The sequence below is a fragment of the Stenotrophomonas sp. YJH_SMC_73 genome (genome assembly GCF_059370155.1).
Genome location: NZ_JCAFTJ010000003.1, coordinates 1 through 57,671, shown reverse-complemented (window position 1 = coordinate 57,671; position 57,671 = coordinate 1). Strand labels below are relative to the sequence as shown.

50 protein-coding genes (1 of these 50 running past the window's edge) are annotated in these 57,671 nt (G+C 67.1%); 29 read left to right on the top strand and 21 right to left on the bottom strand.

What is annotated here, in order from left to right:
- Nucleotides 1–465: the end of a response regulator gene (locus tag AC5P8R_RS05535; protein WP_495223062.1), read on the top strand. Its footprint begins 1,935 nt before the window's first position; the window shows 465 of its 2,400 coding nt (coding positions 1,936–2,400); its start codon lies beyond the left edge, outside the window; it ends in the stop codon at nt 463–465.
- Between the two features lie 2 nt (nt 466–467).
- Here AC5P8R_RS05535 and AC5P8R_RS05530 read toward each other — a convergent pair whose 3' ends face one another.
- From AC5P8R_RS05530 to AC5P8R_RS05520, 3 genes are read right to left on the bottom strand one after another with little or no spacing between them, the layout of a single operon-like run.
- The gene (locus AC5P8R_RS05530; RefSeq protein ID WP_197620886.1) at nt 468–1,160 is read right to left on the bottom strand and encodes a Rossmann-fold NAD(P)-binding domain-containing protein; all 693 of its coding nucleotides are present in this window, start codon (nt 1,158–1,160) and stop codon (nt 468–470) included.
- Nucleotides 1,161–1,173: 13 nt separating this feature from the next.
- Nucleotides 1,174–1,848, bottom strand: coding sequence for a ChrR family anti-sigma-E factor (locus tag AC5P8R_RS05525; RefSeq protein WP_197620887.1), 675 nt, complete (start codon nt 1,846–1,848; stop codon nt 1,174–1,176).
- Nucleotides 1,845–2,468 carry a sigma-70 family RNA polymerase sigma factor gene (locus AC5P8R_RS05520; protein ID WP_014647131.1) on the bottom strand — a complete coding sequence of 208 codons (624 nt, stop codon included), beginning with the start codon at nt 2,466–2,468 and terminating at the stop codon, nt 1,845–1,847. Before AC5P8R_RS05520 ends, AC5P8R_RS05525 begins: the two co-directional genes overlap by 4 nt.
- A 134-nt stretch (nt 2,469–2,602) precedes the next feature.
- Between AC5P8R_RS05520 and AC5P8R_RS05515 the strand changes: the two genes are divergently transcribed.
- The 12 genes from AC5P8R_RS05515 to AC5P8R_RS05460 all read left to right on the top strand — a co-directional run bounded on the left by AC5P8R_RS05515 (nt 2,603) and on the right by AC5P8R_RS05460 (nt 17,634).
- Entirely contained in the window at nt 2,603–3,370 is a 768-nt protein-coding gene (locus AC5P8R_RS05515) for a hypothetical protein (protein ID WP_197556546.1), read from the top strand.
- 81 nt (nt 3,371–3,451) lie between these two features.
- Nucleotides 3,452–4,402 (top strand): acyl-CoA desaturase, encoded by a 951-nt coding sequence (locus tag AC5P8R_RS05510; RefSeq protein WP_169411047.1) that lies wholly within the window; start codon nt 3,452–3,454, stop codon nt 4,400–4,402.
- 1 nt (nt 4,403) lies between these two features.
- Nucleotides 4,404–5,681, top strand: coding sequence for an NAD(P)/FAD-dependent oxidoreductase (locus AC5P8R_RS05505; RefSeq protein WP_014647128.1), 1,278 nt, complete (start codon nt 4,404–4,406; stop codon nt 5,679–5,681).
- The gene (locus AC5P8R_RS05500; RefSeq protein WP_014647127.1) at nt 5,678–6,445 is read left to right on the top strand and encodes a DUF1365 domain-containing protein; all 768 of its coding nucleotides are present in this window, start codon (nt 5,678–5,680) and stop codon (nt 6,443–6,445) included. Before AC5P8R_RS05505 ends, AC5P8R_RS05500 begins: the two co-directional genes overlap by 4 nt.
- Nucleotides 6,442–7,701 (top strand): SAM-dependent methyltransferase, encoded by a 1,260-nt coding sequence (locus tag AC5P8R_RS05495; protein ID WP_041863424.1) that lies wholly within the window; start codon nt 6,442–6,444, stop codon nt 7,699–7,701. The genes AC5P8R_RS05500 and AC5P8R_RS05495 overlap by 4 nt, the downstream gene beginning before the upstream one ends.
- Before the next feature lies 1 nt (nt 7,702).
- Nucleotides 7,703–8,248: a DUF2878 domain-containing protein gene (locus tag AC5P8R_RS05490; protein WP_069116852.1), complete on the top strand. Its 546-nt coding sequence runs from the start codon at nt 7,703–7,705 to the stop codon at nt 8,246–8,248.
- Nucleotides 8,245–9,030 carry a DUF1295 domain-containing protein gene (locus tag AC5P8R_RS05485; RefSeq protein ID WP_197620889.1) on the top strand — a complete coding sequence of 262 codons (786 nt, stop codon included), beginning with the start codon at nt 8,245–8,247 and terminating at the stop codon, nt 9,028–9,030. Before AC5P8R_RS05490 ends, AC5P8R_RS05485 begins: the two co-directional genes overlap by 4 nt.
- A complete protein-coding gene (locus AC5P8R_RS05480; protein ID WP_180834687.1) occupies nt 9,027–10,100 on the top strand; it encodes a class I SAM-dependent methyltransferase in 1,074 nt (357 codons plus the stop codon). Before AC5P8R_RS05485 ends, AC5P8R_RS05480 begins: the two co-directional genes overlap by 4 nt.
- 8 nt (nt 10,101–10,108) lie before the next feature.
- Complete coding sequence (locus tag AC5P8R_RS05475) at nt 10,109–10,642, top strand: lipocalin family protein (RefSeq protein ID WP_032961066.1); 534 nt, start codon at nt 10,109–10,111, stop codon at nt 10,640–10,642.
- A gap of 306 nt (nt 10,643–10,948) precedes the next feature.
- Nucleotides 10,949–14,422 carry a DEAD/DEAH box helicase gene (locus AC5P8R_RS05470; RefSeq protein ID WP_495223061.1) on the top strand — a complete coding sequence of 1,158 codons (3,474 nt, stop codon included), beginning with the start codon at nt 10,949–10,951 and terminating at the stop codon, nt 14,420–14,422.
- 261 nt (nt 14,423–14,683) lie between these two features.
- Entirely contained in the window at nt 14,684–15,310 is a 627-nt protein-coding gene (locus tag AC5P8R_RS05465) for a response regulator transcription factor (protein WP_032961138.1), read from the top strand.
- Nucleotides 15,311–15,324: 14 nt separating this feature from the next.
- Complete coding sequence (locus AC5P8R_RS05460) at nt 15,325–17,634, top strand: ATP-binding protein (RefSeq protein WP_212577251.1); 2,310 nt, start codon at nt 15,325–15,327, stop codon at nt 17,632–17,634.
- Here the strand turns inward: AC5P8R_RS05460 and AC5P8R_RS05455 are convergent, their stop codons facing one another.
- The 9 genes from AC5P8R_RS05455 to AC5P8R_RS05415 form a co-directional block, all read right to left on the bottom strand.
- Nucleotides 17,635–18,390 (bottom strand): SapC family protein, encoded by a 756-nt coding sequence (locus tag AC5P8R_RS05455; RefSeq protein ID WP_032961063.1) that lies wholly within the window; start codon nt 18,388–18,390, stop codon nt 17,635–17,637.
- A 110-nt stretch (nt 18,391–18,500) separates the two neighbouring features.
- Complete coding sequence (locus tag AC5P8R_RS05450; RefSeq protein WP_005409616.1) at nt 18,501–18,773, bottom strand: hypothetical protein; 273 nt, start codon at nt 18,771–18,773, stop codon at nt 18,501–18,503.
- 252 nt (nt 18,774–19,025) lie between these two features.
- Nucleotides 19,026–21,062, bottom strand: a complete 2,037-nt coding sequence (fusA, locus tag AC5P8R_RS05445; RefSeq protein ID WP_197620892.1) for an elongation factor G — start codon at nt 21,060–21,062, stop codon at nt 19,026–19,028.
- A gap of 461 nt (nt 21,063–21,523) precedes the next feature.
- Nucleotides 21,524–22,273 carry a hypothetical protein gene (locus AC5P8R_RS05440; protein WP_164076844.1) on the bottom strand — a complete coding sequence of 250 codons (750 nt, stop codon included), beginning with the start codon at nt 22,271–22,273 and terminating at the stop codon, nt 21,524–21,526.
- A gap of 63 nt (nt 22,274–22,336) precedes the next feature.
- Entirely contained in the window at nt 22,337–23,098 is a 762-nt protein-coding gene (locus tag AC5P8R_RS05435) for a heme ABC transporter ATP-binding protein (protein WP_014647097.1), read from the bottom strand.
- Nucleotides 23,095–24,138, bottom strand: coding sequence for a FecCD family ABC transporter permease (locus tag AC5P8R_RS05430; protein ID WP_046430486.1), 1,044 nt, complete (start codon nt 24,136–24,138; stop codon nt 23,095–23,097). The genes AC5P8R_RS05435 and AC5P8R_RS05430 overlap by 4 nt, the downstream gene beginning before the upstream one ends.
- Nucleotides 24,135–25,181, bottom strand: a complete 1,047-nt coding sequence (locus AC5P8R_RS05425; RefSeq protein WP_495223060.1) for a heme/hemin ABC transporter substrate-binding protein — start codon at nt 25,179–25,181, stop codon at nt 24,135–24,137. Before AC5P8R_RS05425 ends, AC5P8R_RS05430 begins: the two co-directional genes overlap by 4 nt.
- Nucleotides 25,182–25,232: 51 nt before the next feature.
- The gene (locus AC5P8R_RS05420) at nt 25,233–26,609 is read right to left on the bottom strand and encodes a YncE family protein (RefSeq protein ID WP_164109205.1); all 1,377 of its coding nucleotides are present in this window, start codon (nt 26,607–26,609) and stop codon (nt 25,233–25,235) included.
- 122 nt (nt 26,610–26,731) lie between these two features.
- Nucleotides 26,732–27,760: an alpha/beta hydrolase gene (locus AC5P8R_RS05415; protein ID WP_142234693.1), complete on the bottom strand. Its 1,029-nt coding sequence runs from the start codon at nt 27,758–27,760 to the stop codon at nt 26,732–26,734.
- Nucleotides 27,761–28,041: 281 nt separating this feature from the next.
- Here AC5P8R_RS05415 and AC5P8R_RS05410 point away from each other — a divergent pair, with 281 nt between their 5' ends.
- On the top strand, nt 28,042–28,416 hold the full coding sequence (locus AC5P8R_RS05410; protein ID WP_014647092.1) for a hypothetical protein: 375 nt from the start codon (nt 28,042–28,044) through the stop codon (nt 28,414–28,416).
- Between the two features lie 74 nt (nt 28,417–28,490).
- On the opposite strand, the gene AC5P8R_RS05405 is transcribed toward AC5P8R_RS05410, so the two are convergent.
- The 5 genes from AC5P8R_RS05405 to AC5P8R_RS05385 form a co-directional block, all read right to left on the bottom strand.
- Nucleotides 28,491–28,862, bottom strand: coding sequence for a DUF805 domain-containing protein (locus AC5P8R_RS05405; RefSeq protein ID WP_014647091.1), 372 nt, complete (start codon nt 28,860–28,862; stop codon nt 28,491–28,493).
- 225 nt (nt 28,863–29,087) lie between these two features.
- Nucleotides 29,088–30,365: a replication-associated recombination protein A gene (locus AC5P8R_RS05400; RefSeq protein WP_014037159.1), complete on the bottom strand. Its 1,278-nt coding sequence runs from the start codon at nt 30,363–30,365 to the stop codon at nt 29,088–29,090.
- 490 nt (nt 30,366–30,855) lie between these two features.
- Entirely contained in the window at nt 30,856–31,494 is a 639-nt protein-coding gene (gene lolA / locus AC5P8R_RS05395) for an outer membrane lipoprotein periplasmic chaperone LolA (RefSeq protein ID WP_005413289.1), read from the bottom strand.
- A 111-nt stretch (nt 31,495–31,605) separates the two neighbouring features.
- Nucleotides 31,606–33,549: a DUF3857 domain-containing protein gene (locus tag AC5P8R_RS05390; RefSeq protein WP_478426702.1), complete on the bottom strand. Its 1,944-nt coding sequence runs from the start codon at nt 33,547–33,549 to the stop codon at nt 31,606–31,608.
- Between the two features lie 39 nt (nt 33,550–33,588).
- Nucleotides 33,589–35,949 (bottom strand): DNA translocase FtsK, encoded by a 2,361-nt coding sequence (locus tag AC5P8R_RS05385; RefSeq protein WP_014647088.1) that lies wholly within the window; start codon nt 35,947–35,949, stop codon nt 33,589–33,591.
- Between the two features lie 233 nt (nt 35,950–36,182).
- Here AC5P8R_RS05385 and trxB point away from each other — a divergent pair, with 233 nt between their 5' ends.
- On the top strand, nt 36,183–37,154 hold the full coding sequence (gene trxB / locus AC5P8R_RS05380; protein WP_014647087.1) for a thioredoxin-disulfide reductase: 972 nt from the start codon (nt 36,183–36,185) through the stop codon (nt 37,152–37,154).
- A gap of 93 nt (nt 37,155–37,247) precedes the next feature.
- Here the strand turns inward: trxB and AC5P8R_RS05375 are convergent, their stop codons facing one another.
- Entirely contained in the window at nt 37,248–38,726 is a 1,479-nt protein-coding gene (locus AC5P8R_RS05375; protein ID WP_041863402.1) for an N-acetylmuramoyl-L-alanine amidase family protein, read from the bottom strand.
- A gap of 192 nt (nt 38,727–38,918) precedes the next feature.
- Here AC5P8R_RS05375 and AC5P8R_RS05370 point away from each other — a divergent pair, with 192 nt between their 5' ends.
- The 4 genes from AC5P8R_RS05370 (at nt 38,919) to AC5P8R_RS05355 (ending at nt 41,738) form a co-directional block, all read left to right on the top strand.
- A complete protein-coding gene (locus tag AC5P8R_RS05370) occupies nt 38,919–40,043 on the top strand; it encodes a GNAT family N-acetyltransferase (protein WP_495223059.1) in 1,125 nt (374 codons plus the stop codon).
- A gap of 65 nt (nt 40,044–40,108) precedes the next feature.
- Entirely contained in the window at nt 40,109–40,849 is a 741-nt protein-coding gene (aat, locus tag AC5P8R_RS05365; protein ID WP_014647084.1) for a leucyl/phenylalanyl-tRNA--protein transferase, read from the top strand.
- Between the two features lie 86 nt (nt 40,850–40,935).
- Nucleotides 40,936–41,154: a translation initiation factor IF-1 gene (infA, locus tag AC5P8R_RS05360; protein ID WP_005409596.1), complete on the top strand. Its 219-nt coding sequence runs from the start codon at nt 40,936–40,938 to the stop codon at nt 41,152–41,154.
- 209 nt (nt 41,155–41,363) lie between these two features.
- Nucleotides 41,364–41,738 (top strand): hypothetical protein, encoded by a 375-nt coding sequence (locus AC5P8R_RS05355; RefSeq protein WP_229767389.1) that lies wholly within the window; start codon nt 41,364–41,366, stop codon nt 41,736–41,738.
- A 72-nt stretch (nt 41,739–41,810) separates the two neighbouring features.
- On the opposite strand, the gene clpA is transcribed toward AC5P8R_RS05355, so the two are convergent.
- A complete protein-coding gene (gene clpA / locus AC5P8R_RS05350; protein WP_014647082.1) occupies nt 41,811–44,096 on the bottom strand; it encodes an ATP-dependent Clp protease ATP-binding subunit ClpA in 2,286 nt (761 codons plus the stop codon).
- Between the two features lie 138 nt (nt 44,097–44,234).
- Between clpA and AC5P8R_RS05345 the strand changes: the two genes are divergently transcribed.
- Nucleotides 44,235–45,047, top strand: a complete 813-nt coding sequence (locus AC5P8R_RS05345; RefSeq protein ID WP_262087564.1) for an APH(6) family putative aminoglycoside O-phosphotransferase — start codon at nt 44,235–44,237, stop codon at nt 45,045–45,047.
- 161 nt (nt 45,048–45,208) lie between these two features.
- Here the strand turns inward: AC5P8R_RS05345 and clpS are convergent, their stop codons facing one another.
- On the bottom strand, nt 45,209–45,535 hold the full coding sequence (gene clpS, locus AC5P8R_RS05340; protein WP_005416477.1) for an ATP-dependent Clp protease adapter ClpS: 327 nt from the start codon (nt 45,533–45,535) through the stop codon (nt 45,209–45,211).
- A 112-nt stretch (nt 45,536–45,647) separates the two neighbouring features.
- Between clpS and AC5P8R_RS05335 the strand changes: the two genes are divergently transcribed.
- From AC5P8R_RS05335 to AC5P8R_RS05305, 7 genes are all read left to right on the top strand, one after another.
- On the top strand, nt 45,648–46,121 hold the full coding sequence (locus AC5P8R_RS05335) for a hypothetical protein (protein ID WP_014647079.1): 474 nt from the start codon (nt 45,648–45,650) through the stop codon (nt 46,119–46,121).
- Between the two features lies 1 nt (nt 46,122).
- Complete coding sequence (locus tag AC5P8R_RS05330) at nt 46,123–46,584, top strand: NUDIX hydrolase (RefSeq protein ID WP_053495616.1); 462 nt, start codon at nt 46,123–46,125, stop codon at nt 46,582–46,584.
- Complete coding sequence (mnmA, locus tag AC5P8R_RS05325; RefSeq protein WP_041863397.1) at nt 46,581–47,723, top strand: tRNA 2-thiouridine(34) synthase MnmA; 1,143 nt, start codon at nt 46,581–46,583, stop codon at nt 47,721–47,723. Before AC5P8R_RS05330 ends, mnmA begins: the two co-directional genes overlap by 4 nt.
- Nucleotides 47,720–48,334 (top strand): high frequency lysogenization protein HflD, encoded by a 615-nt coding sequence (gene hflD, locus AC5P8R_RS05320; RefSeq protein ID WP_032961893.1) that lies wholly within the window; start codon nt 47,720–47,722, stop codon nt 48,332–48,334. The genes mnmA and hflD overlap by 4 nt, the downstream gene beginning before the upstream one ends.
- 218 nt (nt 48,335–48,552) lie before the next feature.
- Nucleotides 48,553–49,743: a methyl-accepting chemotaxis protein gene (locus AC5P8R_RS05315; protein ID WP_014647075.1), complete on the top strand. Its 1,191-nt coding sequence runs from the start codon at nt 48,553–48,555 to the stop codon at nt 49,741–49,743.
- Between the two features lie 98 nt (nt 49,744–49,841).
- A complete protein-coding gene (locus AC5P8R_RS05310) occupies nt 49,842–50,057 on the top strand; it encodes a hypothetical protein (protein WP_014647074.1) in 216 nt (71 codons plus the stop codon).
- A gap of 67 nt (nt 50,058–50,124) precedes the next feature.
- Complete coding sequence (locus tag AC5P8R_RS05305; protein WP_032961898.1) at nt 50,125–50,631, top strand: hypothetical protein; 507 nt, start codon at nt 50,125–50,127, stop codon at nt 50,629–50,631.
- Nucleotides 50,632–50,755: 124 nt separating this feature from the next.
- Here AC5P8R_RS05305 and AC5P8R_RS05300 read toward each other — a convergent pair whose 3' ends face one another.
- A complete protein-coding gene (locus AC5P8R_RS05300) occupies nt 50,756–53,515 on the bottom strand; it encodes a bifunctional diguanylate cyclase/phosphodiesterase (protein ID WP_329890271.1) in 2,760 nt (919 codons plus the stop codon).
- 130 nt (nt 53,516–53,645) lie between these two features.
- Here AC5P8R_RS05300 and AC5P8R_RS05295 point away from each other — a divergent pair, with 130 nt between their 5' ends.
- The gene (locus AC5P8R_RS05295; protein ID WP_495223058.1) at nt 53,646–55,748 is read left to right on the top strand and encodes a PAS domain-containing sensor histidine kinase; all 2,103 of its coding nucleotides are present in this window, start codon (nt 53,646–53,648) and stop codon (nt 55,746–55,748) included.
- A gap of 4 nt (nt 55,749–55,752) precedes the next feature.
- Nucleotides 55,753–57,525, top strand: a complete 1,773-nt coding sequence (locus tag AC5P8R_RS05290) for an EAL domain-containing protein (RefSeq protein WP_014647070.1) — start codon at nt 55,753–55,755, stop codon at nt 57,523–57,525.
- Nucleotides 57,526–57,671 lie beyond the last annotated feature (146 nt).

Sequence of the window (57,671 nt, the reverse complement as noted above, 5' to 3'; positions counted from 1 at the left end):
ACCAGCATCACCATGATGTTCCCGCGCTCGCCGCTGGCGCTGCCTAGCGAGGCTCGCGTTCCGCAGACGGGCCTGGCCGGCTACTCGCCACGCGAGGAAACCGTGCTGGTGGCCGAGGACAACGACGATGTCCGTGCGCATACAGTCGATGCGCTGCGCCTGCTGGGCTACCGCGTGCTGGAAGCGCACGACGGCCCCTCGGCGTTGCGGCTGCTGGAACGGCCGGACACCAAGGTCGACCTGCTGTTCTCGGACGTGGTGATGCCGGGCATGTCCGGCTGGGAGCTGGTGCGTGAGGTGCGTGAACGCTGGCCGGCAATCGCGGTCCTGTTCACGTCAGGCTATCCACGCGACCACGATGCGGTTGGCGCGCAGGGGCGTGCAGCCGCCCTGCTGCCAAAGCCATTTACCCGCAGTGACCTTGCGCTGGCAGTGCGCACCGCGCTGGAGGCTGCGCCGCGCTGAGGTCAGGCGGACGCATCGCGCATGCCTGCCGCGATCCGGTTGATATCCGCGCACTCGATCGTGGCCGGCGGGTTTTCTCTTCCGGCCAGGGCGATCATGGCCATGCCCAGCGCCAGGTTGCTGGTCATCAGCGAGGGCGCGAGCGCACCGGCCAGTTTCATCAACGGTGCGCCGCCCCAGTACAGGGGTTTCAACAGGGCATGCCGGGTACCTGTCCCCGGCACCGGCCGGACCCCGCCCGGACGCAGCATCACCGCGCGCAGCGGCAGCGCCTGCAACGCCCGCTCGGTCTCGCCCTTCACCCGCAGCGGCATCAGCCGGCTTTGCGGGTCCGCGCCTGCGCCGGAGACATACAGGAAGGACCCCTGCGGATTCACCGCAGCCCAGGCGCGGGCCACTGCCAGTGTGGTGTCCAGGGTCACGCGCCGGTACTCGGCCTCGGCAGTGCCAACCGGTGGCGCACCGGCACAGTAGAAGCATGCGTCGTACCCGGCCAGTTCATCACGCTGCGCGTCGATGTGCAGGAAGTCCGGGACCACCCGTTCGCTGCCGGGTCCGCGCAGGCTGCCCGGGCGCCGCACCAGCGCGGTCAAGCCGGCAACCTGCGGCGAACGCTGGCAGGCCAGGGCAACGCCCTGCCCCACCAGGCCTGCAGCGCCGGTCAGGAAAATCCGCAATGTCCGTGCCTGAGCCATGGCCAGGGCCGCACTAGAGTTTCACGAACCGCTGGATCTTGCGCGCCAGCCACCCGCTGAACACCAGCGGTGCATCCAGCGCCGACACGCAGATGCACGGCACCCCCGGCGCGGTCACCGGCTGATGCTCCACGTCTTCATCCAGGTCCGCCACGTCGCCGGGTGCGAACAGCCCCAGCGCATCGTTGTAGGAACCGCGCAGGATCTGGGTCAGCTCGCTGCGGCCATGGCTGTGCATGGGCAGGCATTTGCCCGGGGCGATCTTCAGCATGATCAGCGAAGGCATCTGCTCGGCACGGATGCAGTGCACGCCGGGCGCCATCCAGCGCCAACGCAACCCACTGAGCGATGCCCCGAAGTAGGGGTGCAGCGAGGCAGGCAGATGGTCCGGGTCGGCCTCGGGCCGCTCCATCGGCACGGGACGCGCGGCCTGGTCCATGGCAATCGGCATTTCCGCAGCCAGCTGCATCAGCATGGCCTCGCGCAGCTGTTCGCGGCGTGGATCAGGCGCGGGCGGCTGGGTCTGCTCGAGCAGCACCGAGCCGATCGCCTCGGCCTCGCGCAGGCGCTGGCGGCAGTGCGGGCACTGCTCCAGATGCGTACCAGTGACCACGCTCAGTGGCGTGGGCAGCGCGCCTGCGGCATAGCTCATCAACGTCGATTCGTGCAGGTGGTGGCGCGGGTTCACAGCGCACCTCCCACTTTGGCCTGCAGCTGCAGGAACGCGCGCCGCAGATGCGACTTGACCGTGCCCAAGGGCATGCCGATCGCCTCGGCGATCTCGCTGTGGCTCTTGGCCTCGAAATAGGACATGCGCACCAAGCGCGCCTGCACGGCGGGCAGTTCGTTGATGCGCTGGCGCAGCCGGGCCTGGTCGGCAAACTGTTCGGCGCTGCTGCGTTCGATCACATCCAGGGTTGCTGCGTCCTCGACGGCTGCCTGCACCTGCATCCAGCTGCGCTCGCGGCGGATGCGGTCAATGTGCAGGTTACGGGCGATGCGATACAGCCATGTGCTCAGCGCACCCTGCGCGGGATCGAAGTCGGCCGCGCGCAGCCATAGCCGCAGCAGGCTCTCCTGCGCCAGTTCCTCGGCCACCGCGTCAGGCACGCCCAGGCCCCGCAGGTATACGCACAGCCGCGGCATGAAGTAATCATAGATCCGCATGAAACAGTCGCGGTCACGAAGCCGTGCCACGCCGTCCATGTCACCGGCCCAGTTCGTCGGCTCGCTGCTCGGCTGCTGGGAACTGGACACGATGCGTGCGGTATCGAAGTTGAGGGGGTTGCTGGCGGCGTCAGGGTACATCGGCGTTCGCGGCGGGCGGGTGAAGGTCTGTCCTCTGTACGCGCAGGGGCCGTGATTGGATGCAGCCGCTGCAGACGCATCCAACCGCCCATCCCCGCCGTATGACCTCAGCCCTCCTTTCCCGGATGAACGCGATGCGTACCGCCTGGCTGCTGCTGTGCCTGCCCCATGTCGCGCTGGCCGCGCCCTGGCTGCGAAGCGAGGGGGTAGCAACGTCGTCGCGCGGCGACCTGCTCTACCGCGAGGTGCACTGGCGACGCGATGCGGCCGAGGGTGCCGAGCGCTGGGTGCTGTACCAATGCGCGGACGGGCGGCCTTTCGCCCGCAAGCACCTGCCGGCCAGCGCGGACCCACAGGCGCGCGGCTATACCCTGGAGGACCGGCGCAGCGGCCAGAAGGCCGACGTCGAGGCCGCCAGCGGCAGGGTCTCGATCGCGTGGAAGGAGGATGCCGGCAGCCCACCGGTGCAGCGCGAGCTCGACCTGCCGACCGGCGCGGTCATCGACGCAGGGTTCGACGCGGCGGTGCGCCTGCATTGGCAGGCGCTCATGCGCGGCGAGCGTGTGACCCTGCCCTTCCTGGTTCCAGCGCGGCAGCGCTACTTCCCGGTGCAGGTAAGGCGCACCGGCCCGCAGCGCTGGCAGGGGATCGATGCGCAGTCGATCGAGGTCAGCCTGGACACCTGGTACGGCGGCATCGCGCCACGCCTTGCGCTGGTATATGCCAGCGCTGACCAGCGCCTGCTGGAGTTCCGTGGCACCAGCAACCTGCGCGATCAACGCGGTGCCTATCCACAGGTGACGGTGCGCTTCATCGCCGCAGCGGCTGGTCGCCCCGCCAGCGAATGGCAGCAGGCCTGGGCGCAGCCGCTGACAGATCGCTGCACCGTTACGGCCAGGTGAAATCCAAATTTCCTGCCGCGCTCCGCATCCAGTGGGCCTTCTGCCGCGTAGAGGAAGACACGAAACCCGCCGAGATCCGCCATGGCCTCTGTAGCGCCCCTCCCCCGTCGACGCTGGCGCCTGCTGCGCACGCTGCAGCGCTGGTTCGATACCGGCAACGCCGCAGAGGCCACCGGCGAGCGGCCGGGGCGGATCGACTGGGTGCGCGCCGTGCCCTTCGCGCTGATGCACCTGGCCTGCATCGCAGTGATCTGGGTGGGCATCTCGTGGACAGCGGTGATCGTGGCTGCAGCACTCTATGCGGTGCGCATGTTCGCCATCACGGCGTTCTACCACCGCTACTTCTCGCATCGCACCTTCCAGGCATCGCGGCCGGTGCAGTTCGTGTTCGCGGTGATAGGCGCCTCCAGCGTACAGCGCGGGCCGCTGTGGTGGGCCGCCCACCATCGCCACCACCACCGTCACGCCGACCAGCCGCTGGACCCGCACTCCCCCCGTGAGGGCGGCTTCTGGCGCAGCCACATGGGCTGGTTCCTGACCCGCGAGGCCTTTGCCACCGACCTGTCGCGGGTGCCCGACCTAGCGCGCTACCCGGAGCTGCGCTGGCTGGACCGCTTCGATACGGCTGTGCCGGTACTGCTGGCCGCAGCGCTGTATGCACTGGGCGCCGGGTTGGAGCGCTGGGCGCCAGGCTTGCATACCTCCGGCTCGCAGTTGCTGGTGTGGGGCTTCCTCATCTCCACCATCGTGCTGTTCCACGCCACGGTCACCATCAATTCGCTGGCCCATCGCTTCGGTCGCCGCCGCTTCGAGACCCGCGATGACAGCCGCAACAATCTCTGGCTGGCGCTGCTCACCTTCGGCGAAGGCTGGCACAACAACCACCACTTCTTCCCGGGCACCGTCCGCCAGGGCTTCCGCTGGTGGGAAGTGGACCTGACCTGGTATGGACTGCGCGCGATGGCGGCGCTTGGGCTGGTCAAAGGGCTCAAGCCGATTCCCGAGTGGGTGCTGGCCAAGGCGAGGTACTGACATGCGCATCGCGATCATCGGTTCGGGCATTGCCGGACTGGCCAGCGCCTGGTGGCTGGACGGCGAACACGACGTCACGCTGTTCGAGGCCAACGACTATCTGGGCGGCCATACCCACACCCACGACGTGCAGGTGGATGGCGTCCGCATGGCGGTGGACACCGGCTTCATCGTGTTCAATCCCCAGCACTACCCGCTGCTGACCGCACTGTTCGACGAGCTGGGCGTCGCCTCGCAGCCGACCACGATGAGCTTCTCGATGCACAGCGAGCGCAGCGGCGTGGAGTACAACGCCACCTCGCTGGATGGCCTGTTCTGCCAGCGCCGCAACCTGGTGTCGCCGCGGTTCTGGGGCATGCTGGTCGACCTGCGCCGGTTCTACCGCGATGCCCCCCTGTTGCTGGCAGAAGACGAGGGCCCAACGTTGGGGCAGTACCTGCGCAGCCAGCGCTACGGCGATGCCTTCATCGACGAGCACCTGCTGCCGATGGCCTCCGCGCTGTGGTCGTCCCCGACGGCCACGGTGATGGACTTCCCGGCGCGCTATCTGGCCCAGTTCATGGCCAACCACCAGATGCTGCAGATGACCGGGCGTGCACCGTGGCGGGTGGTGAGCGGTGGATCGGCCCGCTATGTCGACGCCCTGCGCGCCCGCTGGCGGGTGCATGAGCGGCTGGAGTGCCCGGTACAGTCGGTCGAGCGCATGCCGTGGGGCGCTCGCGTGCACAGCGCGGCCGGCGTGGAAGGCTTCGATGAGGTCATCCTGGCCTGCCACAGCGACCAGGCCCTGGCGCTGCTGCGTGACGCCGACCCCATCGAACGCGACGTGCTCGGCGCCATCCGCTACCAGGCCAACGAAGCGGTGCTGCACACCGACGCGTCATTGCTGCCGCGCAACCGCAAGGCGTGGGCGGCATGGAATGCCCATGTGCCCCGCGACCCTGCTGCGCCCTGCACGGTCAGCTACTGCATGAACCAGCTGCAGGGCCTGCCCGGCAGCACGCCCCTGGTGGTAACGCTCAACCGCAGCGAGGCAATCGACCCGGGCAAGGTGCTGCGCACCCTGCATTATGCGCACCCGGTGCACGACCATGCCGCAGTGCGCGCGCAACAGCGCTGGGCCGAGCTGCAGGGCCGCCGCCACACCTGGTTCGCAGGCGCCTATTGGGGCTGGGGCTTCCATGAGGACGGCATCCGCAGCGCCCGCCGCGTGGTCGATGCACTGCGCACCTGTGAACCGCACCACGTCATGGCGGCTCCCGGCGAGGTGGCCGCATGAGCGCCAGTGCGCTCTACTTCGGGCAGGTGGCGCACCGCAGGCACCTGCCACACCCGCATGCGTTCCGCTATCCGATCGCACAGCTGCTGCTCGACCTGGATGAACTCGACAGCGTGTTCGCCGGGCGCTGGCTGTGGTCGATCAATCGCCGCAATCTGGCCGAGTTCCGTCGCAGCGACTACTTCGGCGATCCCGCGCGGCCCTTGGCCGATGCAGTGCGCGACCACGCTGCATCAACCCTGGGCTACCGGCCCACCGGCCCGGTCCGCCTGCTCACCCATCTGCGCTTCGCCGGTCACGTGTTCAACCCGGTCAGCTTCTACTACTGCTACCGGGCCGATGGCAGCACGCTGGACTGCATCGTCGCCGAGATCACCAACACACCCTGGAAGGAACGTCACGCCTACGTGCTGCCGGTCGCAACGGCCACGCAGGAAGGCACCTCGCTGCGCTGGCGGTTCGACAAATGCTTCCATGTCTCGCCCTTCATGCCGATGGATTGTCATTACGACTGGCGGTTCAACTGCCCTGATGAGGACCTGCGCGTGCACATGCAGGTCTGGCGCGACGGCGCGCGCCAGTTTGATGCCACCCAGGTCATGCAACGACACCCCCTGGATGGCCGCGGGCTGGCCCGCGTCCTGGCCTGCTATCCACTGATGACCACCCAGGTGGTGGCCGCCATCCACTGGCATGCGTTGCGGCTGTGGCTGAAACGCAATCCCGTACACGACCACCCTACCCTTGCCGAGAAACCGCGATGAATTCGATGATTCCTTCGGTCGCGCTGCCGCGCCCCGGCGCATTGGATGCCTTCCTGCGCCGCCGCCTGCTGGCCCAGCTCGCCCCGATGCGCGACGGCCGCCTGTGCGTGCGCGACGCGCTGGGCGAAGTCTGGTTGGGCGATGCCCGCGGTGAGCTGCATGTCACCGTCACCATCGAGGACCCGGCGTTCTATCGCAAGGTGGCGGCCCAGGGCAGCGTCGGCGCCGGCGAAAGCTACATCCATGGCGAATGGCGCTGTGACGACCTGGTCGCCCTGATACGGCTGCTGGTGCGCAACCGCGATCTGCTCGACAGCATGGAACACGGCCCGGCGCGCGTGGGAGGCTGGCTGCTGCGCGGCTGGAACCGCCTGCGCCGCAACAGCCGCGAAGGCAGCCGCCGCAACATCGCCGCGCACTACGACCTCGGCAACGACTTCTTCGCCCTGTTCCTGTCACCGGACCTGATGTACTCCTCGGCCCTGTTCGCCGAAGAGGGCGAGTCGCTGGAATCCGCCTCGCGGCGCAAGCTGGACCGCATCTGCCAACAGCTGCAGCTCAAGCCGGGCGACCGCGTGGTGGAGATCGGTACCGGCTGGGGTGGTTTTGCGCTGCACGCGGCGCAGCACTACGGCTGCCACGTCACCACAACCACGATCTCCGCCGAGCAGCATGCACTGGCCAGCGAGCGCGTCCGCGTCGCCGGGCTGCAGGACAAGGTCACGCTGTTGATGCAGGACTACCGCGACCTGCAGGGCCAGTTCGACAAGCTGGTATCGATCGAGATGATCGAAGCCATCGGCGCCGAATACCTGGACACCTACATGGCAACGCTGCAGCGCCTGCTCAAGCCCGATGGTGTCGCCCTGCTGCAGGCCATCACCATCGAAGATCACCGCTACGAGCAGGCACGGCGCAGCGTCGACTACATCAAGCGCTATGTGTTTCCGGGCAGCTTCATTCCGTCGATCAACGCGATCATGGCGGCCAAGACCCGATCCAGTGACCTGCAGCTGGTCGCCCAGCAGGATTTCGGCCACTCCTACGCACTGACCCTGCGCGCCTGGCGCCAACGCTTCCTTGCCCAGCTGCCCGCTGTGCAGGCACAGGGCTTTGATACGCGCTTCTGCCGGATGTGGGAGTTCTACCTGGCCTATTGCGAGGGCGGCTTCCTGGAGCGTTCGATCGGCGTTTCGCATCTGCTGCTGGCGCGCCCCGGGCATCGTCCCGCTGGCGCATCGGGTCAAGGCGGCTGAGGTGCGCCGGTTCTGGGCCAATCTGCTTGGCAACCAGCTGGTCTGGCTGTGCGCCGTGGCCGGCGCCGGGCGCGGCTGGCAATGGCCGGCGCTGCTGGCAGCGTCGCTCTACATCGGCAGCCAGCTGCTGACCTCGCCGCAACCTCGGCTGGATCTTCGGCTGATGCTGTTGGCGATGGCCTGCGCGTGGCTGGTCGACGCCAGTGCCGCCGCCAGCGGCACCGTACGCTACGCCGCGGCCCCGCTGGGCTGGACGCCGCCCCTTTGGATCATGGCGTTGTGGGCCGCGTTTGCGATGACGCTGACCACTTCGATGCGCTTCCTGCTGCGCCACCCTGCCCTGCCAGCCGCGTTCGGCCTGCTGCTGGCCCCGCTGGCCTATCTCTCCGCAGCGCGCGGTTTCGATGCGGTTCGATTCACTGCGCCGCTGTGGCAGGGCCTGCTGGTACTGGGGGTGGGCTGGAGCATCGCGCTTTCGCTGCTGTGCATGGCCGCTCGTCGCGGCTCCCGCACCATTCCACCGCCCTTGGCCGGAGCGCCGTCATGATCAATCTGGTGTGGATACTGCTGTATGCCGTGCTTGTGATGAGCTGGGGCTGGGCCTGGCAGCGGCGCCACCGCAACATCGGCGTGGTCGATGTGCTCTGGGCCAAGGGCGTGGGTGCTTCGGCCCTGTTGCTGGCTTGGCTCGGCGATGGTGCGGCGGCGCCACGGATTGCACTGGGCGTGCTCGGTGGCCTGTGGGGCAGCCGACTGGCACTGCACCTGTGGCATCGGGTCCGCCATGAACAGGAAGACGGTCGCTACCGTTATCTGCGCGAGTACTGGCAAGGGCATCAAGCCAAGATCTTCGGCTTCTTCATGGCCCAGGCACTGCTGGTCGTGCTGTTCGCCCTGCCCTTCGTCGCGGTGGCTGCCAATCCACAGACCAGCATGACGTTGTGGGTCGTGGCCGCCGCACTCGTCTGGCTGCTGAGCGTCGGCGGCGAGAGCCTGGCCGACCATCAGCTGGCCCGGTTCCGCGCGGATCCTGCAAACCAGGGTCGCACCTGCCGCGACGGGCTCTGGCGTTACTCCCGCCACCCGAACTACTTCTTCGAGTGGCTGCACTGGTTCAGCTATGTCCTGCTCGCGGTCGGCTCGCCGCTGTGGTGGCTGGCGTGGTCCGGCCCGCTGCTGATGTATGTGTTCCTGCGCTACCTGAGCGGCATTCCGTTCACCGAAAAGCAGGCGCTGCGCAGCCGCGGCGACGATTACCGCGCCTACCAGCGCAGCACGCCGATGTTCTTCCCCTGGTTCCCTCGTCCTTCCAAGGAGCATTCCGCATGAGCGCGATTCCGTCACTGACCCCGGCCGACGACGCGGAAACCGGGCTGATCGCCTGGGCCGAACGCGGCCTGGTTCCCGATGCCGCGCTGCGCGCCGGCATCCGTCGCCTGTGCGCGCAACGCCTGCACGAGGAAATGCTGGGCGGTATCGAAGCACAGTCCGCACGCTTCAGCCGTCGCATCGCCGAGCTGGCCGACAGCCCGCTCGCGCTGCATACCGACGCGGCCAACCGCCAGCACTATGAGGTTCCGGCGGCCTTCTTCCAGGCCTGCCTGGGCAGGCGCCTGAAGTACAGCAGCTGCTACTACCCCACCGGGCGCGAAACGCTGGACCAGGCGGAGGACGCCATGCTGGAGCTGTACGGCCAGCGCGCCGGACTGGCCGATGGCCAGCAGATCCTCGAACTGGGCTGCGGCTGGGGTTCGCTGACCCTGTGGATGGCCGAGCGCTATCCCGCCGCCGCGATCACCGCCGTGTCCAATTCGCACAGCCAGCGCCAGCACATCATGGCGCAGTGCCAGGCCCGGGGGCTGCACAACGTCGAGGTGATCACCCGCGACGTCAACCAGCTCGAACTGCCAACCGCACGCTTCGACCGCTGCGTCTCGGTGGAAATGTTCGAGCATGTGCGCAACTACGAGCGCCTGCTGGCGCGCATCAGCCAGTGGCTGAAGCCCGACGGCGCGCTGTTCGTGCACATCTTCGCCCACCGCACGCTGATGTACCCGTTCGAGACCGAGGGCGGCGACAACTGGATGGGCCGCCATTTCTTCACTGGTGGCCTGATGCCGGCGGCCGACACGCTGCTGCATTTCCAGCGCGACCTGCGGCTTGACCAGCGCTGGTTGCTGGACGGCACCCACTACCAGCGCACCGCCGACCACTGGCTGGCCAACCAGGATGCAGCACGCGAGGCGGTGATGCCGGTGCTGGTCGCGACCTACGGCCAGGCCGCCGCGAAGATCTGGTGGCAGCGCTGGCGCATGTTCTGGATGGCATGCGCCGAGCTGTTCGGCTACGACGACGGCCAGCAGTGGCTGGTCGCCCACTATCTGTTCCGCCCCCGTTGAGGTGTGACATGCGCATGCGCTCGCTGCTTCCCCTGCTGGCATTGAGCCTGTTTGGTTCCGGCTGCAGTTCCACCGATACCCGTCCCCTGCCCCGCCCGCCCTCAGTGGACGTGCCACGTTTCATGGGTGACTGGTATGTGATCGCCCACATCCCCTCATGGCCGGAGCGCGAAGCTTTCGACGCGGTGGAGAGCTACGCATTGAAGCCCGACGGGCGCATCCAGACCACCTTCACCTATCGCAAGGGCAGCTTCGACGCCCCCCAGAAGTCGATGCACCCTGTTGGACGGGTTGAGAAGGACGGCAACGGCGCCATCTGGGGCATGCAGTTCATCTGGCCGATCCAGGCCGAGTATGTGATTGCCTGGCTGCGCGACGACTACGGCCAGACCATCGTCGCGCGCAGCAAGCGCGACTACGTGTGGTACATGGCACGCACGCCACAGGTGTCCGAGAGCGACTACCAGCAGGCCGTGCAGCGCATCGCGGCCATGGGTTACGACACCGCAAAGCTGAGGCGCGTGCCGCAGTCGGTGCGCTGAGCCATCGGTCATCCCCACGCAGCACCTGCTGACGGCAGGGCGTGTCGACATCTGCTTGCGCCGGATGTCGCATTCATCACCGCTGCCGCATTGTTCATCCAACACGCGCGCAGCCGCTGCCGGACCCGTGCGTACAGCGACGCCGCCCCTGCCCTGCCTGCAGTAGCTGGCGCCGGGGTCGCGAACACTCAAGACTCGACCGCGGCGGCCGCTAATGGCCAATACAGGGCTGTGCGCGCCGGCCACAATGGCCGACGAAGGGTGCATTCCGGTCGTGGCCGATTTCACAATGGAAGGAACAGGCAGTTGAAGGAAGAACGACGCAACACGTTGCAGGCCAGTCATCGCGCGATCCTCAGCTTCTGGCACAGGGTTGAGTTCTTCATACCCTACGATCTCCAGGGCCAGGTCCTTGAGTCGAAGGACGCGGACTGGAGCGTACGGCAGCTGTCCAGGGATCAGCTCGAGCGATTGGACCCGAAGGATCTGTGGTCCCCACCCCTGCCATTCGGTCGCAGGCTGAGCGGATTCGATGTCTACCTCGGCATATTCGACAAAGCCCAGCTGGCCGATATCACCCAGCGGGTACTGGCTGAGACGCCAAGCGGAGACGAGTCGCTGGAACAGGACGAACGGGCCGAACTGGAAGGCCTGACCTGCGCGGCCAGCCTGCGGGCAAGCGCCGAGGGCGTGCTGCAGCTGGGTGAAATCTCGGTATCGACCGTTCCGTGGGCACTGGGCACGATCTCCAGGCGTGGCTTGCAGGGCCTGGACTTCGACGCCTTCCAGGCAAGCCTTGAAGCACTCAAGCGCGACGTAGCAACGTTCCGCAGCGCCGCTGCCACCCCCGCCGGACAGGGGGAGGGCCCAACGCCCTGCAGCCCCGACGACCTGTTGCGCCTGCTCGACATCCTGTGCAACTGGTCGGGTCATGACCCTTCCGCGGGCGACGCGTCCGCTCCGCTGCTGGTCATCCGGGCGAAAAGCGTTGAAGACAAGCCGAAGCCGGAACGGGCAGCAAAAGCCACACCCCCAGGGCCGGACAACGAGCCAACGGCGGAAGCGGACGACGCCGAGGACGACGAGGCCCAGCCCGAAGAGGACGCGGAGATCAGCATCCTCAACAGTTTCTTCGTCGAGGATATCGCGCGGGCCATCGGCGCACTCGACCAGGGCAAGGCCAGTGCGCCGCTACGCGCCTATCTGAGCCCATTGCCTGAAAGCCGACGCGAAGACCTTTACACCCCAGAAGGCCATGCGCTGATTGCCGACCGGCTGCGCCCGCGCCACATCAATCGGGGCCACTGGCCCGGCGATCCTGCACACACGATGAGCCTGATGCAGCAGTTCGCTGTGAACAGCATCTTCGAGCAGGTGCGCGATTCAGGCGTGTTCTCGGTCAATGGCCCGCCCGGAACCGGAAAGACCACGCTGTTGCGTGAGGTCTTCGCTGAGAACATCGTGCGGCGTGCACGTGCATTGTCACAGTACGCGACGCCAGCCGCTGCGCTCGGCCCAGCCCGCGAAGTGAACTTCGAAGGTGAGAAGCCGTGCAGGGTCTCGCCACTGAAGGCCGACCTGACCGGCTTCGAGATGGTGGTCGCATCGTCGAACAATGCCGCCGTGGAGAATATTTCGCGTGACCTGCCGAAGAGCCGGTCACTGGGCAAGCCCGGAGGGTCGCGCTGGCGCAACAGCACAGGGGACGTGACCTTCGACTACCTGCGGCCACTGGCCCGCAACCTGCTCGAATGGAACGGCAGGGGCGCCTATGAACGACCGGCGGCAGACAGCGATGCCTGGGGGTTGATCAGCTGCGCGCTGGGCAGGAAGGCCAACCGCGAGGCACTTGTGCGGGCCATCAGCAGGAGCGCCCCAAAAGATGGCAAAACCCCGAAGGGCTACGACCGCGCCCGCCACCAGTCGCTCTGGGAGTGGCGGGACAACCCAGCAGCCATGAGCTTCCAGCAGGCCAGGCAGGCGTTCGGCAAGGCCGATGCGATCGTCAATGGCCTGGTCGAAAAGCTGGATCGGCTTGCCTCGCTCAGCCGTGAAATCAGCGGCAACGATGAGGAGAGCTTCTGCCGGCAAACGACTTCTCAGCTTCGCGATGCACAGCGCGCGCATGAGGAAGCTGCACAGCAGTGCCGTGCACTCGAGGGCCAGCGCAGCAGATCCGATGAACAGCTCGCCCTGCTCAAGGCGCAACGCATCCTGCTCAAGGAAGAGAAGCCTGGCTGGTGGGCCCGCATCTTTGACCGGCAGCGCGCGCACAGCCATGCGGCCGCAATGGTGCAGAACGCAGATCATCAGCACCGATGGACCCAGCGCGGGCTCGAACTCGGGACGCAATGTGATACGGCGCAACAGCACCTGGGCCGAACCGTGAGCACCCTGGCCGAGGCATCGGCCGCCGCGCAGGCACGGGCGCAGCAATGGGCTGGAATGACGCAACAGCTCGAACAACTGAAAGCCGAATTCGGCACCGCGTCCCATCCCGCCAACGCGGCCGAACTGGAAGGTCAGGACTGGCAGATCAAGGGAGTCTGGAACAGCGAGCAGCTCAACGAGCAGCGCGCCAACCTCTTCGTGGCGGCACTGCAGCTTCACCAGGCCTGGCTGCACGAAGTCGTGCAGAAGGGCGGCGGCTTCGCCCAGAACGTCATCGCACTGTGCCACCTGCTGAGTGGCAAGCGGCTGCAGGAGCCACGCGATGCGCTGGCCATCTGGCAGAGCCTGTTCATGATCGTGCCGGTTGTCTCCAGCACGTTCGCCTCGGTCGCACGCCAGTTCCGCCACCTGGGGCCGGACTCGATCGGCTGGCTGTTCATCGATGAAGCTGGCCAGGCCGTGCCGCAGGCGGCGGTCGGTGCACTGCTGCGCTCCAGGCGCGCGGTCGTGGTGGGTGATCCGCTGCAGATCGAGCCGGTGTTCACCGTGCCGGTCAAGTTGCTGCAGGCGCTGGGCCGAACCAGCGCACTGCCTGCAGGCGTGAACGTCTCGCCCGACAAGACCTCCGTACAGGTACTGGCCGACGAGGCCAACCCGCTCGGTGCCCGCATGGAGTCCGGCGGCTCGCCGCTCTGGATCGGCAGTCCGCTGCGCGTGCATCGTCGCTGCGTCGAACCGATGTTCTCCATTGCCAACACGATTGCCTACGAGGGGAAGATGATCTTCTCCAACCCCTGGGAACCCAGTGCGGCGCGGCCACCCACCGACAGCCTGGACATCGGCAGCAGCGCCTGGGTACACGCCCCCGGCCGCACCAGCGACAAGCAGGTCGTGCCGTGCCAGATCGACCTGGTGCAGCAGGCGTTGGCCGCGCTCTACCACAGCACCGGAAGCCTTCCCCCGGTCTACATCATTTCGCCCTTCAAGCGCATCAAGAATGCCCTGCTCGAGCGACTGCGGAGCCAGGACGCCTGGCTTGGCCCGGATGCCCCACCCGGCACGCAGGCGCCACGCACCACCGAACTGCGCACGTGGTGCAGGGAGCGCGTCGGCACCGTGCACACCTTCCAGGGCAAGGAGGAAAGCATTGTCTGGATGGTCCTGGGCTGCGACACGGACACGGTGGGCGCGGCGCACTGGGCCTCCAGCAAGCCCAATCTGCTCAACGTCGCCGTCACCCGTGCCCAGCACCGCTGCTTCCTGATCGGAGACACCGCACTCTGGGGCGGCCTGCGCCACTTCTCACACGCCCATGCCAAACAGTTGCCCCGCATCACCCCGGCGCAGTTCCTGGGTCGCATGTCGATCCCCCGCGTGCAGACTCGATAGCCCTGCCCTGACGGCGTCAACGACTCAGGTCAGGGGCGCAGGGTCACGCCAGCGTGACGCGTCACATTAATGGTTCCGGCAGCCACGACGGGACGCCTGCAGCACCCCATCCATTTACGTCACGAATGCGTAAGCCCCGGCCGATCAACTGCGTCCATCGACCTTTAGGAATAGTCGTAAAAACGCAACGAATTCGATGTTCGACGCGACAGCGGCGCCAGAATGGCGGCCACGCCCATGGGCGCCGACCACCTCCCGCGCATGAATGGATTTCCTGCACCGCGTCGGCTTCGCCTGGCGCTCCTGGACGATCACGAAGTCGTCCGTCGCGGCACCGCCCTGCACCTGTCAGGCGATCTCCGCTTCGACATCGTCGCCAGCCACGGTTGCAGCAACGAACTGCTCTGCAGCCTGCAACGCACACCAGTGGATGTGGCCATCATCGATCTCACGCTTGCCCGTGACGACCTGGGTAGCCTCGAGCTGGTTGCGCTGCTGCGCCGGGAATTCCCGCGCACGCCATTGCTGGCCTTCGCCACGCTCTGCCCCACCACCAACCTCAACAGCCTGATCGATGCCGGACTCAACGGATTCGTCAGCAAGGCCGAACCGCTTGCTGCATTGTCCGACGCCATCGTACGTGTTTCCCAGGGCCTGACCCGGGTTCCACCGGACGTCAGGCTGGCCGGCGATCGCGGCGAGCTCAGCCGCAACGAGCGCGAAGTGCTGGGCCTGCTGCTGGAAGGCTTGACGGTCTCCGAGATCGCATTGCGGCGGCACCGCAGCATCAAGACTGTCAGCACGCAGAAGGTGGCTGTGCTGCGCAAGCTGGGATTGCGCAGCGACGTGGAAATCTACGCACTGCGCGAACGACTGGAGACACCGTGAGGCGCCAGCCGCCGTTGCGCCGCCGCTTCCTGTCCACGGGGCTGCTGGCGCTCCTTCTCCTGCCGGCTGCCTCGGCCGAAGATATCCGCTCGCCACGCTGGCTGCCGGGCAGCACTGTACGGGTCGCCACGACTCCCTCCCTGCGCCCCCTGCCCGCGGCCCTGGCCGATCCGTCATCACCGCCAACGCTCGCCCATGGCTATGCCAACCTGGTGGCGCGGCACGCCCAATTCCGTTTCCTGGAACACCCCTACCCGACAACCGCCGCATCGATCCTCGCTGTATGCCATCACGAGGCTGACCTGGTCATGGTGTTTGGCGGCGCAAGGCACCAGCCGCTGCCCTGCCCCGGCCTTGCCGCGTCCACCGCATTCCGTGGCGGCGCCACCCTGTTGGCCGGACGCGCTGGCGAGTGGCTGCCACGGGAGATGCGCGAACTCGACGGCCGGGTCATCGCCGTCGTTGAAGGCGGGCCCTACGCCAGTTGGCTGCACGCGCATCACCCGCAGGTCCGGCTGCGGCAGCTGCCAGACCGGCATGCAGCACTGGCGGCAGTCGAAAGCGGGCTGGCGGACGTGGCGATTGGCCTGGAGCCCACGCTGCGCCCCCTGGTTCGACGCCATTTCAATGGCAGCCTGCGCTTGCAGCCGTTCGATAGCGGCTTCTCCACCGACCTTTACCTGCTGGTTCGCCGGGAAGACCAGCAACTGCTTGGGCGCATCGAACAGGCATTGCGGGAGATCACTCTGGAAGAGCACGCAGGCCTGCTCCACTTGTGGGCAGGCCAGACCCTGCCTGCCGCGGCCGGGAATGCACTGGACTGGATGCAGGCGTCGCCCCCGCGCGGATGGTTGCTGCTGGCCCCACTGCTGATTGCCCTGCCGCTGCTGTGGCTCGCAATGCGCCACCTGCGGGCGCGCGGTGACCGAAGCAGCGCGCATGCCATCGGCGTGATCAGCCACGAGATGCGCAACTCGGCGCAGGCCGTGCTGACCTCGATCGAGCTGCTGGGGCAATCGACATTGCCCAAGGGCGAGCGTGACCTGCTCGCCGCTGCCAGCAGCGCCAGCCAATCCCTGCGCAGCCTGTTGAATCGCGCACTGGATTTTTCGCGCCTTGCGAGCGGTGCTTTCAAGCCGCATGCGCAACCCTGCGATGCAACCCAGCTGTGCCGGCATGCTCTGGAGGCGATCCGGCCACAGGCCCAGCGGAAAGGCCTGCAGCTGCATCTCGATGCCCAGGGCGCATCCCCGTCGAACATCCTGGTGGACGCCGATGCGCTACGCCAGATTGCCAGCAATCTATTGGCGAACGCAGTGAAGTTCAGCGATTCCGGTCGCATCGAGCTGCGCCTGCAACTGATGCCGGCGGCGCGTCCGCGGGCGCTGCTGCTGGAGGTGATCGACAGCGGCATCGGCATCGCGCCGGCGCAGGTAGCCACCCTGTTCCAGCCTTTCCAGCAAGGCAGCAGCGGACAGCGGCGTGGCGGAAGTGGGCTGGGGCTTTCCATCGCGCGCGAGCTGGCCCGCGCAATGGGCGGCGACCTCACCGTGCACAGCGTGCTGGGCCGTGGCAGTCGCTTCATCCTGCGCCTGCCGGTGTGCCCGGCTGGCACCGGCGTGGATGCCCAGGACATGCCCGTGGGCGATACGCCACTGGCCGGACTGCACCTGCTGCTGGTCGAGGACCACGAGCTCAATCGCCACGTGATCGCCGAACAGCTGCGGCGCTGGGGCGCAGAGGTGTGCGCCGTGAAAGATGCGGCCAGTGCCCTGGCCGAACAGGCACGACAGCCCCGCTCCGTTGCTCTGATCGACATTGGGTTGCCTGGCGCCGATGGTCACGTGCTGGCGCGCGAGCTACGCGGGTCTGCCGGGCGCACCGTTCGCCTAATCGCATTGTCTGCCCGCACCGGACGGCGTCATCGCGCACGCTGCCACCGCTCGGGCTTCGACGCGGTGCTGGCCAAGCCGCTGCGCGCCGCCCAGCTGCTGCCTGCGCTCGGCATTGCGCGACCAGAGGGCCTGGGCGCAGCCGCGCAGACGATTGACATGGACGCGGCCTACATCGCCGACATCCACGATGAGCTCGGCAACATGGAGCGGGTTATTGATCGAGCGGATGCATCGGCACTGGGCCATCACGCGCACCGATTGCAGGGCACGCTGCAGATGCTGGGCCAATGCGAGCATGCGGCCATCGCGGCGGAGCTGGTCGACCTGGCGCATGACGCCGCGCCGGACTGGGCCGATGCGCGGCGCCTGCTGGACGTGCTGAAGGCCGGACAGGGCTCCCGCCCAGCGGGAACCCTGCCAATGCCTTGATCAGGCGGCCAGGCGCTCGACCTGGCGACGGGTCAGGTCATTGAAGCGACCCAGCGACATCAGGTGCTGGTGGATCAGTGCCAGCCAGCCGCTGCGGTGCCACTCGACTACGGTGGCTTCCGGCAGCGCAACGAACTTCTCGACGTCCACCACCAGGAAGCCATTGAGGTTGAACTCGCGGCCATCCGGGGTACGCACGGTGGCGTTGCGCTCGACCAGCAGGCCGTTGTCGGTCAGGGCCTTGGAGAAGGCCAGGGTCTGTTCGTGCTCGCGGGTGTACTGGCCGCAGAACTCCAGCGCCTGCTGCACCATTTCGGTGGCCTTGCCGTCAACGAACAGCGGCTGGCCTTCCTCGCCGCCCTTGACCACGCGCGGGCTTTCTTCGTCGATGCCCAGCAGGAAGTCATTCTCCGCGCCGGTGTCGATGAAGATGAAGGGGTGGCGGCGCAGGTAGGCCGGAATATAGGCCTCGTCTTCCCACAGGCCGTCCTTGATGAACAGGTTCTGGTCGGACACGCCGACGGCAGCCATCGGAACCGCACCGGGGCCGGCGAACAGGATCGGGAAATGATGCAGCGCCAGCGAGAACTCGCCCAGCACCAGCGGAATGGCGTTGTTGCCGGCGGCGAACTCGAGCTTGCCCGGCAGGATGCGCAGATCGGCGTGCACATCGGCCTGCAGCGGCACCGGACGGGTATAGAACAGGGGAGCGCCGCTCGGCGCCGCTTCGGTGGTGGTGTCGCTGGTGGTGGTCATCTTGGGAACCGTTCGATCATGCGCGCCTGCCATCCCGGGCACGCCAGCGGGAACAACCTGAATCCCGCATTATCAACAAGCTCGATGACAACGGCCACCCCGCCAGCGAACTATTTCAGCTGCAGGGGGTAGCGCTGCCAGAGCACGTGGACCAGGAATCCGGCCAGTTCGGTGTCGCGCGCGCTCACCGCTGCACGGATCTTGTCCAGCAGCACCATGTCGCTGCAGGAGCGCACATCGGCGTGGTTGGCCTGCCCTGCCCGGCGCGCACGATAGCGTGCGGCCCGCTGCGCATCGCTCATCGCATACCCGAACTTGGGCGGACGACCGCGCTTGCGCGGCAGGGTCAGCTCCAGGGTTCCGGGGTCTTTGTCATCACGCATGAGAGGGGTGCGGGCGGCGGCGAGCAACGGGGGGTGCGCAATTTATCGTGAGGCATCACTTTAATCCAGCTTTTTCTGCAGTTTTGTTGCATCGCAATGCAAAAAAACGCATCGCGAGGGCCCCAGCCACGCATGGCGTGGATCTAGTGCAGAGCTCGCGACCCGATCAGCCGGTAGATCCACGCCACGCATGGATGCGGAAACCCGAACCCACAAAAAAGGGAGCCCGCGAACGGGCTCCCCTCACCTTCTTCATGCAGCGCGCACCGGCTCGTAGCCATGCAGGTGCGCCTCGCTGCTGGCCCGCCCCTGGCTGAGCGAACGCAGCGAGGTGGTATAGCCCACCAGCTGCGCCAGCGGTGCGAAGCCACTGACCTCGGCGCGACCATCCTGATCGTCGATGCGGACAATGCGACCATGGCGGCGGTTGAGGTCGCCGACCACATCACCCACCGACGCTGACGGCGAATGCACCGTCACCGCCATCACCGGCTCCAGCAGCTGCGTGCCGCCTTCGGCCAGCGCCGCCTTGATCGCCTCGGCGCCTGCGCGATGGAACGCCATCTCCGAGGAGTCCTTGGCATGGGTCTGGCCATCGACAAGACTGACCTCGATGCCGACCACCGGATGGCCCTGGGGGCCTTCCGACAGCGCAGCACGCACACCTTTCTCCACCGCCGCGATGAAGCTGCGCGGCACCACGCCACCGACGATGCGGTCGTTGAATACGACCTGTTCGTCCTCGCGCGGCGATACATCCAGCACCACGTGCGCGAACTGGCCCTGGCCGCCGGTCTGCTTGACCAGCCGCCCGACGACGCCGGTCATCGCACGCCTCGGCGTCTCCTGGTAGGCCACGCGCGGCGCACCTACGCCTACGTCGACCTTCCATTCGCTGCGCAGGCGCTCGACCATCACCTCCAGGTGCAGTTCGCCCATGCCCCAGACCAGGGTCTCCGCCGTGTCGCGATCGGTTTCGACGCGGAACGAGGGATCTTCCTGGGCCAGGCTGGCCAAACCCTGTGCCATCCGGATCAGGTCGGCCGCACGCGCCGGCTCCAACCGCCACGCCAGCACCGGTGCCTGTGCCTGGATGTTCTCCAGGCGCAGCGGCTGCGCACGACCGCTCAGCGTTTCACCACTGACCGCATCCTTCCAGCCCAGCACTGCAACGATGTCACCGGCCACGGCCTGTTCGATGTCGTGGGTCTGGTCGGCCTGCACCCGCACCAGGCGACTGACACGCCGCCCCTGCGGATGCTGCGAACTGGCCACCGCATCACCCACCTTCAAGGTGCCCGAGTACAGCCGCACGAAGCTCAACGCGCCGTGCTGCTGGTGGGTGATCTTGAACAGCAGGCCGGCCAGCGGACCGTCCGGGTCCGGCGGCAGCACGACCTCGCCCTCATCGCTTTCGGCGCTGACGGCAGGGCGATCCAGCGGCGACGGCAGGTAATCGACCACGGCGTCCAGCAGCGTCTCGATACCCTTGTCCTTGAACGCAGCACCGGCCAGCACGGGCACGCCCGCACCCGCCAGCGTCGCCCGGCGGATCGCCGCGCGCAGCTGCCCGGCATCGATCACGCGACCTTCCAGCCAGGCATCGGCCAGTTGCTCATCGTGATCGGCCACGGCCTCGACCAGCGCATCGCGTTGGGCTTGCCACTGGGCCCGCGCCGCTTGGTCCCACGGGGTCACCGTGGTTGCGGCACCATCCTGCCACTGCAGCACGCGCTCATCGACCAGATCGACCCAGCCGTTGAAGCCACTTTCGCTGCCCAACGGCACGCCCAGCGCCCACGGCCGCGCCCGCAGCTTGTCCCGCAGCTGCTCCAGCACGCGCTCGAACGAAGCGCCGACGCGGTCCATCTTGTTGACGAAAGCGATCAGCGGCACGCGGTGGCGACGCGCCTGGCGCCACACGGTTTCGGACTGCGGCTGCACGCCATCCACGGCCGAGAACACGGCCACGGCGCCGTCGAGCACGCGCAGTGAACGCTCGACCTCGATGGCGAAGTCGATGTGGCCAGGGGTGTCGATCAGGGTCAGCCGATGCGGCGGCAGGTCGCGCGGCGCCCACTGCGCCTGCACGGCGGCAGCGCCGATGGTGATGCCGCGTTCGCGTTCGATCGCCGAGAAATCGGTGGTCGCGTTGCCGTCGTGCACTTCACCGACGCGGTGGATCTCGCCGCTTTTCCACAGCAGGCGTTCGGTCAGCGTGGTCTTGCCGGCGTCGATGTGGGCAATGATGCCAAGGTTGCGACGACGGGAAAGGACTTGGGTGTTCATATAGAGATTCCTGCAAAGCCAACTTCAGGGGCCGCGCCCCCCGGTTGGCGACAGGGTGCGCGGCTAGCGTTCGGTCTCGGCGATCTGGTGCATGGCACGTTCTCCTTTGCAGTACTGGGTAGCGTCGGCTGGGTAGCGTCGGCTGGGTAGCGTCGACTGGGTAGAGTCGACTGTTAGTCGACTAACAAAAACAAAAAGAGCGCCCCGGGGGGCGCTCTGTCGAAGGTCCAGCGATGGCCGCTTCAACGGCCTCGTGGGGCTCCAGGCAGACACGCCCGTTCCGCGTTGGCGCGGGTCAGGGTGAAAAACTTCAGGAGCGGCATCCGATTCATGGGGCGCATTCTAGACCTGCCAATCTGGCGCGCAAGTGAATATTGCAAACATAAATGGAACGATGAGGCCGACAATGATCGGGGTCAGATCCCTTTGCCCCTGGGCAAAGGGTTCTGACCTCTCAGCCTTTACTTGCAGCCGTGCAGCGTGCGCGCCTCGGCCACGGTCGCCGCCTGGTCATCCCCCATCGAAATCCACCCCTTCAGCGACGTCGCCGGGTCAATGTGCGGCAGCCGCGGGCCACCATGGATCAGCACCTCGGTCCAGCTCCCCACCGGCGCCAGTTCGGACAGGCGTGCCGCCTGGTCATCCTCGGTGCTGAACGTGTCGTCCGGGCTCGCCGGGGGCGTCGTGTTCACGGTCTCGGTCTTGCGGGAATGCACACGCAGCGCGCCGCCCGGCATGCGCTGGGTGGTGACGTCGTAGCGCTCGATACCGTACGCCCAATGGCTTTCGCCAATGCTGCGGGTCTCGCTTCCGTCATCCGCCACAGCCACCATCTCGCCCGCCGGCCCGACCACGCCCGCGACAGCACCCAGGCCGGACATCAGCGCCTGGTAGACGATCATCTGCCGCTGCTCGGTGCTCAACGCACCGGCCTTGAGCTTGGCAGGGGGAATCTGCAGGTATGCCGCCTCCTTGCAAAGCACCAGCACCTGCTGGTCATCCCAACTCACGGACATTTCCTCGCTGGCGAAGTACTGCGTCCGGATGGACGCAACAGGAGAACCCGCGCCAGCGGAATGCCGTATCTCGATCAGCGAGGCATTCTCCGCCGCATCGGTCAGCGAAACCGGAGAGGTGGAAGCCGCAGTCGCAGCGCCTGCGAAGCCAACCAACACGGCCAGCAGCGTGCCGCGCGAAATGCTACAGATCATTGCATCAGTCCATTGAGGGAATACCGGTCAGACATGATACGCGGCGACGGCAGCAGATCCGGACTACGTCACCACCACCAACGGCACCCCGCGCCGCGGATGCTCCAGCACCACCACATCCTGCTGATAGACCCGCTGCAGGTTGTCTTCGGTGAGCACCTGCAGCGGCGTGCCATCGGCGGCCACCCTGCCCTGTTCCAGCAACACGATGCGGTCGGCATAGCCGGCGGCCAGGTTCAGATCGTGCAGCACCACGATCACGCACGCACCGGCTTCGGCACAGGCACGCACACTGCGCAACGTACGCTCCTGGTGGCGCAGATCCAGCGCCGCGGTCGGTTCATCAAGCAACAGCAGCGGCGTGTCCTGCGCCAGCACGCGCGCGAACGTGGTCCGGGCGGACTCGCCACCGGACAGCTGCTGCACTTCGCGCAGGCGTAGCGCCTGCAGTTCGGCGGCATCGATGGCAGCTTCCACCCGTGCATCGTCCACACGCGGATCCGGCGGATGCGGCAACCGTCCCATCGCCACCACTTCTTCCACGCTGAAGGCGAAGCGCACGCCATGTTCCTGCGGCATCACCGCGCGCTCGCGTGCCAGCGGCCCCGCCTTGTAACTGGCCAACGGCTTGCCCAGCAGGCTCACCTCCCCCGCATCGGCGCGCAGGTCACCGGCCGCCACCGCCAGCAACGTAGACTTGCCCGCGCCGTTCGGGCCAACCAGCGCGGTCACCGTGCCCGGCTCGAACGCCAGCGAGATGCCATGCAGGATCTCGCGCTGCTGGCGGCGCACCACCACCTCGTGCAGCTTCAGCAGCACGCTCATGGCGCCGCCTTGCGGCGCTGCTGCAGCACCAGCCACAGGAAGAACGGCGCACCCAGCGCGGCCGAGAACAGGCCCAGCGGAATCTCCGCAGGTGGATCGAGCGTGCGTGCGGCGGTGTCGGCCACCACGATCAGCAGCGCACCGAGCAGCCCGGACAACGGCAGCAGCCAGCGATGACCCGGGCCGACCAGCAGTCGCGCCACGTGCGGCACCACCAGGCCGACGAAGCTGATCGAGCCCGCGAACGCCACCGCTGCGCCCACCAGCAGCGCACTGAACGCGACCAGGCGACGCCGCGTACGGGTCACGTCCAGCCCCAGGTGCTGCGCCTGGCGCTCACCCAGCGCCAGCATGTCCAGCGGCGTGGCCAGTCGCTGCAGCGCAAACACGCCGAGCGCAAACAGCGGCACCACCGCGGCCACGTCGGCCCAGTTGGCGCGCGCCAGCGAGCCCATCTGCCAGAACACCAGCGACTGCAGCTCGCTTTCGCTGGCGATGTAAGTAAGGAACCCAATCAGCGCCGAGCAGAACGCGGCCATCGCGATGCCGACCAGCAGCAGCGTGGCATTCCCACTGCCTTTGCCGGGCCGGGCCAGCGCATAGGTCAGGCCGATCGCCAGCGCGCCGCCGACGAAGGCTGCCACCGGCACCAACCAGCCGGCCGCACCGGCAGCGCCGAGAACAATGGCAGCCACCGCACCCAGCGCAGCACCCTGGCTGACACCGACGATGCCGGGGTCGGCCAGCGGATTGCCAAACAGGCCCTGCAGGCTGGCACCGGCCATCGCCAGCGACGCACCGACCATCGCGCCCAACAGGGCGCGCGGAATGCGCAGCTGCCAGACCACGGCCAGATCACGGCTGCTGACTGCCCCTGGGTCAAGCAGGCCCAGCTTCACCGCAAGCGCCTGCATCACCTCCAGCGGCGGCAACCGCAACGGACCCACGGCGAACGACGCCAGCACTGCCCCCAGCAGCGCCAGCAACGCCACCATCAACATCGTCCGCCCGCGACGGCGGCGCCGATCCGCCGGACTCATGCCTTCGGCAAGGCTGCCAGGGCCTTGGCCAGCGCCAGCGCGCCCGCACCAGAACCCACGCTGGTGTACTTCAGCTGCACATCCGGCATCACCCAGACCCGATTGGCCTGCCCGGCCGGCGTCTGCTTCAGCGTCGGGTACGCCTTCCACAGGCCTTCGGCACCGCCGAACAGCCGCAGGTCATGCTCGGTCACCAGGATCACCTCCGGTGCCGCGGCGACCACCCCCTCGTTGCTCAGCTGCGAGTAGTTCTTCACCCCGGCCTCGGTGCCGATGTTGATGCCGCCGGCCAGCGCGATCAGCTGCGCTGACGCGCTGTCGGCACCGGCAACAGTGGGCGAGCCGCCAGCGCCGGTGGCCGATACGTGGATCAGTCGTGGCGCATGGCCCAGGCCCTTGCCAATCGCTGCAGCCTCGTCGAGCTGGCGCTGCACCTGCGTGGCCAATGTTTGCCCCGCTTCGGCCAGCCCTAGTGCGGCGGCGACCTTGCGCACCTTGTCCGGGGCCGGCTGCAGATCATCGATGACCACCGCCGGCTCACCGACTTCGCGCAGCTTTTTGGCCAGCTCGGTGTGGCGGCGCAGGCTGTTGCCGAGGAACAGCGAGCCCTGCAGGCTCAGCACGCCCTCCACGCCGGTGGTGCGGTTGAACAGGAACTGGTGCGGCGCGGCCAGGCCGGCCTGGGTGGTGGTGTTGGTCGGCGCGGCGAATACCTGCGTGCCCAGCCCCAGTGCTTCGATCACCGCGATGACGTCGTCGCCACCGGCAATGATCCGGCTGGTATCGGTCACCTCGATGTCGGCGCCGTCATCGGAATGCACCTTGGCCGGCAGCATCGCCTTCTGGTCATGCACGGCCGGCAGCTCGGCACCGGCCACGCGCTGCCAGCCTGCCGGCAACGCGGTTTCGGCAGCGGCCGGTGCGGCGGGCGGCTCGGCGGCCTTCTGGCCATCAGGCGGTGTCGACGCGCCGCCACAGGCGGCCAGTACCAGCGAAAGAGCCAACGGAAGCGCACACAGGCGCAGACGGGACGCGATGTTCATGCTCGTTCTCCTTGCTGGCAGGGCGGCGCGCACGCCGCCCCACCGTGTGACTTACTGCTTCGGGGTGATGCGGGTGATGCGGTCACCCTTCGGGTCCTCAGCGCCGCGCGACTTGTTCACCGCGAACACGTTGCCCTTGCCATCGGCGCGGACGTGGTTCGGCAGCGTGCCGCCATCAAGATTGGCGACCACCTTGCCGTCACCATTCACCACGGTGACCGTGCCAGCGCCACGGTTGCTGACATAGGCCAGGCCGGAGGCATCATCGAAGGCGACGTTCAGCGCACCGGCGCCGACCGGCACGTCATGCAGCACCTTGCCGGCAGCCACGTCGACGATCAGCAGGTTGTCGGTGCCCTGCGAGGCGACGTACAGGCGGTTGCGTGCCGCATCGAAGGCCACGCCCGAGGCACTGATCGAATTGCCCAGATCGATGACCTTCTCGACCTTGCCGCTGGCCACATCGATCACCGCCGCTTCCGGGGTGCCGATGCTGACGGTGAACAGCTTGCCGCCCTTCTCGTCCAGCACCAGGCTCATCGGGGTGAACGTGCCGTCGTCCACGCCGGATTCCAGCGTCACTGCCGGCAGCTCCTTGAAGGTCCTGGCGTCGAACACCGACAGGTGGTCCTCGCCCGTGGCCGAGGCGAACACCTTGCCGCGGGTGCCATCGACCACCACGTCGCGCGCGTGCGGCACAGTGTCGGCCGGGAACTGGTGGACCAGCGACAGGTCCTTCTGCCGGTAGACCGCGATCGAGTTCTGGCGGGTGTTGGTCACCCAGACATTGCCGTTGGTGTCATCCACGCCCACGCCGTAGACCGCGTACACCGCACCATTGGTGCTGCCCGGCACCTGCGCCGGGGTGATCGCCCTGGTCACCTTCAGCGACGTCGGGTCCAGCTTCAGCAGCTGCGACTGGGTCACCGGCGGGCGACCCACCGCCGAGGTCACGAACACCGCATCGCTGGCGGCACTGTAGGCGGACTGGTACAGGCCCGGCACCAGCTTGCTGGACCGGGTGGCGAACTGCGCCTGGCCGGACAGCGGCAACTGCGGCGACACGCGCAGCTTCAGCACCGTGGCCGCAGCCGGCTGGCTGGCGCGCACCACCACCGGGTGGGTGCCCGGCACCGCGTCGGCCGGAATGCTCAGCTGGGTCTTGAAGTTGCCATCGGCATCGACCACCACCGGCTGTGCGTTGAGCACGCTGTCGCCACGCAGCAGGCTGACCTTCTGGCCCGGCACGAAACCACGGCCGACCACGTCGGCGGTGCTGCCGGGAACCACGTTCTCACCGCGTGAGACGACCTCACCCTTGAAGGTGGCGTTGGCCGGCTGGTCGAACACCGGCTGCGCGGTGGCGGTCACTGCCAGCAGCAGGCCGGCAGCGAGAGAGGTAAGACGGAGAGACGGACGGAACGACATGGCAGGCTCCTTGCACACGTAGGCCGCGCCACGTGGCGCGGGGGTCATCGGTTGCCTGGGCCGCTGCACGTCGGCAGCCTCGCCTGGGTAGTGGGGTCGCACGGCAGCGCGTGCGAAAGGATTCATTCGGCGGCGTTGTCACCGCCATTGGGCGCGCCATCGCCGGCGCTGCGATCGGTCACGCCGTACAGCTCATGCAGCGCCGCATGGAAGGACGCCGGCAGCATCGGGCCGTGGCCAAGGCCGGGGAACTCGCGGTACTGCACGCTCAGGCCCGGCACCTTGCCCAAGCGCTCGGACAGCTGCATCGCCGCATCCGGGGTGGCGCCACCGATGCGGCGCAGGTGCGCGACCACGCGCGGATTGTTCATGTCGCGCTTGCCGCGATCACCGACACGCTCGGCACCGCCCAGCATCAGCCAGAGCCTTGCCGGTTGGCCGTGCACGTTCTGCACGAACTGTTGTTCCGGATCCCCCAGCGCCGCACCCTGGCTCCACCACAGCGACGGGCTGGCGGCCAGATAGGACTGGAAGGCGGCCGGACGCGTGTACAGCGCATTGAGCACGAACAATCCACCCAGCGAGTGGCCCCACAGCGCTTGCTGCTGCGTATCGATGCGTGCGCGACGCTCGACTTCCGGCTTGATGCGGCGTTCGATCACATCCAGGAAGGCCGCAGCACCACCGCCGACCGCCTGGGTCGTACCGCTCTCATCGTCGGCACGGTCGATCCATGCGGTGTAGTCGCGGGTGCGCGCCTTGGAATCGATGCGCAGGTCGTTGTCGTAGCCGATCAGCACCAGCACCGGTGGCGCCTTGCGCGCGGCCAGCTCGGCCAGCAACGGCTGATCCAGGACCATCGCGACGGCGTTGCCGTCCAGCGCGTACAGCACCGGAGAGGGCACCTTGCCGGCCTTGGCCGGGATCGCCAGGTTCACCCGCCAACGGCGCTGCTGGTCCGGGCTGTCCACCACGAAATGCTCGAAGCGATAGCTGGCCGCCGGCTCGTCGAGCACGGTGCGGCCGATCTTCTGCAGCGGGTTGCGCTGCTGTGCATGGGCATATGGGGTGGCCAGGAGCAGACCCATCATCAAGGCGGCCAGGCCGCGGGCCAGCGGACCACGGCGCGAAGGCGGAACAAAGTGCTTCATCAGCGGCGGCAGAAGCGGCCCAGGGCCGCCGGTTCACAAGGGACCGCAGTCTACCTTAAACGCGAATGATTATCACATCGATCAAACGTCACGCTGTGTATCACGCGCGCGCATGCCCGGGTTGCGCAAGGGGCAGCAATTCCCCTATTTTGCCGCCCATCGGGGCATTGGATCGCCCCGCTTCCAGCGCAGCCATGGATGGCGGGCACTTGCCGCCATCCGGGTCGCGTTCATCTGCACACAACCGGCATGGGATTGGATCCCATGATTGTGAGACTCCCTTGAAGCACACCACCCTGATCGCCCTCTCCCTCGGCCTGCTTGCGCCGCTGGCCGCCCATGCCGCACAGGACCTGCCAACGCTCTACCAGGCCTTTGAAGAAGCCGGCAATTCGTCACTGGGCATGGACCAACTCAACCAGACGGTGACATTCACTGCCGTAGCCCTGAGCGTTTCCAGCAATCTGGCGGGCGAGCCGCTGATCGAGGCCGGCGACGACCAGGGCAATGTCCTGGCCCGACTGACCAGCGACGACGAACAGCAGGCGGCCAAGCTGGGCGCACTGGAAGAAGGCGCGACGTTCACCGCCAGCTGCACGCTGCAGTTCAGTTCCGGCACGGACTACCTGTCCTTCGGCGACTGCACCATCAAGTAAAGACGAAGCCGGCGAAATGCCGGCTTCTTTTCTTTGCCTCTTGTGGAGTCGAGCCATGCCCGACTCGCGAAATGTCACGGCCCCGAAGGCACCGGACCATAAGCATTTTCCTGCGGCGTGCCCGGCAGCAGCGCGAATACGAAGATCACCAGGCCGCCGAACGGAACGAAGGCCAGCAGGTACATCCAGCCCGACTGGTTGCAGTCGTGCAGGCGGCGCACGGTGACGGCGATGACCGGCACGAACGTGGCCAGCCAGAACACGACAAACAGGATGATCGACGCGATGCCCAGGACGTCGGACTGCATCACCAGCCCGGCAACGAGCGGCACCATCAGGACGGCGGAGACGATCAGCATGAACAGCTGGAACATCCAGTACTCACGACGGTTGGCACGCCCCTCGAACTGGGCGTAGCGCTTCAACGGCAGAATCATTTCCTGCACGGCATCAATCCTTGAAAAAGTGGCCGCGCAGTGTGCCAAAGACCGCCGCCGGGAACAATGTGGAGCCGAGCCATGCTCGGCTGCCATTGGCCCTGTAGAGCCGAGCCCATGCTCGGCTGCCATTGGCCCTGTAGAGCCGAGCCCATGCTCGGCTGCCGTTGCCGCAGGCGCTGCTGGCCCGGTCCAGAGCGGAGTCGAGCGCGGCTCGACGCTACATAAACCGGGTCAGCGACCCTTTGCCGCCCTCGCCGCTTCGCGCTCGGCACGCAGCCGGTCCAGCTTTTCCTTCAGCTTGATTTCCAGGCCACGCGGCACCGGGTTGTAGTACACCCGTTCGCCCATCGCATCCGGGAAACCCGTCTGGTCCAGCGCGATGCCACCCTCGGCGTCATGGTCGTACTGGTACTCGGCGCCGTAGCCGAGCTCCTTCATCAGCTTGGTCGGCGCATTACGCAGGTGCAGCGGCACTTCTTCGGTGCCGCTCTCGCGCACGTCGGCCTTGGCCTGATTGAAGGCCGCATAGCCGGCGTTCGACTTGGCAGTGCTGGCCAGGTAAAGCACCAGCTGCGCGAACGCCAGCTCGCCTTCCGGGCTGCCCAGCCGCTCGTAGATGTCCCAGGCTTCCAGCGCCATGCTCTGCGCGCGCGGATCGGCCAGGCCGATATCCTCGATGGCCATGCGGGTCAGCCGGCGCGCCAGGTAGGACGGGTCGCAGCCACCATCGAGCATGCGGGTCAGCCAGTACAGCGCGGCATCCGGGTTGGAGCTGCGTACCGACTTGTGCAGCGCCGAGATCTGGTCGTAGAACTGCTCGCCGCCCTTGTCGAAGCGACGGGTGCGATCGGCCAGCACCTGGGTCAAGGTCTGCGGCGTGATGCGTCCCCCCTCCCCGCCCGCCAGTTCCGCGGCGATCTCCAACAGGGTCAGCGCACGGCGCACATCACCATCGGCAGCGGTGGCGATTTCCAGAAGCAGTTCGGGGGCGACCTCGATACCCTCTTCGCCCAGGCCGCGCTCGCGATCACCCAGCGCACGTTCCAGCGCCTCGACGATGTCGGTGGGCGAAACGCCTTCCAGGACATGCACGCGGCAACGCGACAGCAATGCGGAATTCAACTCGAACGACGGATTCTCGGTGGTGGCACCGACGAACAGGATGGTGCCGCGCTCGATATGCGGCAGGAACGCATCCTGCTGCGCCTTGTTGAAGCGGTGCACCTCATCCACGAACAGCACGGTGCGGCGGCCTTCGGCGAAACGCTGCGCGGCCTCGGCCAACACTTGGCGCACCTCCGGCAGGCCGGAGAGCACGGCGGAGATGGCACGGAATTCTGCGTCGGAGTATTCGGCCAGCAACAGCGCCAGCGTGGTCTTGCCACAGCCTGGCGGCCCCCACAGGATCATTGAATGCACGCGACCGGATTCGACCGCGCGACGCAGCGCGCTGTCCGGCGCCAGCAGGCGCTTCTGCCCAACCATTTCGTCGAGAGTGCGCGGACGCATGCGCTCGGCCAGCGGGCGCAGGTGTTCCCGATCGACGCTCAGCAGATCGGGACCAGGGAAGGAAGTTGAACGATGTCTTGCCACCCGGTCATTGTACCGCGCCGCCCAACGGTAGCGCCGGGCCGTGCCCGGCGGCGGGACGCGATGTCTGGTAGTGCCGGCCGCTGGCCGGCAGATCCCAAGCGTGCCAACCAACGGTTGACACCCACCAAGGCGGTCCCGGTTGAAACCCACCAGAGCAGAAAGCGCCGGGCCATGCCGGCGATCAGGCCGCACGGGTGGTAGTGCCGGCCGCTGGCCGGCAGATCAAGAGCGTGTCAACCAAGGTTGACACCCACCATGACGGTGCCGGTTGACACCCGCCAGAGCAGACAGCACCGAACCCTGCCCGGCAGATCAGGCCACAGGATCGGTAGAGCCGGCCGCTGGCCGGTAGATCAAAAGCGTGTCAACCAAGGTTGACACCCACCAAAGCGCCTCCGCCCACAGGTCAATTACCGATGACGTCGGTACCCTTCGGCGGGGTGAAGCTGAAGGTGCCGGCCGCGAAGCCCGGGTTGCGCTTCCAGCCGCTGAAGCTGATCACGGTGCGCTGGCCAACCGCATCGGTGATTTCCATCTTGGCCAGGCCCTGGGCATTGAAGCCCAGCGCGGCGTACTGGAAGCTGGCTTCGGTCTCGCGCTTCGGCGACAGCGACAGCCACTGCAGGCCGTCGCGCTGCGCAGCCTCTTCACTGACGTCGTACTGCTGTTCCAGCAGTGCCGGGTTGATCAGCGCGGTCAGCGGGCTGTTCTGCTCTTCCTTGCCCTGCTCACGCACGGTGGCCTGCTCCAGGTCCGGTTCGTACATCCAGACCTTCTTGCCGTCGGCCACGATCAACTGCTCGTGCGGGCGCACGTATTCCCAGCGGAACAGGCGCGGCGCCGACAGGGCCACGCGGCCACTGGTCGATTCCTTCACCTTGCCGCGGCTGTCGAACACCTGCTGGCTGAACTGGCCATCCAGGCCCTTCAGGCCACTGGTGAAGGTCTTCAGGTCATCGCGGGCGCCTGCCCAGGCGCTGCCGGCGGCGGCGCAGGCCACGGCCAGGGTGGTGGTGGCAAGGAAACGACGGAAGCGGAAGTTCATGCGGGAATCCTGTGGGCGCGGGCGCCAGGAAAGGTGGTTGCCAGTGTGCCCGGGGAAAGATGAATGGGCGATCAGGGCGACATTATGCCGCCCTGAACGTCCATCGGCGATTCAGCCGCCCGAGCCCGGCAGCTTGCCGTACAGCACCTGGCCACGGAAGCCACGCCGCACTTCGCGATACAACGCGCGGAATGCGGTGTAGTCCTGCGGCTGGCACAGCGCCTCCGGCCCACGCACCGCGTTCTGCTGCAGGCGATGGCGCACGATCACGTCCTGCCCCTCGCGGCTCCAGTCCACGCGGTACTCGCCAGCGGCGTTGGTGAAACGCTGGTTGGCCGGGATGGCGATGATCGGCGCATTGGCAGGGAACTGCAGGCGATAGGTTTCCTCGCGCAGGCTGGCATTGCAGTAGAACGGCGTCTCGTTGGCCGGCGCAGAAGCGGTGGCGTACAGGCCACGCACCGACTCGCCGCCCGGCGGATCCGGCACGGCCATGCCGCCGGCCACGCTGAAGTCGGCGTAGTCCTCGGCCTGGAAGGCCATGCGATAGCCGAACGGCCGGGTCAGGTCGACCGGCACGCCCTGGATCTGCAGCTGCCCTCGCCCGTCGAAACCGGACGCGGCCATGATCTGCTCCTCGGCGCGCGCACGGTTCTGCGCGTTGAGCTGGGAGAACTGGGCGCGCATGCCGATCTCGGCGTTCTCGCCCAGCTTCGGAATGGTCTCGCCGCGCAGGTTGCCGTTGGCGTCGAAGGTGAAACGCACCTCCATCGAGGTGGCGTTGCGCTGCGGCGTGTTGGCCGGGGTGCGCGCCAACGAGGCGTCGCGGGTACGCATCACCGGTGCGCCGAGGTCGCCTTCCGGCAGCTGCCCGAAGCGCGCCCACGCGGTGGTCGAATCCAGATACAGATCGAACTCGGGGATGTAGGTGATGGCGTGGTTGAAGCGGCCCAGCACCGGAATCTTCGGCAGCGTCGGGCCGCCGCCGGCACCGATCAGCACCGGCGAACTGGCGATGCCCTTGGCCGCCAGCAGCGCCTCCAGGATCGTCACGTGGTCCTTGCAGTCACCGTAGTGGTTGTCGAGGATGCTCTGCGCGCTGTTCGGCTCCAGGCCGCCATTGCCCAGGTACACCGCCACATAGCGGATGTTCTGCGCCACCCAGCGGTAGAGCGCGTCGGCCTGCTCGCGCCGGTCGCTGATGCCAGCGGTGATCTCATCAGCCAGCGCCTGCAGCGCCGGGGTCACGTCGGCCGCCGGGCCGGCCTTGAGCTGGTAGGCGCGTCCCATCTGCGACCAGTCACGATAGGTGCTGGCCATGATGTTCGGGCCGAACTCCCAGCCCGCCGCCGACCAGTTCTGTGCCGGCATGGCCTCGCGCCGCTGGTAGCGCCAGCGCCACTGTGCCTGGCCGTTCTTCACCGTCGGGCGATCGCTGCCCTGCACGCCGCGGCTGTCGACGAACATCGGCAGGTTGGCCGGCGCAGTCAGGGTGACCTCGGCGTCTTCGTACTCGGTGAAGACGTTGAAGGTCTCCCACAGGCCGAAATAGCCCGGGAAGTACGGCGTGGCCTGGGTGCGGCGCACCTGGTAGTACAGGCGCGTGCCCGGGGCCAGGTTCGGGAACACGATCACCCGCACCTTGCGGTCGGCATACATCGCCGCCGAGGCGCTGGAGTAACTCTCCTGGGTGTAGATGCGATCGGCCGGCACGTCGCGCCGCTGGCCATCGGCGGTGATGGTGTAGGCACCGAGCACTTCCAGCGTCTCCATCTTTTCGCTGTAGCTCAGCCGCACCTGGCTGAACTGCTCGACGGAGGCCTTGGTCTTGAGCAGGACTTCGTAGGTTTCGGTCTGCACATTGCCCGCATCCGGCCGCACCTGGTAGTCGGCGCGGTAACGGACAATGCTGAAATTATTGCTGGCTTCGGTATCGCCGCTGGTGGAAGGCGGCGCCGTGGCGGGCGCGGAGGTGGCGGTTTCTGCCAGTGCCGGGCCGGCAGCCAGGAAGGCTGCCAGCGCCAGCGCCAGCGCGCTTGGTACGGGGTGAAGCATGCGTCGGTTCCTTGGACGTCGTGGGGGATACGTCGGGCCTTACTTCGGCGGCGGCGGTGCCAGCACCGTGCGGTCGCCGTTGTGCTCGGGCGGGCTGACCACGCCGGCCGCTTCCATGGCCTCGATCAGTCGCGCTGCACGGTTGTAGCCGATCTTCAGCCGGCGCTGCACGCCGGAAATCGAGGCGCGGCGGGTCTCGGTGACCACCCGCAGCGCTTCGTCATACAGCGGGTCGGACTCGTCGCCGGCCGCACTGGTCTCGGGCAGGCCGGTGGCACCGACGACCACGCCGTCGCCCATCGTCTGCACCTCGTCCAGCACCCCGTCGATATAGTCGGCCGGGCCCATCGCCTTGAGGTGCTCGACCACGCGGTGCACTTCGTCATCGGACACGAACGCACCATGCACGCGCTCGGGCAGCGCGGTGCCCGGCGGCAGGTACAGCATGTCGCCGTGGCCCAGCAGGGTTTCCGCGCCGGACTGGTCGAGGATGGTGCGCGAGTCGATCTTGGAGCTGACCTGGAAGGCGATACGGGTCGGGATGTTGGCCTTGATCAGGCCCGTGATCACGTCCACCGACGGGCGCTGCGTGGCCAGGATCAGGTGGATGCCGGCCGCACGCGCCTTCTGTGCCAGGCGCGCGATCAGCTCTTCCACCTTCTTGCCGACGATCATCATCATGTCGGCGAATTCGTCGATGAAGATGACGATGAACGGCAGCGTCTCCAATGGACGCGGCGCCTCGCCCAGCTCCGGGTTCGGCTTGAACAGCGGGTCCATCAGCGGCTGGCCGGCATCCTGCGCTTCCTTCACCTTCTTGTTGAAGCCGGCCAGGTTGCGCACGCCCACCGCGCTCATCAGCTTGTAGCGGCGCTCCATCTCGGCCACGCACCAGCGCAGGCCGTTGGCAGCCTCCTTCATGTCGGTGACCACCGGCGCCAGCAGGTGCGGGATGCCCTGGTAGACGCTCAGCTCGAGCATCTTCGGGTCGATCATCAGCATCCGCAGGTCTTTCGGCGAGGCCTTGAACAGCAGGCTCAGCACCATCGCGTTGACCGCCACCGACTTGCCCGAACCGGTGGTACCGGCCACCAGCAGGTGCGGCATGCGCGCCAGATCGGCCACGGTCGAGCGCCCGGCAATGTCCTTGCCCAGCGCCAGGGTCAGCACGCTGGCCGACTTGTCGTATTCCTTCGAGCGCAACAGCTCGGACAGGTAGATCATCTCGCGGGTGACGTTGGGGATTTCCAGGCCGATCACCGACTTGCCCGGAATCACGTCGACCACGCGCACCGACTTCACCGACAGGCCGCGCGCGATGTCCTTGTCCAGCGAACTGATCTGGCTGACCTTGATGCCCGGCGCGGGCTCGATCTCGAAGCGGGTGATGACCGGCCCGGGGTTGGCGCCGACCACCTGGGCGTCGATGCGGAAATCCTTCAGCTTGAACTCGATCTGCCGTGACAGCGCGTCCAGGGTTTCCTTGTCGTAGCCCACCGGCTGCGGCTTGGGGTCGTCCAGCAGGGCCAACGGCGGCAGGTCCGAGCCGTCGCCGTTGACGCCACGGAACATCGGGATCTGCGTGTCGCGCTTGGCCCGATCACTCTTCTCGATCACCGGTTCCGGGCGCGGCTCGATCTTCACCGGCTCGCGCTTGGCGCGGACCTCGGCATCGGCCTTGCGCACCTCCTGGCGCTCCTCGCGCATCACCCGGGTCTGCTGCCACTCGGTGACTTCTTCCTTCTTGCGCGCCAGCAACGGTGCCAGCGACATCACGCCGCGGCCGATCTTTTCCATCACCGTGAACCAGGACAGCCCGGTGGCCAGGGTGATCGAGGCCAGCAGCAACACCAGCACGAACAGGTTCGCGCCCAGCGCACCGAAGCCCACCGTGAGCGAATTGCCAACCAGCTTGCCGAGGATGCCGCCGGCGCTGGAGACATCGCCGCTGAACAGGCGTACATGCAGGAAGCCGGTGCCGGCGATCAGGAATCCGACCAGGCCGACCAGGCGCAGCGCCGGGTCCAGGTCGTTCTCGCCCTTGCTCTCGCGCTTGAGGCCGAACATGGCAATCCACGACAGCGCACCGAGCACCACCGGCAGCAGGAAGGCGATGTAGCCGAACAACTGCAGCAGCACGTCGGCGATCCAGGCGCCCGCGCGACCACCGAGGTTGTGCACCGGCGCGACCACGCTGCCGGTATGCGACCAGCCCGGATCCGTCGCTGAATAGGTGAAAAGACTCGCCGCCAGATAGAGCAGGGCCGGCGCGATCGCGATCAGGCCCAGGTCGCGCCAGAGGCGCTGGCGGCGTGGATTGTCGGTCGTCGCCGCCGCGGCCGTGCGACGTGACGCCTTGCTGTCGTCCGACTTGGAGCGTTCAGGGACCTGCTTCGCCACCTTAGACCATACCTTTGGAATGCGCTGTTAGTGATTGATAATAAATGAGACGGCGTCAGTTTTCAGTTATGCGACTTCTGACCGGGCCCGGACAGAGCCGAAACCACCGCTGGATGACGGCGTTCTGTTCATCGGCTTGAATCGCCCTGCCCCAGCCGCCACTCTATGACCAGCCACGGATGCTGCGCAAACATCGCCAGCGCCTTGTCCCATCTACCTTTTCGCGAGTCTACATGAGCACCAGCCTGCCCTCCCGCCACCAGCGCCTCGTCATCCTCGGTTCCGGACCGGCCGGCTGGACCGCCGCCGTCTACGCCGCCCGTGCCAACCTGAAGCCGGTCGTCATCACTGGCCTGCAGCAGGGCGGCCAGCTGATGACCACCACCGAGGTGGACAACTGGCCGGGTGACGCCCACGGCCTGATGGGCCCGGACCTGATGGCGCGCATGCAGGCCCACGCCGAGCGCTTCGAGACCGAGGTCATCTTCGACCACATCCACACCGCCGACCTGTCGCAGCGCCCGTTCAAGCTGATCGGCGACAGCCACGAGTACACCTGCGACGCGCTGATCATCGCCACCGGCGCCACCGCCAAGTACCTGGGCATCCCGACCGAAGACGAGTTCAAGGGCCGCGGCGTGTCCGCCTGTGCCACCTGTGACGGCTTCTTCTACCGCGACCAGGACGTGGTCGTGGTCGGCGGCGGCAACACCGCCGTGGAAGAGGCCCTGTACCTGTCCAACATCGCCCGCAAGGTCTACCTGGTCCACCGCCGCGACACCCTGAAGGCGGAGAAGATCATGCAGGACAAGCTGTTCAGGAAGGTGGCCGAAGGCAAGATCGAGACCGTCTGGCACCACCAGGTGGAGGAAGTGCTGGGCAACGACGCCGGCGTGACCGGCGTGCGCGTGAAGTCCACCCTGGACGGCGGCACCCGCGACATCGATGCCCACGGCTTCTTCGTGGCCATCGGCCACCACCCGAACACCACCCTGTTCGACGGACAGCTGGCGATGAACAACGGCTACCTGGAAATCCGTTCGGGCCTGGGCGGCAACGCTACCCAGACCTCGGTGGAAGGCGTGTTCGCCGCCGGCGACGTGGCCGACCAGCACTACCGCCAGGCGATCACCTCGGCCGGCTTCGGCTGCATGGCCGCTCTGGACGCCGAGCGCTACCTGGACGCGCAGGGCAAGGCCAGCTGACCGGTGGTTTGTTGAGTCGAGCCATGCTCGACTAAGGAAAACGGGCGCGCAAGCGCCCGTTTTCTCAACCCCACTACCCGCTCCAGGCACCACTCAGGCCCGGACGCAGGACTGGGTGAACGCCACCGGTGCCGCGACGACATCGTCCGCATCGCGCAACAGGACATTCCAGCGGACTGAGCCGGGCTCCGTGGAGGAGCAGCTCACTTCGAACTTCACCGGCGCATCCGGATCTTCAAAGCGGCCCTTCCACGGCGTGCAGTATCCGGGCCGGTCGCAATCTGCCACGGCCACTTCAAGTTCCAGGGGGTACTGGGGATTGCCCGCGAAACCCACTGTCAGCTCGCGCACCGCCTGCAGCGGAACCTCGACATCGGAAAGGGGGTGAAGCGTCAAAGGCTCACAGGCCTTGCCCTGTGCCCACAGGCGATAGCCCTTTTCCACCCCTTTCATCGACGCCGAGCGGAAGACGGGATCCTGCAAGGCAGCCACATCGTCAGGATTGGAGTGGTAGGCGGTTTCGACGATCACCGAGGGCATCTTCCCGATGCGGTTCTCGCCGTGCCTGGCCGAGGTCGAACTCTCGCGAATCGGGAAATCCCGATAGCCCGGTTGCGCTCGGATGATTTCACGCATCCCACAGAGAATGCTATCCGCCAGCGCCTTGTCCTGCGGTTTGTCCTGATGATAATAGACCTCGGTTCCACGCAGGCTGGCTGAATCGCTGCCATTGGTGTGCAGGCTCAGCATCACATCCACACCCAGATGGTTTGCGTAGTTGGGGCGAGCCCGTATGTCCTCTTCCTTTTCGCGAGCAGACTCTGGGCTGTTCGGAAACTCATTCCACATGTCGGTGCGTTCGGGGAAAAGCGCCTTGAGGTGGTAGCGGGATGACATGTGCTCCCATGGCTTCCCGGACTCCGGATGGAGTTCCGTGGAGCGGCTGCGTGCCCGGTGCACTGTCAAACCGCTACGTTGTTCGATCAATCCTTGCAGTTCGTCACCAAACAGTGGACTCAGCGTGTCTTCCTGGATGCCGAGAGGCGCTGGGCGCTGGAACTTCCATTCTCCGCTGGGATGCAAGCTGATGTAGCCATGGCTTGCTGACACCAAAGCTGATGTATGCGTCGACTTCTCTTTCGTCTTCGGCGGAACGGCCAGATCCTCGGGGTAGTATTCCTCAAGGGTTTTTCCGTCAAACAGGAAGTCAATATCATTCACATCCAGTCCCGACTTCTCGGCGTAGTACCTCAACGTAGACGCCATCGGAATCAGGAAGAGCTCGTCGTAACCGCGATCCGGGCCGGGAAGGTATCCAGGCCCAAAGCTGATCACCATCGATCTTGCCTTCACATCCAGACGGATGCTGACGCTGATTTGTCGCACCTCACCCCTCTCCTGCAAATGACGCGTCAGCTGGTTCGCAGCTTCACGCTCCAACAGCGCAACCACCTCCGCGTAGGCACCTGGATCCTCAAGCACTTTTGCCGGCTGATCTCCAGAAGCCAACACGGGTGGCACAAAGATCAGGCCGCACGCGACCGCGGCAGTTGCAAGCTTCAATCCCTTCATCGTTGATTTCTCCATGTGGTGGGATGCGCGCCGCTCGTGCAGCGCCCCGCCACCCTGCCGAGCCGTGCGCCGGTGATTCCGCACCAAGCGCACACGGATGGACAATTCAAACTTTCCTCACCCCCAACCGGAACAAACCAACCCAGCTCCGCCAGCACCGTTCGCGATCCACCTGGCCTATCCTTGCCAACCATGCTCTCCACCCGCTTCCTCGACTCCCTGCAGTCCATTCCCGCCACCGACTGGGACACCCTGCACGACGGCCAGAATCCGTTCGTCAGCCACGCCTTCCTCTCAGGCCTGGAACAGCACGGCTGCCTGCGCGAGGACTGGGGCTGGCAGCCCCGGCACTTCACGCTGTGGGAGGGCGAGCGCCTGATCGGCGCAATTCCGGGCTACCTGAAGACCAACTCCCACGGTGAATTCGTGTTTGACCATGCCTGGGCCAACGCCTATGCCCGCCATGGCCGCGACTACTACCCGAAGTGGCTGGGCGCGGTACCGTACTCGCCGGTCACCGGGCCGCGCCTGCTGGCCCGTCACGGTTCAGATCGCGCCGCGTTGCTGTCGGTGTTGCGTGATGCGCTGCCGGCACTGGAGGTGTCATCGGCCCATATCAACTTCCACACCCCAGCAGACGAAGCGCTGTTCGGCGAGGACTGGCTGCTGCGTGAGGATGTGCAGTTCCAGTGGCAGAACCCCGGCGAGTGGGCAACGTTCGAGCAGTTCCTCGCCGCGATGGACCACAAGCACCGCAAGAACATCCGCCAGGAACGGGCCAAGGTCACCCGCCAGGGCATCACCTTCCGCGTGGTGCACGGCGACGAGGCCAGTCGCGCCGACCTGCAGGCGATGTACCGCTTCTACCTGCAGACCTTCCTTGAGTACGGCAATGCCCCGGCGCTGACGGAGCCCTTCCTGCGCCATCTGGCCATTTCATTGGGACGCGGGCTGGTACTGTTCCTGGCCGAGCAGGAAGGCCAGCCGATTGCCGGCGCGCTCTGCCTGCGCGGCGGTGACACGCTGTACGGCCGCTACTGGGGCGGCGCCACCCTGCCCGGCCTGCACTTCGAAGCCTGTTACTACCAGGGCATCGAGTACTGCCTGCGCGAAGGCCTGAGCCGTTTCGAACCCGGCGCACAGGGCGAGCACAAGCTGGCGCGCGGCTTCCTGCCTACACTGGTGCGCAGCCGGCACTGGGTGGCTGATGCGGAGTTCGCCGAGGCGTTGCAGGAGTGGTGCCGGCAGGAGCGGCGGGATGTGCGGCGCTACCAACAGGAGCTGCTGGGGCACAGCCCATTTCGCGCGGACGGGTGACCCGCCAACCAAGGTTGGCATCTACCGCGGCATTCGCGCGGGGCCGCGACGAATACAATGCCGGCATGACCCGCCAGCTGCCCTGGCGCCTGGCCGACGCGCCGGACGCCCCCTTCCCGCCGGCCGAGACCGCCCTGCGCCAGCCCGACGGCCTGCTCGCCGTGGGCGGCGACCTGCACCCGGCGCGCCTGCTCAACGCGTATGCGGGCGGCATCTTTCCATGGTTCAGCGAGGGCGAGCCGATCCTGTGGTGGTCGCCCGACCCGCGCATGGTGTTCCGTACCGATGGCGTGCATCTGTCCAGCCGCTTCCGGCGCCAGTTGCGCGGCAGCACATGGGAGGTCACCGCCGACACCGCCTTCAGCCGGGTGATGCGCGCCTGTGCGGCGGCACCGCGGCCCGGCCAGGACGGCACCTGGATCAGCCCCGACATGGTCGAGGCCTACAGCCAGCTGCATGACCTCGGCTTTGCCCACTCCTTCGAGGTCTGGGACCGGCAGACGCTGGTCGGCGGCATCTACGGGGTGGCGATCGGGACGATGTTCTTCGGCGAGAGCATGTTCAGTGGCGCCAGCGGCGGCTCCAAGATCGCCCTGGCCGCGCTGGCATCCACGCTTCACGGCTGGGGCTGGGCGCTGATCGATGCCCAGGTGGAGAATCCGCACCTGCTGCGGATGGGCGCCGAGCACCTGCCGCGCGCGGCGTTCCTGCAGCACGTCCGCCACGCGGTGCGCCATGACGGCCGTGAAGGCCCGTGGACGCAGGCGGTCGGACGCTTGCCGGCACAGCGTTTGGCCGGGGGTTAACACAAACTTTGCAAGCTGGGCCGGTCACGCGTAAAATACTGCGCCTTAGGCCCAGCGTGGCCGTTTTCTGAACCGCACAGGACTACATGTCGAAAGACGATTCCATCGAGTTCGAGGGCACCGTCAGCGAGACGCTGCCGAACACCACTTTCCGCGTTCGCCTGGAAAATGGGCACGAAATCATCGCCCACATTTCCGGCCGCATGCGCAAGAACTACATCCGCATCCTCACCGGTGACCGGGTCAAGGTTGAAATGACCCCGTACGACCTGACCAAGGGTCGTATCACCTACCGCATGAAGTAAGCGGTCGGCGCGTTGCGCCACTTCGACAAGGCCAGCCCTGGTTGCTGGCCTTTTGTCATGGGTGCAATCCGGCCCTGCCGGAGGTCATCGTGACCGAACGCACCGTGGCGTCGGTCAGCCCTGCTTGCGGCAGATTCGCATCTTCATCCGTGGCGGCATCGTGGGACCCGATCCAGTCCGGATCGCCACTCCCCTGCCCCGCCATGAACATGCTCACGTTGACCGCCCTGCTCGTCGCCGTTGCCGCGTCCGCCAGCGCATCGCCTGTGCGCGCCGCCGAGCCCCCTTCCACGGCCAGTGACTGCATCCAGCTGGGCAGCGACCAGCAGATCGTGCGCGCCGGCGTTTCGCGAAACATCCTGCTGCGCAATGGCCAGGACCACTATGTCGTGCACTTCCAGAACGACTGCTCCACTGCCGGCTACTCGCGGAAACTGAGCTTCATCACCGAAGGCCAGCAGGGCCTGCTGTGCAGCGCCGGCCGCAGCCAGCTGCGCACCGATGCCGACCACTGCCGGGTGGCGCAGATCGAACCGATCGACGAAGCCACCTTCCAGAAGAAGGCCCGCCAGCGCGGCCGTTGATGGCGCATATGACAAGGGCGGCCGAAGCCGCCCTTGTCATTTCAGGTCCGCCGGGCCAGGCCCGGCGTCAGCTCACTCCACCGTGACCGGCAGCAGGCGCTCCGGCTCGGCCTGGGTCTCGACGACCAGCTCGTCGTCGCGGACATCGATGTTCACCTTGCCGCCGTTGACCAGTTTGCCGAACAGCAGCTCGTCGGCCAGAGGACGCTTGATCTTGTCCTGGATCACGCGGGCCATCGGGCGCGCACCCATCAGCGGGTCGAAGCCGTGGTGGGCCAGCCAGTCGCGCGCGGTCGGCGTGGCCGACAGGCTGACGTGCTTGTCCTGCAGCAGCATCTCCAGCTCGATCAGGAACTTGTCGACCACGCGCAGGATGTGCTCGAAGCCCAACGCCTGGAACTGCACCACCGCATCGAGTCGGTTGCGGAATTCCGGGGTGAAGCTGCGGCGGATGGTCTCCATCGCGTCGGTGGCATGGTCCTGCTTGGTGAAGCCGATCGAGCGCCGCGAGGCCTGCGCCGCGCCGGCATTGGTGGTCATCACCAGCACCACGTTCTTGAAGTTGGCCTCACGCCCGTTGGTATCGGTCAGCACGCCGCGGTCCATCACCTGCAACAGGATGTTGAAGATATCCGGGTGCGCCTTTTCGATTTCGTCCAGCAGCAGCACGCAGTGCGGCGTCTTGACGATCTTTTCGGTCAGCAGGCCGCCCTGGTCGAAGCCGACATAGCCCGGAGGGGCACCGATCAGGCGGCTGATCGAATGCGGCTCCATGTACTCGGACATGTCGAAGCGGACCAGCTCGATGCCCAGCTGCAGCGCCAGCTGCTTGGTCACCTCGGTCTTGCCGACACCGGTCGGGCCGGCGAACAGGAAGTTGCCGATCGGCTTTTCCGGATTGCCCAGGCCCGAGCGGGCCAGCTTGATCGCCGAGGACAGCGTCTCGATGGCCGGGTCCTGGCCGAAGATCACCATCTTCAGGTTGCGCTCCAGGTGCTGCAGCACATCCTTGTCGGTGGCACTGACCTGCTTGGTCGGGATGCGCGCCATCTTGGCCACGATCGCCTCCACTTCCTCGACGTCGATCAGCTCCTTGCGCTGGCCTTCCGGCAGCAGCCGCTGGCGGGCACCGGCCTCGTCGATCACGTCGATGGCCTTGTCCGGAAGCAGGCGGTCGCCGATGTGCTTCACCGACAGATCCACCGCCGCCTGCAGCGCTTCGTCCGAATAGGTCACGCCGTGGTGCAGCTCGTACTTGGACTTCAGGCCCTGCAGGATCTCGTAGGTCTCGCCCACGGTCGGCTCGACGATGTCGATCTTCTGGAAGCGGCGGGCCAGCGCCCGGTCCTTCTCGAAGATGCCGCGGTACTCCTGGAAGGTGGTCGAGCCGATGCAGCGCAGCTCGCCGGAGGCCAGCGCCGGCTTGATCAGGTTGGACGCATCCATGGTGCCACCCGAGGCCGAACCGGCACCGATGATGGTATGGATCTCGTCGATGAACAGCACCGCATTGGGGACCTTCTTCAGTGCGGTCAGCACGCTCTTCAGGCGCTTCTCGAAGTCGCCGCGGTACTTGGTGCCGGCCACCAGCGCGCCCAGGTCGAGCGAGTAGATCACCGCGTCGGCCAGCACGTCGGGCACCGAGCCCTCGACGATGCGGCGGGCCAGGCCCTCGGCAATCGCGGTCTTGCCCACGCCGGCCTCGCCCACGTACAGCGGGTTGTTCTTGCGGCGGCGGCACAGGACCTGGATGGTGCGCTCGATCTCGTCGGCACGGCCGACCAGCGGATCGATGCGGCCGGACCGCGCCTGTTCGTTGAGGTTGCTGGCGAACTCGGTCAGGGCATCACCCTTCGGCTCGCCCTCCCCGCCTTCGATGCGGCCTTCGCCATCGGAGGAGGAGGACGGCTGCTCGCCTTCCTCGCCCAGCTTGGCGATGCCATGGGACAGGTAATTGACCACGTCCAGACGGGTCACGTCCTGCTGGTTGAGGTAATAGACGGCATGGGAGTCCTTTTCGCCGAAGATGGCGACCAGCACGTTGGCGCCGGTGACCTCCTTCTTGCCCGAGGACTGCACGTGGTACACGGCCCGCTGCAGCACGCGCTGGAAGCCCAGGGTCGGCTGGGTATCACGGCCGTCATCTTCGGCCAGGCGGGACACGGAAGCCTCGATGGCCTGCTCCAGCTCCTGGCGCAGGCGTTCGGCGTCGGCACCACAGGCCTTCAGTACGGCCTGGGCGGACGGGTTGTCGAGCAGTGCCAACAGCAGGTGTTCGACCGTCATGAATTCATGCCGGGCCTCACGGGCGCGCTTGTAGCACTGGCCGATGGTGTGTTCGAGGTCTTTGCTGAACATGGATTACTCCGGCGGCAGATGGGGACAATATGCGGCCTGACTACGCGATTTCCATCACCCTAGCGGATTGCTGCGTTCAGATGGCGTTAGCAGTGCAGATCGCTTGATCTTCATTCACTCCAGGACAGCCCACCCAGCATGAGCGAACCCTACCTGAGCCGCTGGCGATTGCGGCGTGATGGCGCGGCCATCGAGACGCCCCACGCCCAGCTCTGGCCGGTGCTGACCGCCGACGGCGAACCGGCGATGCTGAAGGTCAGCAGCGAAACCGAGGAGCAGAACGGCCATCGCCTGCTGCGCTGGTGGGACGGCGATGGTGCCGCCCGCCTGCTGGCCCACGAGGGGCCGGCGATCCTGATCGAGCGTGCCGGCGGCGATTCGCTGCGGCAACGTTCGATCGAGGGCGACGATGATGCCTGTACCACGATCCTGTGCCAGGTCCTGCGGCAGCTGCACCGGCCACGGAGCGCGCCACCAGCGGAACTGGTCTGCCTGCGTACATGGTTCGCCGACCTGCTGCAGCCAAGGGCCGCGCTGCCGCCACTGCTGGAACAGTGCAGATCACTGGCGGAGCGGGTGTTGCAGGAAGAACACGAGATCCGGCCGCTGCACGGCGACCTGCACCACGACAACGTGCTGGATTTCGGCGCGCGTGGCTGGCTGGCGATCGACCCGAAGCGGCTGCTGGGCGACCGCGCGTTCGACTACACGACGATGTTCAGCAACCCGGACCTCTGTGGCCCGGGCATCCATGTGGCCACCCGGCCCGAGCGGTTTGCCGCCCGGCTGCAACAGGTAAGCGCACTGGCCGGCCTGGAACGCACGCGCCTGCTGCGCTGGATCGCGGCCAGCACTGCGCTGTCGGCGGTGTGGTTCAGGGATGACGGCGACCCCGCCGACGTCGACGAGACGGTGGCGCGGATGGCGCTGGAGGCGTTGGCGGAGGCGTGACCTCCGCGCGTGGTGGGCGCACTCCATCCGGGATCATTGCGCCGGGACGAAAAGCAGCCGAGCATGGGCTCGGCTCTACAGGTTTCTGCCTTGGTAGGTGCCCACCTTGGTGGGCACGCCGTGTCCGGAGTCGATGTACCCGGACGAGGATCGGCAGCCGGTCAGGCCTTTTCCATCGTGCACAGCAGCGGGTGCTGGTTCATCCGCGAGTACTCGTTGACCTGGGCAACCTTGGTCTCGGCGACCTCGCGGGTGAACACCCCGCAGACGCCGCGGCCGCGGGTATGGACGTGCAGCATCACCTGCGTGGCCTTGTCCAGGTCCATGCTGAAGAACTGCTGCAGCACATCCACCACGAAATCCATCGGGGTGTAGTCATCGTTGAGCAGCATCACCTGATAGAACGGCGGCGGCGCCACTTCCGGGCGCGCGGGCTCCACGGCAACGCCGTGCTCGTGCTGGGAATCGGGGGAGGACTCATGGGGCATCCGCCCATTATAGGGGTAGCGCCGGACCTGCGTCGGCCCGCCGCGGATTGGACGGCACGCACGCCCAACGTCACAATTGCAGCTTCTTTCAACACTGCTTCACAGGATCTTCATGAAAAGGACCCTTCTGCCCGCCCTGCTGATCACCCTGGCCGCTGCCGGTGCTGCCACCGCCGCGCCCCAGGCCGACAAGTCCGTGGCGCGCCACCTGGACAAGCTGGGCTATACCTACGAAGTCGACGAGGATGGCGACTACCGCATGGTCTTCGACGTCGAGGGTGACCGCACCCAGATGGTCTACGTGCGCTCGGCGGTGGAAGACTTCGGCAGCCACAACATCCGCGAGATCTGGTCGCCGGCCTACAGCGCCAAGACCAAGCAGTTCCCGGTGGCCGTGGCCAATCGCCTGCTGGAAGATTCGCAGGACGCCAAGATGGGCGGCTGGGTAAAGCAGGACACCACCGCCATGTTTGTGGTGAAGATCGACGCCGATGCCACCGCCGACCAGCTCAGCGACGCCATCGATGCGGCCATCCGCACCGCCGACGCGATGGAGCTGGAACTGACCAAGAAGGACGAGTTCTGAGTTGAACGCCACGCCGGACCCGCGCTGGGCACCGCACGCCACCGTTGCCACCGTGGTGATCGACGGCGGCCGCGTGCTGCTGGTCGAAGAGACCATTGACGGCCGCCAGGTGCTGAACCAGCCGGCCGGCCACCTCGAGCCGGGCGAAAGCCTGGCCGAGGCCGCCCTGCGCGAGACCCGCGAGGAAACCGGCTGGACGGTGCAGCTGACCCACTTCATCGGCTGCTACCAGTGGACTGCCGGCGACGGCACGGCCTTCCTGCGCTTCTGCTACGCGGCGCACCCGGTTTCGCACGATCCGGCGCAGCCGCTGGACACCGGCATCGACCGCGCGCTGTGGCTGACCCCGGCCGAGCTGCAGGCCGCCGGCGAGCGCCAGCGCAGCCCGCTGGTGTGGCAGGTGGTGGCGGATTACCTGGGTGGCCAGCGCCACCCGCTTTCGCTGGTCCGGGAGGTCGCATGAGCACTCCGCGTGTGATGGTGGGCGTCTCCGGCGGCGTCGATTCCTCGGTCGCCGCCTGGCGCCTGGTACAGCAGGGCGAGGCCGTGGCCGGCCTGTTCATGCAGAACTGGGCCGACGATGGCAGCGGTGATTGCCGTGCCGAGGATGACCGTCGCGACGCGGTGGCCGTGTGCGGCCTGCTGGGCATCCCGTTCCACTTCCGGGACTTCTCCAGCGAGTACTGGCAGGGCGTGTTCGAGCACTTCCTGGCCGAGTACGCGGCCGGCCGCACCCCGAACCCGGACGTGCTGTGCAACCGTGAAGTGAAGTTCAAGCATTTCCTGGACGCCGCCCGCGAGCTGGGCGCCGAGCGCATCGCCACCGGCCATTACGCACGGGTGGCCCAGCGCGGCCACCAGTGGCTGCTGCTGCGCGGCGCCGATCGATCCAAGGACCAGAGCTACTTCCTGCATCAACTGGGCCAGGAACAGCTGGCAGCCACCCTGTTCCCGATCGGCGACCTGGAAAAGAGCGACCTGCGCCGGATCGCGCGCGACGTCGGCCTGCCGACCCACGCCAAGAAGGACTCCACCGGCATCTGTTTCATCGGCGAGCGCGACTTCCGTGAGTTCCTCGGCCGCTACCTGCCGGCCAAGCCCGGCCAGATCCTCGACCCGGCCGACGGCAGCGTGATTGCCGAACACCCGGGCGTGTTCTATTTCACCCTGGGCCAGCGCGAGGGCCTGAACATCGGCGGCGTGCGTGGCCGCCCGGCCGCGCCGTGGTACGTGGTTGGCAAGGATGTGGCCAGCAACGTGCTGTACGTGGACCAGGACCGCGACAGCAAGTGGATGCTGTCCGACCGCCTGCGTTCGGAAACCGCGCACTGGATCGCCGGCTCACCGCCGGCACGGCGCTTCGAATGCACCGCCCAGACCCGCTACCGCCAGCCCGACGAGCCATGTACGGTCGAGGTGCTGGACGATGGCAGCGTGCTGGTCACCTTTGCGCGCCCGCAGCGTGCCGTTACCCCTGGTCAATCGCTGGTGCTGTATGACGGTGATGTGTGCCTGGGCGGCGCGGTGATCGCCGCCACCGATGCGCCGCTGGAACAACGCCTGCGCACCACCCCCTCCCCTTTTGAGGTAATCGCTGCATGAGTTTCACTGTCGACGACCGCGTCCTGGCCCTGGCCGGCATTGCCCAGGCCCTGCAGCAGGTGCGCCGCATCGCCGATACCGGCCATTCCGACGCCGCCGCCGTGCGCACCGCCGTGGACAGCGTGTTCCGCGTCGATGCGTCCTCGCCGCAGGCGGTGTTCGGTGACCGTCATGCACTGAAGTCCGGCCTGCGCCTGCTGCACAACTACTTCCGCAGCCAGGGCCAGGACCCGATCCTGCCCAAGCTGGCCCTGTCGGTGCTGCAGCTGGAGCGCCGCTTCGTGCAGGATGGGGCGACCGTGAACAAGGTCGCCTCGGGCATCGAGCGCGCCCAGCGCCAGGCCACCGAACTGGGCGACAGTGGCCACCCGGACGTACTGGCCAACCTCGGCGGCCTGTATGCCGACACCATCAGCCACCTGAAACCGCGGGTGATGGTGCAGGGCAACCCGCACTACCTGGGCCAGGCCGGCGTGGTGGCGGAGATCCGTGCCCTGCTGCTGGCCGCGGTGCGTTCGGCGGTGTTGTGGCGCCAGCTGGGCGGCAGCTACTGGGACTTCCTGTTCAGCCGCAAGGCGATGATCGAGGCCGTGGACCGCCTGCTGGCCTGAGGGTGTGGGGTCAGAGCCCTTTTCCATGGAAAAGGGATCCGACCCTGTTGCGCCTGCCCAAGGGGTCGGATCCCTTTCCGGCACGGAAAGGGCTCTGACCCCGAGGCCGCCAAGGCGCCGGAAAACCGGCGCATTCAGAATGCACTTCGAGGCACATCGACGTTAAAGAGAAAGGGGGTACGGCCGATACATCCTCCGTGCACCTCCCGAGAACGTCCATGTACTCACGCATTTTCATCCGTCTGGCCGCCCCCCTGGCTCTGACCCTGCTGCTCCCCTTCGCCATCGGTTTCGAATGGCCGGCCGCCCTGCGCTGGGCGATCCTGACCACGATGACGCTGAGCTGGCTCGGCTTTGCGTGGTGGACCACCCGCGCCCAGGCACATCGTTCCCCCGAGCACGCCCGTGTCCTGCGCGAACAGGACCAGCTGCTGACCGAGCTGCGCAACTTCGTCGGCAACGAGATCGACGGTTCGCGTGGCGAAGTGGAACGCGCCCGTGACCTGATCCGCCAGGCCGTCTCCAGCCTGGGCGGCAGCTTCGATGCCATGAACCGCAAGTCGCGCCAGCAGAGCCAGGCCCTGTCGCGCATCGTCGACCGCGCCGGTGATGAAGGCAATGCCGGCCTCGACGTCGCCCGTTTCGCCCAGCACGCCAGCCATCGCATGGAACAGCTGGTGGAAGCGCTGGAACAGGTGAGCGGCCAGAGCAGCACCACCGTGCAGCACATCGACCAGATGGCGCAGCACCTGGATGGCATCTTCGCGCTGCTGGAAGACGTCAAGTCGATCGCCGACCAGACCAACCTTCTGGCGCTGAACGCGGCCATCGAAGCGGCGCGCGCCGGTGAAGCCGGTCGTGGCTTCGCCGTGGTCGCCGACGAAGTGCGCAACCTGTCCGAGCGCTCGACCACCTTCAACGAGCAGATCCGCAAGCTGGCGCACAGCTCCAAGGACGCCATCGCCAAGGTGCGCGAGACGGTTTCGCACATGGCCTCGCGCGATATGGACCGCTCCCGCGAAGCCCGTCAGGAAGCAGCAGCGATGCTCGACAACGTCGCGCAGATCAACGCCTCGCTGGGCGACGGCATGCGCGAAGTGTCCGAGTGCGCCCGTGCGATCGATGGCAGCGTGGCCGAAGCCGTGCGTGCCCTGCAGTTCGAAGACATCGCCACCCAGGCGCTGGGCGGCGTGCACACCCACCTGGACCGCCTGACCGCGATCAACCGCGAAGCGGTGGCCCTGCAGGAGCTGCTGCACCGCAATGGCGGCGTGTTCGACGAAGAGATCGCCAGCGCCCTGCAGCGGACCGGCAATCGCCTGCGCGAGCTGCGCAGCGAATGGGAACGCCCGCCGCACAAGCCCGTCGCCCAGCAGAGCATGGGCGCCGGCACCGTCGAGCTGTTCTGATCCTGATGTCCGCTGCCCTCGCCGGCAGCCCGCAAGGCCCCGGTTCGCCCGGGGCCTTTGCCTGTAACCCGCCATTGGATGCATCCTGTACGCGCACCATGACCCTGATCCGCGCCCTGCCCGCCCTCACCGACACCGAGCGCCCGCGCAATGCGAGCGTGCGTGAGCAGCTGCAGCGGCTGGAAGACGTGGCCCGCGAGGAACTGCTCGAACTGCAGCAGCTGGCCGATGCGCGCCCCACCCCCTCCCGAGCCGACGATGAACTGCTGGGCCTGGCATGGGACCTGGGCCTGGATGGCGAAGCCCTGAAGTAGATCCACGTCCTGCGTGGATGGGCCGTCCCGCATGGCATGATCCACCGGTCCCATTCATGGAAGACCGATGGCCATCGCCCTGATCGCAGTGCTCCTGATCGAAGCCGTCCTTCTGATGGCCTGGGTGGCCGGCTATTTCAGCTGGGGCATCACCCTGTTCAACGAACGCATCGCGGCGTCACCGGCCATGCAGGCCCGGCTCTCGCTGGGCAGCCTGGAACGTGACCTGCCGCAGGACAGATGGCTGCAACTGGCCTTCCATGCGCTGCCCGATGGCAGCATGGCGTTCCGCGAGAGCTTCGCACCGAGCTTCGGCCTGCGCTACTTCCCGGTGATGCGTGGACGCATCGTTCTCAACGCGCGACGGCACGAGGTGCGGGTGATCGGCCTGTGCAGCTGGTTCGTGGCAATCCTGTCGCTGCTGCTGTTGCCACTGGTGGCGATGCGCCCGATGGTGGCACCGATGCTGCTGGTGCTGCCGCTGTTCCTGGCCAGCTATCTGGTCCAGAAGCGGCGCTATGCGGCCATCGTCGAGGCCCTGCGCATGCAGTTGAAGGCGGAGTTTCCCAGGTAGTTCCACGCCATGCGTGGATGATCGCGAGCGCCAGGGCATCCGTGCCGGCCAACGGTCGGCACCCACCAGAGCTGGGCGCACCAGAGTCAGGCCACACCGCGCCGGCATCCGCCAGCGCAGACCCTCAGCGCACCAGCACCGCTTCGCCGCTGGCGTCGGTGCGCATTGGCGCCGGGCGCTGCTGGCGCAGCCACTGCGCCAGATCACGCGGGCTGAGCGGGCGCGAGTACAGGTAGCCCTGGATCTCGTCGCAGCCCTGGCGGCGCAGCATGTCTTCTTCCTGGTGGGTTTCCACGCCTTCGGCCACCACCTTCATGCCCAGCGCGTGGCCCAGGTGGACGATGGCCTGGGTGACTTCGGCCGTGCCCGAATCATGCAGCATGCCCTGCACGAAACTGCGGTCGATCTTCAGGCGTCCCACCGGGAAGCGGTTGAGGTAATTGAGGTTGGAGAAGCCAGTGCCGAAGTCATCCACCGCCAGCGGCACGCCGTGCCGTTCCAGCACGTCGAAGCAATGGCGCAGGATGTCGGTATCACGGATCAGCGCCGACTCGGTCAGCTCCAGTTCCAGCCGTTGCGGCGGCCAGCCATGGGCATGGCAGATCTCGATCACGCGCTCGGCGAAGCCGCGATCACGCAGCTGCACCGCCGACACGTTGACCGCGATGCGATCAAAGTGCAGTCCGGCACGGTCCCAGGCGGTCGCCTGGCGGCAGGCCTCGTTCAGCACCCAGTCGCCGATGCGCACGATCTCGCCGCACTTTTCGGCAATGGGAATGAACTCGGCCGGGCTGCAGTAGCCGATGCCGGGGCGGTGCCAGCGCAACAGTGCCTCGATCGCCGGTGGCTCGCCGTGGTGGGCGTGCAGCAGCGGCTGGTAGGCCAGGCTGAACTCGTCGCGCTCGATCGCCCCATGCAGGGCATGCTCGACGTCCAGCCGGCGCTGGATGCGGGCCAGGGCGTCCTGGCTGTAGTACTGGTAGGTGTTGCGCCCGGCTTCCTTGGCCGCATACATCGCGGCGTCGGCCGCGCGCAGCAGTGAGTCGAAATCGGTCTGCGCATCGCCCAGCATCGCGATGCCGACGCTGGCGCCGACTTTCAACGTGGTCTCGCCACGGCGCAGCGGCTCAGCCAGCGAGGCAATCAGCTTGCGGGCGACATGACCGGCATCTTCCGGCTCGGCCAGGTCGCGCAGCACCACGATGAACTCATCGCCACTGAAGCGGCCGAACAGGTCGTTGTTGCGCAGGTTCTGGTGCAGGCGGGTGGCTGCGGCCTTCAGCAGCGCATCGCCGGTGGCGTGGCCGAAGCTGTCGTTGATGGTCTTGAAGCCGTCCAGGTCGATGAACAGCATGGCCAGCGAGGAACCGCGGTCGCGTGCTTCCTCGATGGCTTCGGCGGTCTGTTCGCCGAGCAGTACGCGGTTGGGCAGGCCGGTCAGCAGGTCGTAGTGGGCCAGCAGTTCGATGCGCTCGTTGGCTTCGCGCTCGCGGGTGATGTCACGGAACAGGACAACGAACCGCGGCGGCAGGCCGTCACGGCGGTCCAGTTCGATCAGCACCTGCACCCAGACGCGCAGGCCGGACTGGCGGTAGAAGCACAGGTCCAGCTGCTCGGGCAGGCCGCCGTTGGCGATACGGGCGAGCGCCGCCTCGAACGCGTTGCGCGAGTCCTCCGTGTACAGCGCCAGCGCCTGGTCGAGGGTGATCGGTTCCTTGCGCAGGCCATGGATGCGGTAGCACTCCTCGGTCCATTGCATGCTGCGGGTCTGCACTTCGATCTCGCAGCCGCCGATGCGGCCCAGCGCGGAGACCCGGTTCAGCAGTTCGGTGCGCCAGCGGATCAACGCATCGGTCTGGTGCTGTTCGGTGATGTTCTGTACCTGGCCGAGCAGGCGCTTGGGTTGCCCGTCCATGTCCAGCAGCGGCTGCATCCATAGCCGCAGGTGCTGCGAAGGCTCATGGCCGCGGGTCAGCTCCAGCTCGAGGTTGGCAGCGCGGCCATCGCGCCACAACCGCCGCCATGCCGCGCGCAGCGCGCCGCGGGAGCGTGGATGCAGCTGCTTCAGCCAACGCCGCTGGCCTGGAACGGCGCCCTGCTCCAGGGCCAGCAGCGAACGCAGTTCCGGCGACCACCAGAAATGCCCGCTGTTGGGATCAAACGACCAGCTGCCCATGCTGGCGATGCGCTGGGCCTCGCTCAGGTGCAGCTGCTGTTCCTGCAGCAGCGATTCGAGCTGCTTCTGCTGCTCGATATCGGTATGCGTGCCGACCATGCGCAGGGGCTGGCCATCGGCGGTGCGAGCGACCACGCGGCCGCGATCGAGCACCCAACGCCACTGGCCATCGGCCTGGCGGAAACGGAACTGTGCGCTGTACTGCTCGCTGTGCCCGCGCAGGTGCTCGTCGAGCGCGGCGCGCACCTGGGCGATGTCCTCGCCGTGCACGCGAGACAGCAATTCAGTGGCGGTCTCGTCGCCCAGCGCCGGCGTGCGCGCCACCCGGTCACTGGGGATGTCCCAGTCCCACAGGCTGTGGCCGGCGCTGTCCAGTGCCAGCTCCCAGCGCCCGCCCCCATCGACCGGCACCGGCTCGGGAATGCTCAGGGTGAACGCCAGCAGGTTGCCGGCACCGTCGTGCACCGCACGCAGGTGACCGTCATAGTGCCCCCGTGGGCCGCCCGGCAGCGTGCAGGCAACGATGCCACCATCGGCGGCCATCAGGCGCAGATCTTCCAGCATCGGCGCATAGGCCGCCACGGTGGCCGGCAGGCCATGCTCGCGCGCGGCCGGATTGGCCGCCAGCGGGCGCCCGGCACGGTCGACGATGACCAGCGCCGACGCAAGCGGGTGCTGCAGCAGGCTGGCGATGATCCCTTGGTCCACGCGATCTTGCTCCGGATGACACGCCCGTCAGCGGGGCACGCAGTGGTTAACGGCGCCTGCGGCGGATAATTGAGTGGTCACGGCACGCTGCGGGGTAAGATGACCGGCGCCCCTGTCACCCGCCCCGTCCATGCCCGCAAAACCGACCGGCAACGCCCCAGTTCCCGACCCGCGGATGGCGCAGGCGCTGAGCCGTGACCGGCGCCGGGTGGTGCTGAGCTATCTGGTGATGGCGCTGGCCTGGATGATCTCCACCGACAGCGTGGTGCAGGCGCTGGTGCCCGATCCGCAGCAGGCGGCCCTGTGGCAGGGCCTGAAGGGCTCGTTCTTCGCGCTGGCCAGCGCGGGCCTGCTCTATCTGCTGCTGCGCCCGCTGGCCGAACACGTGCTGCATACCCATGCGCGCCAGCAGGCCTCCGAGCTGCGCCTGCGGCAGATGTTCGAGGGCAACCCCGGGCCGATCCTCGTCTACGACCTGGACACGCTGGCGATCCTCGATGCCAACCCCGCCGCCTGCAGCGCCTTCGGCTGGGACCGCGACGAGCTGCTGGAACAGACCATCGATGCCTTGTGGCCGCCGGGCCAGGACCAGGCCCTGCAGACCAAGCTGGAGGCGATCCGCGAGGCCCCCGAGGAGCTGTGCATCCTGCGCGCTCAGCTGCAGCTGCGCGATGGCGCGCTGCGGCAGATGGAGCTGCGCTCCAACGCCATCAGCTACGACGGCCACAACGCCCGCCTGCTGATCGCCATCGACCGCACCGCCGAGGATCTGGCCCAGCTGCGCCGCGACCAGGCATTGGCCCGGGTGGAGGAAGCCCATGAGCTGGCCCGCATCGGCGCCTGGGAACTGGACCCGTCCACCGGGCTGGGCCGCTATTCCAACCAGGTCTATCGCCTGCTCGGCCGCCGCCCGCCCGAGGCCCGGCGCTGGCACCGCTTCGATGAGCTGCTGGTGCCGGCCGACCCGGCCACCGCCACCCAGACCGAACAGCTGCTGGCCGAACTGTGCTCCGGCGAGCCGGTACAGGTGGACGTGCTGCTGCCGCTGCTGTCGATGGACGGCCGTGCATTGATGGTGCACCTGCGGGCGGCCAGCGGTATCGACGAAGCCGGCCGCAGCCGCGTGCTGGGCACGCTGCAGGACGTGACCGAGCGCGAGCAGTCGCGGCGCCTGCTGCGCGAGCGCGAGGAACAGTTCCGCGAGCTGGTGCGGGTGCTGCCCGACGGCGTGGTGATCCTCTCCGACGAGCACGTGCTGTACGCCAACGCCTGGGCCGCCGGCCTGTTCGGCTACGGCAGCCACACCCTGCTGGGCGAGCCGCTGTCGGCACTGGTCGCTGCCGCCGACCTGCCACGGGTGCGCAGCCAGCTGCGCGCCGGCCAGCCCCACCTGGGGCCGGGCCACAGCAGCGTGGTGGCCATGCAGCGTGCGGACGGCCGCAGCTTCCATGCCGGCCTGGCGGTGGGCGAAGTGCGCTACGGCGGTCGTGACTGCAAGCTGCTGATCGTACGCGACCTGAGCGATTCCGAACGCACCCGCAGGGCCCTGGAAACCAGCAATCGCGAGCTGCAGGCGATGGCCGGGCGGCTGTTCTCGCTGCAGGAGGACGAGCGTCGCGCGATCTCGCGCGACCTGCACGATGACATCGGCCAGGCCATTACCGCGATCAAGCTGTCGGCGCATGCGGCGCAGGATGAGGACGATCCGAAGCGTCGTGGCGAGGACCTGGCGCAGATCGTCAGCCTGGCTGACACCACCGTGGCCAAGCTGCGCGACATCTCCACCCTGCTGCGCCCGCCGCAGCTGGATGCACTGGGCCTGGAGGCGGCGCTGAGCTGGCAGGCGCGGGTGCTGTTCCGCTCTTCGCCGGTGGAGCTGCTGGCCGAGATCGAGCCGCTGCCGCACCGCCCCGACAACAGCATCGAACAAGCCTGCTTCCGCATCGCACAGGAAAGCCTGACCAATGCGCTGCGCCATGCGCGCGCCAGCCAGGTCCTGCTGCAGCTGCGCGACGTCAGCCAGCGTGGCCTGCACCTGCAGATCCGCGATGATGGTGAAGGCTTCGATCCGGACGGCCCGCGCGGCCTCGGCCTGATCGTGATGCGCGAGCGCGCGCAGAGCGTCGGTGGCCACGTGCGGATCGAATCCGCGCATGGCGAGGGCACCCTGATCGACGTCCACCTCCCCTACCAGGCGACCAGCATGGCCGCCGTCGATTCACCGGAATACTGAGCCTATGTGGAATCCCAACCTGCCCCCGGTCAGCATCGATGATGCCCCCGACCGCCTTGGCGCCGGCAACCCCGAGCTGCAGGCGATGGTTGCCGAGGCGGCCTCCGGCGGCATTGCGCTGATGCTGATGCACGTGGACATCGACCACTTCGCATCGGTCAACGAGAACATGAGTGCCGAAGTGGGCGATCAGGCGCTGGTACTGGTGGCGCAGCGCCTGCAGTCCTACCTGCGCGGGCGTGGCAAGCTGTGGCGGCATGGCAGCGACGAGTTCCTGATCGCGGTGCCCCGCACCGCGGACCTGCCGCTGCCGGAGGACTTCGCTGAAGAGATCCGCCAGCAGATGGAACTGCCGCTGTCGGTGCTTCCATACACGCTGTTCATGACCGGCAAGCTGGGCGTGAGCCTGTGCCCGGAACATGCCAGCAGCGCCTCGCGCCTGCTCGACCATGCCGAAGATGCGCTGTACCAGGCCGCCCGCGAAGGCGGCAATGCCGTGCGCATCCATGCCGTGGATACCCCGCCGAGCGCGCACAGCGAGAGCATCATCGCGCGCCAGATCGTCGATGCCATTCCCAATGGCGAGCTGAAGCTGCGTTACCAGCCGCTGGTGAGCGCCCGCGACGGCCACGTGGTCGGCATGGAAGCGCTGCTGCGCTGGCAGTCGCCGACCCTGGGCATGCTGGTGCCGGAGCGCTTCATGCGCACCGCCGAGCGCCTGGGCATCATCGTGCAGATCGGCACCTGGGTGCTGGAAGGCGCATTGAAGCAGGCGCGGTTGTGGCGCGACCAGGGCTTTGATGACTTCACCATCGCGGTGAACGTGTCCACCCTGCAGCTGCTGCGGCCGAACTTCTTCGCCGAGGTGATGTCCCTGCTGCAGGCCGCGGGCGTGCCGGCGCACATGCTGACGCTGGAGATCAACGAGAGCGCGCTGACCAACAACGTCAATTTCGTCCATGAAACGCTGGCCAACCTGCGCAACGAAGGCATCAGCCTGAGCCTGGACAACTTCGGCACCGGCGATTCCAGCCTCAGCGCGCTGGTGCGCTACCCGGTGGACAAGCTGAAGATCGACCGCAGCTTCATCAAGAGCGCACCGGCTGGCAATCGCGAAGCAGCCATTGCCCGCGCGATCATTGCCATGGGCCACCAGCTGGGCATGACCGTGATTGCCAACGGCGTGGAATCGCAGGCCCAACTGGGCTTCCTGCGCCGCAACGACTGCGATGTGTTCCAGGGCTACCTGTTCGGCGAGCCGATGTCGGCCGATGCCGCCGGCATGACCCTGCGCCGCCGCTACCTGCGCCCGGAAGCCTTCGCCGAAACGCGCCCGGACCGGACGCTGCTGCTGCTGGATGACGAGGAGAACGTGCTGCGCTCGCTGGTGCGCCTGTTCCGCCGCGACGGCTACCGCATCTTGGCCGCTGGCAACGTGCGTGACGCCTTTGATCTGCTGGCGATCAACGACGTGCAGGTGATCCTGTCCGACCAGCGCATGAGCGACATGAGCGGCACCGAGTTCCTGGGCCGGGTGAAGATGCTGTACCCGGATACGATCCGCCTGGTGCTGTCGGGCTACACCGATCTGAACACGGTGACCGATGCGATCAACCGTGGCGCGATCTATCGCTTCCTGACCAAGCCGTGGAACGACGACGAGCTGCGCAAGCACATCCACCAGGCGTTCCGCACGTACGAAGAACAGCGCCGCAGCAATGCCGGTCCGGCACCGGTGGAAACCGGGGATGGTGGCGAGGATCGGCCGCTGCGGTGATGATCGGGTAGAGCCGGCCGCTGGCCGGCTGCCTTGGGTGCCCGGCTTCAATGAGGTTGCCGGCCAGCGGCCGGCACTACCGTCGATTGGCCCCGGTAGAGCCGGCCGCTGGCCGGCTGCCTTGGGTGCCCGGCTTCAATGAGGTT

Coding starts and splice junctions, on each gene's coding strand:
- AC5P8R_RS05530 (WP_197620886.1), bottom strand. CDS start 1,160: ATGGCTCAGGCACGGACATTGCGGATTTTCCTGACCGGCGCTGCAGGC.
- AC5P8R_RS05520 (WP_014647131.1), bottom strand. CDS start 2,468: ATGTACCCTGACGCCGCCAGCAACCCCCTCAACTTCGATACCGCACGC.
- AC5P8R_RS05515 (WP_197556546.1), top strand. CDS start 2,603: ATGCGTACCGCCTGGCTGCTGCTGTGCCTGCCCCATGTCGCGCTGGCC.
- AC5P8R_RS05510 (WP_169411047.1), top strand. CDS start 3,452: ATGGCCTCTGTAGCGCCCCTCCCCCGTCGACGCTGGCGCCTGCTGCGC.
- AC5P8R_RS05505 (WP_014647128.1), top strand. CDS start 4,404: ATGCGCATCGCGATCATCGGTTCGGGCATTGCCGGACTGGCCAGCGCC.
- AC5P8R_RS05500 (WP_014647127.1), top strand. CDS start 5,678: ATGAGCGCCAGTGCGCTCTACTTCGGGCAGGTGGCGCACCGCAGGCAC.
- AC5P8R_RS05495 (WP_041863424.1), top strand. CDS start 6,442: ATGAATTCGATGATTCCTTCGGTCGCGCTGCCGCGCCCCGGCGCATTG.
- AC5P8R_RS05485 (WP_197620889.1), top strand. CDS start 8,245: ATGATCAATCTGGTGTGGATACTGCTGTATGCCGTGCTTGTGATGAGC.
- AC5P8R_RS05480 (WP_180834687.1), top strand. CDS start 9,027: ATGAGCGCGATTCCGTCACTGACCCCGGCCGACGACGCGGAAACCGGG.
- AC5P8R_RS05475 (WP_032961066.1), top strand. CDS start 10,109: ATGCGCATGCGCTCGCTGCTTCCCCTGCTGGCATTGAGCCTGTTTGGT.
- AC5P8R_RS05465 (WP_032961138.1), top strand. CDS start 14,684: ATGAATGGATTTCCTGCACCGCGTCGGCTTCGCCTGGCGCTCCTGGAC.
- AC5P8R_RS05455 (WP_032961063.1), bottom strand. CDS start 18,390: ATGACCACCACCAGCGACACCACCACCGAAGCGGCGCCGAGCGGCGCT.
- AC5P8R_RS05450 (WP_005409616.1), bottom strand. CDS start 18,773: ATGCGTGATGACAAAGACCCCGGAACCCTGGAGCTGACCCTGCCGCGC.
- fusA (WP_197620892.1), bottom strand. CDS start 21,062: ATGAACACCCAAGTCCTTTCCCGTCGTCGCAACCTTGGCATCATTGCC.
- AC5P8R_RS05440 (WP_164076844.1), bottom strand. CDS start 22,273: ATGATCTGTAGCATTTCGCGCGGCACGCTGCTGGCCGTGTTGGTTGGC.
- AC5P8R_RS05435 (WP_014647097.1), bottom strand. CDS start 23,098: ATGAGCGTGCTGCTGAAGCTGCACGAGGTGGTGGTGCGCCGCCAGCAG.
- AC5P8R_RS05430 (WP_046430486.1), bottom strand. CDS start 24,138: ATGAGTCCGGCGGATCGGCGCCGCCGTCGCGGGCGGACGATGTTGATG.
- AC5P8R_RS05425 (WP_495223060.1), bottom strand. CDS start 25,181: ATGAACATCGCGTCCCGTCTGCGCCTGTGTGCGCTTCCGTTGGCTCTT.
- AC5P8R_RS05420 (WP_164109205.1), bottom strand. CDS start 26,609: ATGTCGTTCCGTCCGTCTCTCCGTCTTACCTCTCTCGCTGCCGGCCTG.
- AC5P8R_RS05415 (WP_142234693.1), bottom strand. CDS start 27,760: ATGAAGCACTTTGTTCCGCCTTCGCGCCGTGGTCCGCTGGCCCGCGGC.
- AC5P8R_RS05400 (WP_014037159.1), bottom strand. CDS start 30,365: ATGCGTCCGCGCACTCTCGACGAAATGGTTGGGCAGAAGCGCCTGCTG.
- lolA (WP_005413289.1), bottom strand. CDS start 31,494: ATGAACTTCCGCTTCCGTCGTTTCCTTGCCACCACCACCCTGGCCGTG.
- AC5P8R_RS05390 (WP_478426702.1), bottom strand. CDS start 33,549: ATGCTTCACCCCGTACCAAGCGCGCTGGCGCTGGCGCTGGCAGCCTTC.
- trxB (WP_014647087.1), top strand. CDS start 36,183: ATGAGCACCAGCCTGCCCTCCCGCCACCAGCGCCTCGTCATCCTCGGT.
- AC5P8R_RS05375 (WP_041863402.1), bottom strand. CDS start 38,726: ATGAAGGGATTGAAGCTTGCAACTGCCGCGGTCGCGTGCGGCCTGATC.
- AC5P8R_RS05370 (WP_495223059.1), top strand. CDS start 38,919: ATGCTCTCCACCCGCTTCCTCGACTCCCTGCAGTCCATTCCCGCCACC.
- aat (WP_014647084.1), top strand. CDS start 40,109: ATGACCCGCCAGCTGCCCTGGCGCCTGGCCGACGCGCCGGACGCCCCC.
- infA (WP_005409596.1), top strand. CDS start 40,936: ATGTCGAAAGACGATTCCATCGAGTTCGAGGGCACCGTCAGCGAGACG.
- AC5P8R_RS05355 (WP_229767389.1), top strand. CDS start 41,364: ATGCTCACGTTGACCGCCCTGCTCGTCGCCGTTGCCGCGTCCGCCAGC.
- clpA (WP_014647082.1), bottom strand. CDS start 44,096: ATGTTCAGCAAAGACCTCGAACACACCATCGGCCAGTGCTACAAGCGC.
- AC5P8R_RS05345 (WP_262087564.1), top strand. CDS start 44,235: ATGAGCGAACCCTACCTGAGCCGCTGGCGATTGCGGCGTGATGGCGCG.
- clpS (WP_005416477.1), bottom strand. CDS start 45,535: ATGCCCCATGAGTCCTCCCCCGATTCCCAGCACGAGCACGGCGTTGCC.
- AC5P8R_RS05335 (WP_014647079.1), top strand. CDS start 45,648: ATGAAAAGGACCCTTCTGCCCGCCCTGCTGATCACCCTGGCCGCTGCC.
- mnmA (WP_041863397.1), top strand. CDS start 46,581: ATGAGCACTCCGCGTGTGATGGTGGGCGTCTCCGGCGGCGTCGATTCC.
- hflD (WP_032961893.1), top strand. CDS start 47,720: ATGAGTTTCACTGTCGACGACCGCGTCCTGGCCCTGGCCGGCATTGCC.
- AC5P8R_RS05315 (WP_014647075.1), top strand. CDS start 48,553: ATGTACTCACGCATTTTCATCCGTCTGGCCGCCCCCCTGGCTCTGACC.
- AC5P8R_RS05310 (WP_014647074.1), top strand. CDS start 49,842: ATGACCCTGATCCGCGCCCTGCCCGCCCTCACCGACACCGAGCGCCCG.
- AC5P8R_RS05305 (WP_032961898.1), top strand. CDS start 50,125: ATGGCCATCGCCCTGATCGCAGTGCTCCTGATCGAAGCCGTCCTTCTG.
- AC5P8R_RS05295 (WP_495223058.1), top strand. CDS start 53,646: ATGCCCGCAAAACCGACCGGCAACGCCCCAGTTCCCGACCCGCGGATG.
- AC5P8R_RS05290 (WP_014647070.1), top strand. CDS start 55,753: ATGTGGAATCCCAACCTGCCCCCGGTCAGCATCGATGATGCCCCCGAC.